Source organism: Streptomyces sp. TRM68416, assembly GCF_014596915.1.
Lineage (GTDB): Bacteria > Actinomycetota > Actinomycetes > Streptomycetales > Streptomycetaceae > Streptomyces.
This window is the reverse complement of the sequence record NZ_JACVWU010000041.1, coordinates 1-47378: the sequence shown is the minus strand read 5'-3', so window position 1 is coordinate 47378 and position 47378 is coordinate 1. Positions and strand designations below refer to the sequence as shown.

Genomic DNA, 47378 nt, shown 5'->3' with positions numbered 1-47378 from the left:
TAACGCTCGATGCGGCGGGAGCGCTACCGCGTACTGCTCTCGGCCGCGCGTGCCGCTGCCCGCTCGTGGGGCGGCACCGGCCGGGGCGAAACGCGTCGTCCGCGATCTCACCCCGCCCGCAGTGCTCCACCGGCCGCCGGTGAGATCCGTCCCAGGCGTCGACTACACACGGTCACCTTCAACGCGGCGAGCGGCCAGGTCTGCTGGGCAGACGGGCGCGCCTACGTGGACGGCTCGGGCGCCGCACGGTCGGATGTCTGCGCGCGGGGCGTGCTCTCGCGGACGTGCACGGTCGTGGGGATGCGTAGCAGGGGCGCTTCGTCGTCGGACGGCGCGAGCCCTACGGCCGCGGCCCCGGCCGCGCCGAGGGGTACCGCGACGGTGGTCAGCGCGGGCACGATGTCGATCGCCGGGCCGATGTCGTCGAAGCCGGCGACGGCGATGTCACGGCCCGGTTCCAGGCCCGCGTCGCGCAGTGCGGTCATCGCGCCGATCGCCATGGTGTCGTTGACCGCGAAGATCAGGTCAATGCCGTCCAGGCCCCGTTCGATGAGTTCGCGGGCCGCGTCGTAGCCTCCGCTGCGGGTGAACTGGGTGTGTACGACTACGTGGTCCTCCTTCTTGATGCCGGATGCGCGCAGGCCGACGGCGAACCCCTCGCGTCGGTCGAGAGAGGTCTTGATGCGGTCGGGGCCGCAGATGATCGCATACCGTCGGTAGCCGGCCCCGGCCATAGCGCGGGCCAGGGTCTCCGCTCCGTGTGCGTTGTCGACGGTGACGGTGGGGAAGGGCAGGCCCGGCTGGCTGATCAGGACCACACGGCCCCCGGTGGCCCGGTACTGCGTGAGTTCGTCGACCAGTTCCCGCTCGGTCTCGACGTCGTCGATCCGGCTCCCCGCGAGGACGATGATCTGCGGACGGTGGCCGCGCAGCCCCCTGACGAGTTCCAGTTCACGGCGGGGGGACCGGTCGGCGACGGCCATGGTGACGACGAGCCCGTTCGCGTCCGCCGCGTCTGTGATGCCGGCGGCGATGGCGGAGTAATAGGGGTCGGCCACGTCACTCACCACCAGTGCCACGGTCTGGGTCGATCCCTTGGCGGTGGCCTGCGCCGAGGCGTTGGGCACATAGCCGAGCCTGGCAGCGGCGGCGCGCACCCGCGCGAGGTTCTCCGACCGGACGCCGCGGCTGCCGCCGTTGAGGGCCCGGGAGGCGGTGGCGAGGGAAACCCGTGCTTCCGCGGCGACATCCTGCAGGGTGACGGATGAGGATTCCGGATCGATGGCCCGGTTGCGGAGGGGCGTCGCGTCGGATTCGAACCTGTTGTCCCGTACGGACATCGGGCGCTGTTCACCGCCAGTAACTGTAGAGGTCAGGGATGGCAATCGTTTTCCGCAGTGTGGCCGCAGGGTGTCGCCACGTCAAGGTTGTCACCTCCGGGTGCCCCTCGGCCTGGTGCTGTCACGGACGACCAGATGACCCTGGACGGTCAGGGTCGTCGGTTCGTGACGGTCGGCCAGTGCCATCCGGATGGCGGTCGTCCCCATGTCCGTCAGCGGCAGCGCGACCGTGGTCAACTGGGGGGTCACGTCGACCGCGAGCTGGATGTCGTCGATTCCCGTCACCGAGACGTCATGGGGCACGCCGACGCCGGCCGCGCGGAGTGCCGACATCGCGCCGATGGCGACCGCGTCGTTCACGGCGAGGACCGCGTCGATCGCCGCCATCCCCTGGCCGGCCAGTTCGCGGGCGGCTTCGAAGCCACCCCGGCGGTCGCCGGTACAGCTCACCGCGCGGATGGCCGCGGCCGGGACGCCCGTGTCGGTCAGCCCCTCGATGAAGCCGGCGGCGCGCGCCGAGAGGTTCGCCGTGCCCTGTTCGGACCCGAGGATCACCACCTCGCGATGACCGGACTGCCCGATGTAGTCGCCCACGCAGTACCCGGCACCGTGGTTGTCCAGGTCGATCGAGTCGAACTCCTCCACCGCGGTGCCGACGACGACGACCCGGCCGCCCTCGCGCTCGTAGGCCCGCAGTTCCCTCAGCAGCCGGTCTTCGAGCCGGTGGCCCTGCAGGCGGCCGGAGGTGAGAACCAGCGCCCTGGGCCGCAGGCCCCGTAGCAGCCGGACCGTCTGCAGTTGTCTGTCCGGGGTCGCGCGGGTCGAGGAGACGGTGACGAACGCGCCCGACTTCCGAGCCTGCCTCTCCATCGCCGAGACCACCATGCCCATGGAGGGGGTGGTCAGGTCGTCCGCGATCAGTGCGATCGCCTCACTGGTGCGACGCATGGCCCGTGCGGACGCGTTGAGCGTGTAGCGCAGGTCCGCGGCGGCCGTGCGCACGCGTTCGGCGGTCGCGGGCGACACCGAATGGGTGCTGCCTCCCAGGACGCGGGAGGCCGTGGTGATCGAGACGCCTGCTGCGGCAGCGACGTCACGCAACGTGACAGGAGATCTGGTTCCTTCGGGCATCGGGCTGTCTCCTCAGGTGTCGGACGACCGACCGCGCAACTGCGCGCAACGGGACGATACTTGATCGGGAACGCCGACGAGCGTCCTGCCGGCGATCCTGCCTCCCATGACGGGGAAGGCGCCAGTGATCGCGTTTGGCCAGTTCGCAGTCTGTCGAGCGGCACGGTGATCCGCTTCGGCGGCATCGTGCCCAGGCGCGGACGAACACGTTCCGATCTCATGACGAGACAGTGTCGACGCGTCCATTGACACACATTCGGGGTCGGCCCTACGGTCCGGAAAGCGATTTCCTTCGCCGCCGCCGGGCACTGGAGCCCGGTGATTGAGGAAGGCCTGTCCCATGAAGATCAGATCAGCCGTCCGTGTAGCCGGCCTCCTGGCCGCAGCCCTGGTCACCTCGGCCTGCGCGACGCCCGACACGCAGTCTCTGCCCGAAGCACCGGCTTCGGCCCCCGCGCTGCCCGACTCCCCGGTCAAGCTGAACATCCTGGACGTGTCGGGCGACCTGGCCCACATGCAGCCGGTGATCGAGAACTACAAGAAGGCGCACCCCGAGCTCGTCTCCGGCATCACCTACGAGACGGGCGCGCCCGCCGACGTGGCCGGCAAGCTCGCCGCCCAGCAGGCCGCCGGCCGCGTCTCGATCGACATCGTGCTGACTGGCATCGAAGGCCTGTCCAACATGCGCGCGCAGAAGACGCTGGTGCAGCTCACGCCGGCCTACGAGTCGGCCGTGCCCGCGCTGTCCTCGCAGCTCACCGAGGCGGGTTCGGTGATGCAGAAGGCGGGCGGCGGGTACGGCATCACCGACTCCGCCGACGCCAACGGCCCGCTGCTGACCTACTCCAAGTCCCGCGTCGGCACCCCGCCCGCCACGCCGGAGGAGTTGCTGGCCTGGGCCAAGAAGCACCCCGGCAAGTTCAGCTACGCCAACCCGACCGGCGGTTCCGGCCCGGCCAACCAGTTCATCGACGCGCTGCCGCACATGCTCGGCGACACCAACCCGGACGATCCCAAGACCTGGGACAAGACCTGGGCCTACCTGGCCGAGCTCAACAAGTACACCGGTACCTACTACGCGAAGACCTCCGAGTCCTTCGACGCGGTCACCAAGGGCGCCATCGACATGACGCTCACCTCGGGCGGCTGGGACCAGCAGCAGCACGCCAACGGCACCCTGGGCAAGGACATCGAGGTCGCCGCCTTCGACGATCCCAAGCTCGTCATCGAGGGCCGGTACGTCACGGTGCCGCGCGGCGTCGAGGCGGACAAGCTGGCCGTGGTCCTCGACCTGGCCAAGTGGATGCTCAAGCCGGACCAGCAGGCGCTCACCTACGCCCTGCACGGCAGCGGCTTCCCGGTCAAGGGCGTCACGCCCGACCTGGCGCCGGCGGACATCGCGGCGGTGTTCGAGAAGTACGGCAGGCCCGAGCTGGTCGAGAAGCTCCAGAAGGGGACGCCGATCGCCCCGATGGCGGGTACGAACGTGCAGGCCAAGTTCGCGGAGTGGAACGAGAAGATCGGATCGAAGAAGTGAGTCGCGTGGCAACCTTCGGAGAGCTGCGGATCGACGGGCTCGGCCGCCGCTTCCCCAACGGTTTCACCGCCCTGGACGGGCTCGACCTCACCGTGAAGGGGGGCGAGTTCATCGCCCTCCTCGGCCCGTCGGGCTGCGGCAAGTCCACCGCGCTGAACCTGCTGGCCGGGCTGCTGGAGCCGACCAGCGGGTCGATCTGGATCGACGAGCACCGGGTGGACACACTGCCGTCGGAGAAGCGCAACTTCGGCATGGTCTTCCAGAACTACGCGCTCTTCCCGCACCTGACGGTCGCCGAGAACGTCGGGTTCGGACTCCGGATGCGCAAGGTGGGCAAGGCCGAGCGCGCCGAGCGGGTCCGCAAGGCGCTCGACCTCGTGCAGTTGGTCGAGCAGGCGGACAAGCATCCCGGGCAGCTCTCCGGTGGGCAGCAACAGCGGGTTGCCATCGCCCGCGCGATCGTGGTCGAGCCCCGACTCGTGCTCATGGACGAGCCCTTGTCCAACCTGGACGCCAAGCTGCGGCTCGACATGCGCACCGAGATCCGGCTGCTGCACCAGGAACTCGGCCTCACCACCGTGTACGTCACCCACGACCAGGCCGAGGCGCTGTCCCTGGCCGACCGGCTGGTGGTCATGCGCAGCGGAGTGGTGCAGCAGATCGGCACCCCGTCGGAGGTGTACGAGAGCCCGGCCAACGCCTTCGTCGCCGCGTTCGTCGGCTACCGCAACGCGCTGCCGGCCCGGATGACCGGGGGATCCGCCGAGGTCGCCGGGCTCGGATGGGCGTTCCCCTGCGAGCGCGCGCAAGGGGCCGACGGCGACGCGGTCGCCATGATCCGCCCGGACGACCTGCTCATCGGCGGCCCGGAGACCAGCAGGCCGATCCCGCTCACCGTGCGGGTGTGCGAGTACCAGGGCCGGACGTTCACGGTCGAGGGCCGTACCGCCGACGGCACGGTGGTGCACGCGAACTCCCTGGAGCCCCTCGCGCCGGGCACGACCGTCGACGCCGGCGTACAACCGGAGCGGATCCAGGTCTTCCCGGCCGACGGTGCGGCCGGCGCGCAGGAACTGGCCCTGGTCGCGAGCGGGGAACAGTCGTGAGCGCCGCCGCCGCGACCCCGCAGGGCGTCCGAGGCCGGGAAGGCGCGCGGGCGTGGGCCCGTGCGCGGGGGATCACCCCGGTGCTGTGGCTGGTCGTCCCCGGCGTGCTGTTCATGCTGCTGTTCTTCGTCTACCCGCTGTTCTACGGGGTCGGCCTGTCGTTCCAGGGCAAGGACGGTCCCCTCTCCGCCTACCAGGCGTTCTTCGACAACCGGCTGCTCAACAACCAGGGCAGCCGCGAGTCGGTGGTCATCACGCTGCAGCTCGCGCTGCTGGCGTCACTGATCAACGTGGGGGCGGCGCTGCCCATCGCCTATCGGATGCGTGGTCCGGTGCGCGGCAAGCGGGTCATCACCGCCGTGGTGCTCATCCCGATGACCCTCGGGACGGTGTTCGTCGCCTCGGCGATGAACAACTTCCTCGGCCCCGCGGGCTGGTTCAACAAGGCGCTGGTGACCGTCGGGCTGGTCGACAAGCCGCTGGAGCTGACCGGCAACTTCCTCGGCGTGCTGCTGTCGCTGGTGATCAGCGGCTTCCCGTTCGCGTTCCTGCTGATGCTCGGCTACGCCTCGGGCATCGACCCGAGCCTGGAGAAGGCCGCCGCCGTGCTCGGCGCGGACGCCCGGGCCAGGTTCCGGCTGATCGCGCTGCCGCTCCTGCTGCCGGGACTGACCATCACGTTCTGCCTGTCGTTCGTGCTCGCGTTCGGCGTGTTCCCCTCGGCGACCCTGGTCGGCAACGACGCGGGACCCACCCGGGTGCTGTCCAAGATCGCCTACACCGAGTACACCAACGCGCAGTACGCCACCGCGTCGGCCACGGCGGTGATCATGGCGGTCATCCAACTGGCGGTGATCGGCCTGGTGTTCGGCCTGCGCAGCAGGCTCTACCGCGGCTCCACCGCAGGGGGTAAAGGATGAGCGCCGAGATCAGCGCCCGCCGTCGATTCACCGTCACCGGCGCGGTCACCTGGACGGGACTGTGGACGTTCATCGGCGGCCTGCTGGTCGCCGTGCTGGTGGTCGTCCTGGCGTCGTTCACCCAGCAGCTCAGCAGCGGATGGCTGCCGGGAGAACTCACCACCAGGTGGTACTCCGGCGCCTGGTCCTACTTCGACCTGCCGACTCTGCTGACCACGACACTGATCGTCGCGGTCACGGTGGTGGCGCTGTCGCTCCTGGTGGCGATCCCGACGGCCTTCGCCCTGTCCAGGCTGGACTTCCCCGGCAAGCGCCTGGTGCTGCTGCTGTTCCTGGTGCCGCAGGTCATCCCGACCATGAGCTACGCGGTGCCGCTGGCCACGCTGGTGTACCAGCTGCGGCTCAACGACACCATCGCCGGGCTCGTGCTGGTGAACCTGGTGCCCGCGCTGCCCTTCGCCGTCCTGGTCCTCATCCCGTTCGTGGACCAGATCGACCCCCGCGTCGAGGACGCCGCCCGCGTGTTCGGCGCGGGGATGCGGCAGGTGTTCCTGCGGGTGCTGGCCCCGCTGATGGTCCCCGGACTGCTGGCCGCGGGTGTGCTGGTCCTCGTCCGGGTGGTCGGCCAGTTCGAGCTGACGTTCCTGGTCGCGGGGCCCAACAGCCAGACCATCGTGGTCGCCCTGTTCGGGGCGTCCCTGCAAGCCGGTCAGCTGCCCTCGCAGCAGATCGACGCCATGGCCGTCGTCTACATGCTCACCACGCTCGTCCTGCTCATGATCGCCCTGCGGTTCGTCGACCCGACGTCCGTCGCCGCACGCAACCGCCGTTGAGGAAGTAGCTCCATGACGAACAAACCCGTACGGGTCGCCCTCGTGGGCGCCGGCAGCATAGCGGAGGGCGCGCACCTGCCCGCCCTGGCAGCCCAGGGCGACCGGGTGCAGATCGTCGCCGCCTGCGACGTGGATCCCGAGCGCGTCAAGTCGTTCTGCGACACCCATGGCATCCCCGGCGCGTACACCGATCTGGGGGAGATGCTCGAACAGGCCCGCCCGGACCTCGTGCACCTGTGCACGCCGCCGAGCCTGCACGCCGAACAGGCCCGGCAGTGCCTGCTGGCGGGCGCCTGGGTGTGGCTGGAGAAGCCGCCCTGTCTCTCCCTGGCCGAGTACGACGTGATCACCGAGGCCGAACAGGCCGGCGGCGCCTACGCGAGCGTGGTGTTCCAGCACCGCTTCGGCGCGGCCGGCCGGCACACGGCGGACCTGATCGCCTCCGGCGGGCTCGGCCGCCCCTTGGTCGCGCACTGCAGCACCACCTGGTACCGCCCGCACTCCTACTACGAGGTGCCGTGGCGCGGCACCTGGGACAGCGAGGGCGGCGGTCCCACCATGGGCCACGGCATCCACCAGATGGACCTGCTGCTGGCACTGCTCGGGGACTGGACCGAGGTGACCGCCGTGGTGGGCCGGCTGGACCGTGACGTGGAGACCGAGGACGTCTCCATGGCGATCGTGCGGTTCGACAGCGGCGCGATGGCGACCGTGGTCAACAGCGTGCTGTCCCCGCGCGAGGAGAGCTACATCCGCGTGGACCTCACCGACGCCACCGTCGAGGTCAAGCACCTGTACGGCTATGGCAACGACGACTGGACCTACACCCCGGCCCCGCACGTGGACGACCAGGAGCGCGTCGCCCGCTGGTCGGCCCCCGCGGGCGACGAACCCAGTTCCCACGCCGCCCAGCTGACCGCCCTGCTCGACGCCCACGACCGGGGCGAACGGCCCCCGGTGAGCGGCGCGGACGGACGGCGCACGCTGGAGCTGGTGACCGCCGTCTACCGGTCGGCGTTCACGCGCAGCACCGTCGCACGAGCCGACCTGACCCCGGCGGACCCCTTCTACCACCGGCTGCACGGCGACACCGACGGCTGGGCCCCCAGCTCGTCCCGCTCCTCCACCTCCACCGAAAGCGAATGATCTTGTGTCCCTCTTCGGACTCCTCGGACTCCTTGAAACTGAGCCGCGACGAGGCATCGTTCGGCCTGACCGCGCACGGGGTGGAACTGCTGCGCTACACCTTCCGCTCCGACACGGCCCCCTCCGAGTGCCCGGCACCGCACCTGCACCCGCTGCGCACCCTGGCCGGCCAGGTCGTCTCGGCGAACCGGCCGCACGACCACCGGTGGCACAAGGGTCTGACGATGACCCTGTCGCACGTCTCGGGACAGAACTTCTGGGGCGGCCCCACCTTCGACGCCACCGCCCCCGGCCACGGATACGTCCAGCTCGACAACGTCGGGTGCCTCAGGCACGAGGGCTTCGACGAACTCGAGTGCGACGGTCGGGAACTGCGGCTGACCGAACGGCTGACGTGGCTGACCGCGCGCGGCGAGGAGTGGTTCACCGAGGTGCGCACGCTGCGGGTCCACGACGTGGACGCGACCGCGGGGGCGTGGACGCTGCGCTTCGGCTCGGTGCTGACCAACGTGAGCGGCCGCGACCTGGAGATCGGCAGCCCCACCACGGCGGGCAGGCCCGCCGCCGGCTACACGGGCCTGTTCTGGCGCGGCCCGCGGGACATGACCCACGGCTCGGTGCTCGCCGACGGGGACCTGGAAGGCGGCGAGGTCATGGGCCGCACCGCGGCGTGGCTGGCGTACTCCTCCCCGCACGACGAGGTCGACGCGGCCTCCACCCTCGTCTTCGAGCAGGACCCCGACGAGGAGGGGACGACCCACTGGTTCGTGCGCAGCGAACCGTTCCCCGCGGTCGCCCCGTCACCGGCCTTCCACGAGGAACTCGTCCTGCCCGCCGGGGACGCCCTGCGCCGCCACTCCCGGATCGTCGTCGCCGACGGTCTGTGGGACCGCGCCGCCGTCACCGGATACCTCAAGGAGCACCCGTGGTGACCTTCCCCGGCGGCACCGGCGTCTCGGGGCTGGAGGTCTACCCCTGGGAGGCCGCCGACGGCTGCCACGGCGGGTCACCGCACCTGCACACCGTCTGCACCGAGGGCTACGTCGTCGTGGCGGGCAGCGGTGAGCTGCAGACCCTCACCCCCTCCGGGTACGCCTCCGTCCCCCTGCGGGCGGGCACCGTCGCCTGGTTCAGCCCGGGCACGGTGCACCGCGCGGTCAACCACGGCGGCCTGCGGGTGGTCGTGGTGATGCAGAACGCCGGCCTGCCCGAGGCGGGCGATGCCGTCCTCACCTTCCCACCCGACATGCTGGCCGACGCCGAGCGCTACCGCGCCGCCGTCACCCTGGACCCGGACGACCTCGAAGGCTCCGCCCGGCGTCGGCGTGATCTGGCCGTCGCCGGGTTCCAGACCCTGCGAGACCGCCTGGCGGACGGCGACCCCGAGCCGCTCCTCACCCTCTACCGCCAGGCCGCGGCGCTCGTACGGCCACGGGCTGCCGCATGGCGCGACATCGTCGCCGCCGGCCCCGCGGCGGCGGTCGCGGCCAGTTCCCGGCACATCGACGCACTGCTGGAATCAGACAGCTCCCACCTGCGGGACGCGCAGGTCACGTCAGCGGACGCCCCCGCTCCGGACGATCGCGCCTTCGGCATGTGCGGACGCCTGGACACCTACCGGACGACCTGACCGCCCCCTCCCCGCCCACCGTCATGGTGACGGAGGGCGGGCCAGCACACCCCCACGCACGACAAGCAAGGGAGATTTTCGACGATGAGAATCCTCAGAGGGCTCACCGTGGCCGCTGCCGCCACGGTCCTGAGCACCTTGGTCGGGGTGGTGCCCGCGCAAGCGGACACGATCACGGTCACGGTGGACTACGGTGCCGACGCCGGGCCGTCGAATCAGGTCGCCAGCGGCTATCTGCACGGGATCGACGCCGCCTCGCCCGCCCAGTACCTGATCGACGGTGTGAAGGTCCGGGCGATCCGCGGCGCGGACCACCACCCGAACCTGCCCAGCCTGTTCGACGGTCCCACCTACGACCGGGTCAAGGCCACCGGGGCACGCCTGCAGGTCGGCGTCTACTACTACGTCGCGGATCCCAACCACCCCGACCGCAACTACCGGCCCGGGGACGGCGGCGACCAGGACCGCTGGCGGAACATCGTCAACAGCGTCTACGACGAGGCGCAGACCGACAACTACGACGTCGACTCCTGGATCACCTGGAACGAACCGGACCTGCAGTGGAACACCACCGCGCGGCCCTTCACCAGCTACCTCGCCGCGCACAACGTCGCCTACGACACCCTGAAGGCGCGTGACTCCGCACTGAAGGTGCAGGCCCCGGAGCTGTCCGGCTACAGCTTCGCGCGGCTCACGCAGTTCCTGACCTACTGCAAGCAGAACGACTGCCTGCCGCAGGTGCTGTCCTGGCACGAGTTGACGGCGGGTGCTCCCGACATCCCGGGCCACACCGCGCAGATCAAGCAGTGGATGATCGACAACGGCATCACCCCGATGCCGATCGCGATCACCGAGTACCAGGGCACCGGGTACGGAAAGGCGGACGCGTGGGACGCGGGCGTCAACGTCCGCTACCTCGCCCAGTTCGAGCGCAGCGTGCCCAACGGCCTGACCGACGGGCTCTACTCCGCCTGGGAATGGGTCGGGGACAACCCGGCCTTCGTGGCGACCCTGGGCAACGCCGCGACCCCGAACGCGGCTCTGCCGAGGGGTGTGTGGTGGAACTACAACACGTACAAGGACATGACGGGGCGGCTCGTGGGCACCACGTCGTCGGCCGCGGGCACGGTGGACGCCTTCACCTCCGTCGACACCGCCCAGCGCCGTTCGACCGGTCTGGTGGGCAACCAGACGACAGCCGCGCACACGGTCACGCTGGATCTGCGCAACATTCCCGCCGCGCTGCAGCGTGATGGGAAGGTCCGGCTTCGGGCCACCCGCTTCGACGATGTCGCGGAGCTGACCAATCCGGTCAAGGTTCTGGAGGGCGACTACGCGGTCAGCGGGAACGCGGTGCAGGTGAGCCTGCCCGCGCTGCCTGCCAGTGCCTCGCTGCGTTTCGATGTCAGTCCGGTCGTCGCGGGCAGCCCCAAGACGGTGTACGAGGCCGAGTCGCTGCCCGTCACTTCCACTTCCGGGGTGGTGCGCCGCAACTTCACCGAGGACGGGGCCAGCGGTGGGCAGGCCAGCGCGCTGGAGTCGACCGCGGTCGGGCAGTCCGTGACCTACACGGTCAACGTGCCCGCCACGGGGCGTTATGAGCTCAGCGCCTATCTGAAGCGGCTGGCGAACCGGGGCTTCTTCCAGCTCTACGTCGACGGCAAGGCGTTCGGTCCGCCGCAGGACGAGTACGGAACGGCCGCGGAGTACTACCGGACCACCTTCGGTCATCTCCAGCTCTCCGCCGGTCAGCACACCCTGCAGTTCAAGGTCGTCGGGAAGAACGCCGCCTCCAGCAACCACTGGATGACGTTCGACCGCTTCGAACTGTTCCCCCTGACCTGACCCGGGACCATATTCCGGACGCACGGGGTGATCGGAGGCCAAGGCCGACCGGTCACCCCTGCTCCGGCCCCCCTTCCGACGGCGTGGACGTCACGCGGACTCCTGGGCATCCCACGACAGCCTGCCGGTCACCCCAGGCCGCGGGGCCCGCCACTGTTCGGATACCGGCGCCATCCCCAGTTCCGCCGTACGAACGCCCCCGCTTGCCCATCCCAAGGAGGACCTCCCCGTGCGGATTGCCATGAGCCTGCATGACAGGCTCACCAGACGCATCGCGACCCTGGCCGCCGTGCTTCTCGGCCTCGCCCTGCTCATCGGCCCAGTACCGTCCCCCGCCTACGCCGCTACCAGCACCGCGATCACCGTGGACGGCACCAGCGGTGGACGCACCTTCGACGGCATCGGTGCGATCAGCGGCGGCGGCGGCAACAGCCGTCTGCTGCTCGACTACCCGGCCACCCAGCGCAACCAGGTCCTGGACTACCTGTTCAAGCCCGGTTACGGCGCTTCCCTGCAGATCCTCAAGGTCGAGATAGGAGGTGACACCAACTCCACCGACGGCGCCGAGATCAGCCACCAGCACACCAGGGGCGACATCGACTGCGACGCCGGCTACGAGTGGTGGATGATGGAGCAGGCCAAGGCCCGCAACCCCGCCATCAAGCTCTCCGCCCTGGCCTGGGGCGCCCCCGGTTGGATCGGCAACGGCACGTTCTACTCCCAGGACGGCGTCGACTACCTGATCTCCTGGCTCGACTGTGCCAAGCAGCGTGGCCTGACCATCGACTACATCGGCGGCCGGAACGAGCAGCCCTACAGCGCCTCCTTCTACAAGGACCTCAAGGCGGCGCTGATCTCGAACGGCTACACCTCGACCAAGCTGGTCGGCGGCGACGAGAACAACTGGGACGTCGCCACCGGCATGAAGAACGACAGCGCCCTGAACAGCGCCGTGGACATCGTCGGCTCGCACTACCCGTGCGTGTACCAGTCGGCGATGACCACCTGCACCTCCACTGCCGACGCCAAGGCGCTCGGCAAGCAGCTGTGGGCCAGCGAGAACGGCTCGGAGAACGCCGAGACCGGCGCGGCACCGGTCGCCCGCGCCATCAACCGCGGTTATATCGACGCGAAGATGAGCGCGTACATCAACTGGCCGCTGCTCGCCTCCGACTACCAGAACCTCTTCTTCCACGACCAGGGTCTGATCACCGCGAACCAGCCGTGGTCCGGCCACTACAACGTGTCCCGCACCGTCTGGGCCATGGCGCAGACCACGCAGTTCACCTCGCCGGGCTGGAAGTACCTGGACAGCGCGACCGGCTACCTCGGCGGCGACCGCGCCAACGGCAGCTACGTCAGCTACGCGGCGCCCGACAAGAGGGCGTGGAGCACCGTCATCGAGACCCTGGACGCCACCGAGGCGCAGACGGTCACCCTGAACACCACGGGCGGTCTGCCCGGCGGCACCCTGCACGTGTGGTCCACTGACATGTCGGCGCCCGCCGGCAAGGCCACCCCGCGCATGGTGAAGAACGCCGACCTGACGGCAAGCAACGGGACCTACTCACTTACCCTGCAGCCCGGGCGCGTCTACACCGTGACCACCACCACCGGTCAGGGCGCGGGTACCGTCACCTCCCCGTCGCGCACCCGGCTCGCACTGCCGTACTCCGACTCCCTCGCCGGCTACAGCACCGGCAAGGAGGCGAAGTACCTCGCCACCATGAACGGCGCCTACCAGTCCGCGCCCTGCGCCGGCGGCCGCAGCGGCCAGTGCCTGCGCCAGACGGCGCCGACGCAGCCGATCACCTGGTGGTCCCCGACCATGGACAGCATCCAGCCGTACACCCTCATGGGCGACGTGGGCTGGAGCAACTACACGGTCAGTGCCGACGTACTGCTGGAGAAGAGCGGCAGCGGCGCCACGATCCTCGGCCGCGTCGGCACCCAGCCGAAGTTCAACGGCGGCCTGAACGCCTACCACCTGCGCCTGACCGACACCGGTTCCTGGACGGTGTACAAGACCAGCAGCGACAAGTGGGCATGGACCGCCCTCGCCAGGGGCACCGTCACCGCCCCGGGGACGAACACCTGGCACAAGCTGGCCCTGACCTTCCAGGGCAGCAGCATCACCGCCAAGATCGACGGCACCACCGTCGCCACGCTCACCGACACCAGCTACGGGGGCGGTCTGGTCGGCCTCGGTGCGGACAACTACAACGCGGTCCAGTACTCCAACCTGTCCATCACCCCCGAAACCGTGCCCGACCTCTCCGGCACCTACAAGATCGTCAGCGTCAAGAGCGGCAAGGCCCTCGACACGTCCGGAGGCGGCACCGCGAACGGCACGCCCGTCGTCCAGTGGACCTCCGGTTCGGGAACGAGCCAGCAGTGGAAGCTGGCCCTGAACAGCGCCGGCTACTACACGATCACCGGTGTCGGCAGCGGCAAGGCGCTGGACATCCCCAACGTCAGCACCTGGCCCGGGACCCAGCTGGCTCTGTGGGCCCCCAACTCCGGCACCAACCAGCAGTGGGTGGTCGCTCCGAGCGACAACGGTGCCTACACCATCGAGTCACGCTCGAACGGCTACAAGGCCGACGTCGCCGGAGGCTCCACCGCCGACGGCGCGGTTGTCGGCCAGTGGTTCACCACCGGCGGCAGCAACCAGCTGTGGAAGCTGGTGAAGGTCTCCTGACGGCGACCGGGTGAACTCGAGGGCGGTGCAGTCCCGGACCACCGGCCTGCACCGCCCTGTACGCACCAGCGCTGGGCCACGCGCCCAGGCGGTCGCACCGGGCCTGCGCGATCTTCAGAGCATCCCCAGTGGTGCCGTATCAGGAGACCGGGGCGGCTTCCAGGAACTGGTGGAGAGAGGCCGTCATGTCGGCGACGAAGGCGTCGCGCGTGGAGTCGTCGACGTGGTCCAGGGACAAGTAGGGGTTGAGGTCCTCCAGCTCGACCAGGAGGAGTTCGCCGTCCGGAGTACGGCAGGCGTCCACACGCTGGATGCCGTGTGCGAGGGTGTTCCAGTCGATGAAGCGCCGGGCGAACGCCAGGTCGCTTTCGGTGGGCCGGTATGAGGCCAGAGCCCAGCGACGGTCGGGGTCGGGGGCGTTGAGGGCGTACTGGAAGGAGTCGTCGACGTAGTAGAACGACACCTCGTAGCGGAAGTCGATGCGGGGCTGGACCAGGACGTCGCCGTAGGTGAGGTCGTGCAGCGCGTCCCGAGACACGAAGTCGAGGCCGATGGAGTCCGCTCCGGCCTTCGGCTTGACCGCGTACTGGTCGCTCTCCGGGAGCAGTCCGAGGTCCTCGGGCCGTTCGACGGTGGGGATGACGGGGTATCCGGCCGCGGTCAGATCCAGCAGGTACTGCTTGCCAGCCATGTCGGCCCGGCCGGTGAGCGGGTTGTAGATCCGCGTCCCGCGCGCTGCCGCCCGGTCCCGGAAGGCGTCGTACTCCTTCTGGTAGTGCAGTACGGGGCCGCTGTTACGGACCACCACCGCGTCGAAGTCGTCCATCATGGCGGCGGCGTCGAGCGGATGGCACAGGGCTAGGTCGAAGTCGTTCCGCAACCGGGACGACAACAAGATGTCCTCGTCGCAGTAGCGCCGCCCGCGAGCCTGATACGCGAGATCGGTGACGTAGAGGATGCGGGAACGGACGGGCATGGGGCGTTCTCCTGGGGTGTTGTACGAGTTCACTCATCTTCCCACTCGGTGTCGGGCCACGGTCGCTTCCCACGGTTGCCCGTGGCACGGGGGCGTCCGCGCGTCGCTCAGGCCCAGATGTCCCCGACGGTGAAGCCGTCGACGAACGGGTCGTCCGGGTCGAGTACATGGGTGCTGTAACCGGAGATCCAGGCCTGGCCGCCGATGGTGGGGACAACTCCGGTGTAGGGCCCGACCTGTACCTCCCGGATGAGTTCGCCGGTGTAGACGGTGCCGAGGACACCCTCGTGGCGAAAGGGTTCGTTGAGCTTGAGGGCGCCCTTGGCGTACAGGGTGGCCATCCGCGCGCACGTGCCGGTGCCGCACGGGCAGCGGTCGACCGAGCCAGTCCACGTCGCGGGGTCGGAGAAGTCCACGGGGCCGCTCGCCACCGTCACCGCGTTCTTCATGTCGGCGGCCGGATTGTCGGTGGGGCCGGACAGCTGGGAGATCGTGATCCCGATGCCCGGGTAGTCGGGGTGCTCGACGGGCAGCTGGTCCTGGGCGGCCCGGAGGATCAGGGAGGAGACACGGGTGATCTCCCGCCCGTGGGACGGCACCAGCTCCAGCCCCGCGAACTGCCGCACGTCCGCGATGACGTAGAACATGCCGCCCCAGCCGACGTCGACGGTCACCGGGCCGAGTCCGGGGACGTCGATCACGGCGTCGAGGTGCGCGGCGAAGGCGGGCACGTTCTCGAAGGTGACCTGCTTCACCTTGCCGTCGCGGCACTCGGCCCGGATGCCGATGAGCCCTGCCGGGGCTTCGAGCGTGAACTCGGTGACGGGCTCCCGCATGGGGATCATGCCGGTTTCGAGCAGGACGGTCGCGACGGCGATGGTGTTGCCGCCGCTCATGACGGGGTACTCGACCTGCTCCATGATGATGTAGCCGGCCGCGGCGTCCGGGTGCTTGGGCGGGACGATCAGGTTGCAGCACAGGGGCGGATAGCCACGGGGCTCGCGCAGCATGAGCGACCGGAGCTGGTCGTCGTTCCGTTCGAGCCACTTCATCTGCTCGTAGACGGACTCGCCGGGGATGTGCGGGACACCCCCGGTGATGACGCGCATCGGCTCGCCCGAGTGGGTCTCCACCGCGTGGATCATTCGCTTGAAAGACATTGTGACCGACTTCCTTCGCCGTCTCTCAGATCGCTCGGCACAGGCGGGCCGCGTCCAGCATCGCGGCGTGGACGTTCCTGCTGGCCACCGCGTCCCCGATACGGAACAGCCGGAACGAACCGTCCTCGTTGCGGACCACCGACTGGGGCCCCAGAGCCAGCAGTTCCGTCAGGTCGACGGCGCCCAGGTTGGTCGAGGAGTCCAGCAGCTCGTCGTAGAGCTCCCGGACCGGATCGGTGCCCATCTCGGCCACGACGGCGTCGAAGGTGCGCTGCTCACGGAAGGCGAAACCGTCCACCCCCAGTTCCACCGTCACACCGTCCGCGGTCTTGGTGACCCCGCGCAGCCGCCGGAGGACGGTGACCGCGACGCCGTTCTCCGCCAGCGTGTTGAAGTAGGAGGACGCCGTGAGCGAACCTACGTCGGGGGAGAGGGTGCGCTCGGGCGTGACGATCTCGACGGTGGCGCCGCCCTGGACCAGGGCCTCCACCGCGTCGAGTGCCTGGTTGCCGCCGTGGTCGTCGTAGACCATCACACGCCCCCGCAGTCGCTTGGCCCCCGAGAGCACGTCCCAGGTGTCGTGGACCAGCCGGGCCCCCGGGACGCGGGGGGCGGCCGGAGCGCCGCCGGTCGCGACGATCACGACGTCCCAGGACTGCTCAAGAAGCGTCGGGCCGTCGACGTAGGTGTTCAGCGAGACCGGAACGCCCAGGCGGGCGAGTTCCTCGGTGCGCCAGTCGATGATTCCGCGCAGGTCGCGGCGACGCTGGGACTTCGATGCCAGCAGGAGCTGTCCGCCCACCCTGTCGGCGGCCTCGAAGAGGTGTACGTCGTGACCGCGCTCGGCGAGGACCCGGGCCGCTTCCAGGCCGGCGGGCCCGGCTCCGACCACCGCCACGCGCTTCGGTGTGCTCGCACGGTCGATGCGCTGGGGTACGTCGAGTTCGCGGCCGGTGGACGGGTTGTGCATGCAGTACGCCGCACCGGAGGCGTAGATGCCGTCGATGCACATGTTGGCGCCGACGCACGGACGGATGCGGTCCGTGTGGCCGTCGCGGACCTTGTTGGGCAGTTCGGGGTCGGCCATCAGGGCCCGGGTCATGCCGACCATGTCGAGCAGTCCCTCGGCGACGGCGTACCGCGCGGTGGCGACGTCGCTGATGCGGGCGGCGTGCATGACCGGGACGGAGAGCTTCTGCTTGATGCGTCCGGCGAACTCCAGGTGGGGAGAGGCCGGCGTGGACATCGGCGGAATGGTGCGGGCCAGGTCGGCGTCGGTGCCGATCGAGCCCTTGATGAGGCTGATGAAGTCGATCCCGGCCTCGGTGATGTCCTCGGCGATGCGCAGCGCCTCGGGCGTCTCCAGGCCGCCCTCACGCTCCTCGTCGAAGGTCATGCGCGCGCCGATGACGAAGTCGGGGCCGACGGCTTCTCGTACCGCGCGGATGACCTGGAGCGGGTAGCGCATCCGGTTCTCGTAGGAGCCGCCGTACTCGTCGTCCCGGTGGTTCCAGTACGGCGTCCAGAACGAGTCCAGGAAATGGCCCCAGGTCATGAGTTCGACCCCGTCGAGGCCGGCCGACCGGCAGCGCTGCGCGGCGGCGACGAAGTCCTTGAGCACCCGGTCGAGGTCCCACTGCTCGGCCGCCTTGGTGAACGCGCGGTGCGCGGGTTCGCGGACGTTGCTCGCCGAGATCGCCGGGAGCCAGGTGTCGGTGTAGTTGCTGGTGCGGTGGCCGAGGTGGGTGAGCTGGGTCATCACGGCGGCGCCCTGCTCGTGGACCTCGTCGGCGAGCCGGCGCAGCCAGGGCTCCGACTCGTCCTTCCAGAGCTGCAGGTTTCCGAAGGCGGGGGCGCTGTCCCGGCTGACCAGCGCGCTGCCCCCGATCATGGTCAACGCGACGCCACCACGGGCCTTCTCGACGTGGTAGGCGCGGTAGCGGTCCTTGGGCAGACCGTCCTCGCTGTAGGCCGGCTCATGGGACGTGCTGACGATGCGGTTGCGCAACGTCAGGTTCTTCAGGACGAACGGGCTCATCAGGGGGTCGGTGACAGCCACCTCACACCTCCGCGGATTGTCCGGACGGGCGGGTCAGCGCCCGTGGTTGTGCATGACGTGCTTGGTGCGCGAGTAGTCGTCCAGGGCGTAGATCGACAGGTCCCGTCCGTAGCCGGAGCCCTTGAAGCCGCCCCAGGGGACTTCTCCGGCCAGGACCAGGTGGGAGTTGACCCAGACGGTTCCGAAGTCGAGACGGGCCGCGATGTCGTGGCTGCGACGGGCGTTCTCGGTCCACACGGATGCCGACAGGCCGAGCGGTACGTCGTTGGCCCGTCGTACCGCCTCCTCCTCGTCGGCGAAGGTCTCGACGGTGACGACGGGGCCGAAGATCTCCTCGCGGGCGACCTCGGCGCCTTCGGGGACGTCGACCAGCACGGTCGGCGCCACGAAGTAGCCGGGTCCGTCGAGGGCTCCGCCGCCGGTCGCCACCCGGACGCCTTCGGCCTTGGCACGCTCCAGATAGCCCGTGACCCGCTCGAAGTGCGCCTTCGAGACCATGGGGCCGACCTCCACGTCCTCGCCGGAGGTCGGCTCACCGACGACCAGGGACCGGACCTCGCCGACGAGCTGCTCGACGAACCGCTCGGCGACCGACTCGTGGACGAGGACGCGACAGGCGGCCCCGCACTCCTGGCCCGAGTTCCAGAAACTGCCGGTGCGCAGTGACGACGCGGTGGCCGCCAGGTCGGCGTCCTCGAAGACCACGACCGGTGCCTTGCCGCCCAGTTCGAGGTGCACTCGCTTGAGGGTGTCGGCGGCGGCCCGGGCGACGGCACGACCGCTGTTGACCGAACCGGTCAGGGCGATCATGTCAACGTCCGGGTGCTCGGCGAGGCGGGCCCCGGCGACCGCGCCGTAGCCGTTGACGACGTTCACCACGCCGGGCGGCAGGAGATCGGCGACGAGTTCGGCGAACTTCAGGGTCGTCAGCGGGGTCTGCTCGGACGGCTTGATGACCAGGGTGTTGCCGGCGGCGAGAATCGGCGCGATCTTCCAGGCCGCCATGAGCAGGGGGTAGTTCCACGGGGTGATCACGCCGACCACGCCGAGCGGTTCGCGCAGGATGACCGAGAGATGGTCCTCGGCGTAGTCACCAGCGGCCAGGGAGGTGGTCGCGCGCACCGCGCCCGCCATGAAGCGGAAGGTGTCGATCGTCATGGCCACGTCGTCCCGGGACACCGCGAGCGGCTTTCCGGTGTTCGCCGACTCCAGCCGGACGAGGAGGTCGGTGTGCTCCGCCAGCCGGTCGGCGACGGCGTGCAGCACCTCCGAGCGGTCCTTGGGGACCCGAAGCGCCCACTGCTCCTTGGCCGAGACCGCGGCGGCGACGGCGCTGTCGATGTCCTCGACGGTTGCCTCGGGAATGCGCGCGATGACGTTCTCCGTGCTCGGGTCGACCACGTCGATCGCCTGCTGCGTCGATCCGTCGACGAACTTCCCGTCGATGAAGTGGCGGGCTGGGGGCAGGTCGGCTTCGGTGATCAGGGGCGGCGCGTCCGTGGCGCGTCGAACCGCGGCGGTGGGGCCGGTAGTGGTGGTCATGGTCGGTGACTCCTTGAGTGTGGTCGAGTGGGGGTGGGCCGACGCCGGGTGGTGCGGGGGCCGGTCAGCCGACGCTCCGGCCGACGCCGTGCAGTTCGGCCTGCTGGTAGACGCTCCAGGCCGCTGCCGCGTCCTGCACGCCGAGGCCGGCGCTGAGATACGTCACGATGTCGCCGTCGTCGCTGCGGCCGGCCACGGCACCGGTCAGGACATGGCCGAGTTCGAGGACCTCCAGCTCCGCCGAGGCGCTCTGCGCCCGGTCGGCGACGAGCGGACCGCAGTTCTGGCGCGCCGTCGGTGCGTGATCGACGACGACGTGGCGGCCGGCGCGCAGGACGTCGGGGCCGATCTCGCAACGGTGCCGGTCGAAGGATCCGACCGCGACGACCGTGGTACCGGGTCGGAGCTGACGCGCGGTGAACAGTGGCTCGGTGGCCAGCGTGGCGCAGACGACGACGTCCGCCTCGGAGATCGCGTCGCTCAGGGACCGCACCGGTTCGACGTCGAACCCCTGCTCGCGCAGGCGTCCGACGGCGGCGTCGAGCGGGGACCCGGGCGGTGACCACATTCCGGTCCAGGCATAGCCCTTGTCGCGCTGCAGAGCGGCGACGTGCGCCTGCCCCTGTACCCCGGACCCCAGTACGAGGAGGCGGGCCGCGTCCTTCCTGGCCAGTGCCTCGACCGCGACCGCGCTCGCGGCGGAGGTGCGCAGTGTGGTGATCGCCGTACCGTCCATGAAGGCCAGCGGGACGCCGGTGCGGGGGTCGAGCACGGCGACCACCGCATGGATGGTGGGCAGGCCGCTTCCCGCGTTCCCGGGGTTGATGCTCCCGAACTTGCAGACCGGGCCGCTCGCCGGGTCGAGGCGGGAGGCGTAGCAGAAGACACTGTCGGGGTCGTCGGCGTAACCGCCCAGGATCTTCTCCGGCTGCCATGCCTCTCCCCGCGCGAGAGCGACGAACGCCGCCCGCTGCGAGGCGATCGCGGTGTCGATGTCGAAGACGGAACGGACGTCGTGCTCGTCGAGGAATCTCATGACTGCGGCCCTTCCTCAGCGTGCCGTCGAGAGCTGCGGCATCGTCTCGATCAGGGAGGAGATCCTGGCGGCGGTGGCGTCGTCGAGGCCGAGCAGCGGCTCACGGGGCGCGCCGACGGGCAGGCCGACCGCGTTCAGGGCGGCCTTGACCGCCGGGATGAACGGGGCGGACATGATCGCGTCCATCAGCGGGTAGATCCGCGCCCATTCGGCCTGCGCGCGGGCGAGGTCGCCGTCGCGCAGCGCCCGGTGGATCGAGACGAGTTCGACCGGCATCACGTTCGCGGTCCCGGCCATGACACCGGCGGCGCCCTCGGAGATCGCCTGCAGCAGGAGGCTGTCCCAGCCGATGAAGGTGGAGATGACGTCGCCGTAGCGGTGGATCAGCTGCCCGGCCTGGGCCATGTCGGCGCTGGTGTCCTTGATGTACTGGATGTTCTCGACCTCGCGGGCGAGCTGTCCGACGGTCTCCGGCGAAAGGTTGACCCCGGTGGCGCCGGGCAGGTTGTAGAGCATGATCGGAATGTTCACGGCGTCGGCGACGGTGCGCAGGTAACGCAGCGTCTCGTCGAGCGTGAGCGGCTCGTAGTAGGGGGCGACCACCATCAGGATCGAGGCTCCGGCGGCCTCGGCATGGCGGGAGAGCTCGATCGCCTCCCTGGTGCTCACCGCACCGGTCTGGGCGATGACCGGCACACGTCCGGCGACCTGGTCGACGACGGTCTCGACCACCTGGCGCCGTTCCGCGGCGCTCATCGCCGCGAACTCACCCGTGGATCCGCAGGCGACGACACCGTCGACCCCGCCGTCGATGCTGCGGTCGACCAGGCGGCGCAGTGTCTTCTCGTCGAGTTCTCCGTCCGAGGCGAACGGTGAGGCGAGTGCGGTGAGGACACCGCTCAGCTGTGTCGACATTGTCGAGTCTCCTGAGATGAAGGCTGTGGGCGGGCGAGCGCCGGGGCGTGGATACCGGGCAGCGGACGGGAGGCCGGAGCCGTCGGGCTCCGGACGGAACGGTCGGCTCAGGGAGTGGCGCCCGCCGGCGCCAGGCCGTGCGGGGCGGTCTGCCGGTCGGTGGCCAGCAGGCTCTGGGCCTCCTGGGCCGCGGAGAGTCCGGACGAGATCGCGGTCTCGGTGTAGAGGGTGCCGAGGTAGTCACCGGCCAGGAGGACGCGTCCGGTGCGGCGGGTGAGCGTCTGCTGGAGCTTTCCGCGGCCCGGGAAGCAGTACGGCGCACCCGTGGGCCAGCGCTGAACCTCGGCCTCGACGACCTTGTCGGCGAAGCCGGGCAGGACCTGGTCGAGGTCGTCGAGGTAGATCCGGCGGATCTTGTCGTCGTCGTGCTCCAGCAGCTCGCGGGCCAGACTGCCCGGCGAGAAGGTCATGATGCTGCTGCCGGGCCGGCGTTCCGACTCGTAGCCGTGCACGACGTTGGACATGTTCAGCGCGACATTGAAGGATCGTTTCGGTGTGGCGATGCCGTAGGCGTCGTCCCAGACCTGGCGCCCCGTCTCGTTGCTGAGGAACGCGGCACTCACGTAGGGGCCGTAGACGATCTTCGACAGGGCCTCGCGGATGTAGGGGTCGAGATCGACGGCGATCCGGTGGCTGACGGTCGCGGGCGTGGCCAGGACCACGCAGCGGGCCTCGACCTCCTTCTCCACGCCGCCCTCCCGGTAGCGGATCACGACGGAGCCGTTCTTCTGGATCACCTCGTCGACGGTCGCGTTCAGCCGCACCCGGTCGCCCAGGGTCGCGGCGATGGACTCGGTGAGGGTGGACGGGCCGCCGATGATGCTCTGCGAGAGGCCCGCGCCGATGTTCCACACCAGGCTGAAGTAGCCGACGCCCGCGCCCGCGGAGAGCTGGTCGATGTCGGCGGCGGAGCGGGTGACCGTGGGCTTGAACAGGGCCTCGGCGTCCTCGGGGAGGTCGCCGATGAAGTCCTTGAAGGAACGGTCGTTCATGAAGTCGTAGATACGCTGCTGGCGTTGGGCCTCGGTCTCGCCCTTGCGCCGCTGCACGATCCGGGCGTAGCGGGCCACGTGCAGGGCGACCTTCGCGCCTGCCCTGACCATGCCGACCCGCGCCGACATCGGCATCGGAATGCGGAACGGGTAGCTCTCCACGCGGCCTCTGAGCAGCAGCTTGCCGTTCATCGACAGTCCGGCCAGCGAGCCGGGCACCGCCACCGAGTCCACGCCGGTGCTGTTCAGCAGCCATGACGTGGCCGAGTCGCCGCCGGCGTAGACGTGACCACCCCAGTTGAGCCAGTACGGTCCGCGGCGCTCCGAGCGGATGCGTCCGCCGACCCGGCCCTCGGATTCGAGCAGGAGTGTGTCCCAGTGCCGCAGACGCCAGCCGGCGGCGAGACCGGCGATGCCGCCTCCCACGATCACTACGTCTTTCATCGACCCTCCTGCGCAGTTGCGGGTGAATATTTCGGCCGCTCGAAGAGCCTTGCCGTGCCATGTCCCGTTGTGCCGAGCGATACGGCCACCAGGGTGTTCGGGGGATCCGTCCGGGCCTCCGCCGAACGGTGGGTTCGGACCGGTTGGTCAGACGTTCGCGGGGCGGCCGACGGGTTTGCCGCTTTGCGGCGTCAGTGCCGCGGCCTCGTGCAAGGCCATGCCGCGGGTCTCGGGCGCCCAGAAGACGGAGACGACGGCGCCGACTAGGCTGATGGCGGCGGCCGCCAGCATGGTGCCGCCGACACCCCAGCCGGTCAGGGCCATGGGGACGAGATAGGTGCCGACGGCGGCGCCGATCCGGCTGGCCGAGGAGGCCAGGCCCACGGCGGAGCCGCGCATCTCGGTCGGGAATAGTTCGTTGGGGTAGATCCACTGCAGGATCTGGGTGCCGCCGATGATGACCGCGTACAGGGCGAACAGGGTCATGATCACGCCCGAGGGGGCGTCGGGGAAGATGCCGAGCAGCAGCAGGGCGAGGCCCGACCAGAGGAAGCTGTGGATGACCAGCGGACACCGGCCCATCTTGTTCACGCCGAGCAGGGCGACCACACAGCCGATCAGGAACATCACGGTGATCATGGCCTCGCCGATGTTGGCCAGGCCGCCCTCCAGCTTCAGCGCGTCCAGGATCTTCGGGCCGAAGGCGTAGATGGCGAAGAGCGGGACGATGGAACAGGTCCAGAAGACGGTGATGTAGAGCATCCGTCCGCCGTAGCCGGAGCGCAGGATCGCCTTGATGTCGACGTTCTCGCGTTCCTCGGCCTCGTCCGGCATGTCGGCGACCGTCACGTCAGGGCCGTAGACCTGCTGCAGGACGGCGTTGGCTTCGTCCACGCGCCCCTTGTTGGCCAGCCAGCGCGGGGACTCCGGTGTGCCGTGGCGCAGCAGCACGATGACCGTGGCGGGCAGGGTGGCGCTGGCGAGCATCCACCGCCAGGCGTCGTTGCCCATGGTCGACAGCATGATCTCGCCGACGATGTAGGCCGCGGCGGCGCCCACGAACCACATGACGACCAGGCCGCCGAGCAGCGGGCCCCGGTAGCGGCGGGGCGTGAACTCGGCCAGCAGCGAGGTGGCGATGGGGTAGTCCGCGCCGACCGCGGCGCCGATCAGCAGCCGCAGGATGAAGAGCCACACCGGGTCGGTGGCCCAGAACTGGGCGACCGAGCAGACGATGATGGCGATCAGGTCGATGGTGTAGAGGAGCTGTCGGCCGAACCTGTCGGTCAGCCAGCCGCCCACGAACGCGCCGAGGAAGATGCCGATGAGCGCGGACGCGCCGATCAGGCCCTCGGCGGAGTCGGACAGGTTCAGCTGCGGCGAGATCTGCACCATCGCGACGCCGATGATGCTCAGGACGTACCCGTCGAGGAACGGACCCCCGGAGGAGTACAACGCGAGCTTCTTGTGGAACCGGGACAGTGGTGCGTCATCCAGCCTGTTTCCGGCGTTCACGGTCATCACGGCCTCCTGGAGCGATTCCCGGGCTCACTCGTCGAGGGGGGTTCCGGGGCAGGCGGGGGTTGATGTCTTGTCGTAGGTGTCGGACGTCCGGTCCCGACACGTCCCATGCGCTGATGTCTGGGGGCAGGGGCTTCGTCACGCGATGCCCGGGGGGGAGCTCCGGTCCCACCGCGGTTGCCCGCCACCATAGGATGTGATCACAGATCACACAATGGGTTGGAGTGGGGTTCAGGTGGAGTTTTCGAAGGAGGTTCCCGCTGGGGCGGCGCGGCCCGGAGACGGGACGGACGCGAGCGTTCGTCGAACTCCTGCCACCGACCAGGCCCTTTATGATTCAGTCGTGCGTATGTCCAAACGTGTCGAGCCGTCGCCCTCTCTGACCGACCAGGTGTACGCGGTACTGCACGAGGCGATCACGAGTGGCGAGTATCCAGCCGGCTACCGCTTGCGGATCCGTGATCTCGCCGCCGAGGTCGGGACCAGCGTGATGCCGGTGCGCGAAGCCATCCGGCGCCTGGAGGAGGCCGGCTTTGCCGAGCGCGTCCCGCACAAGGGCTCGGTGGTGAAGGGCCAGCACCTCGCCGAGCTGCTCCACATCTACGACACGCGGCAGGTCCTGGAGGTCGAGGCCGCGCGCCGCGGCGCCACGCGGATCGACGAGGCGGACGCCGCCCGCATGCGTGAGGAGTTCGAGCTGATGCGGCGCGCGATAGCCGACGGTGCCGTCGCTCCGTACCTCGACCACGACGAGGCCCTCCTCGCGATTCTCTACGAGGCGGCCGGCAACCCCGTGCTGGTGAACACCATCCGTACCCTGTGGCAGCACTGCCGCGCCTACAAGGTCGTCGGCGCCCGGGCGGCCCTCGACGCACCCGGCGACGACACGCTGTGGCGCTATCAGGAGCAGTTGCTCAAGGCTGCCCATGCGCGCGACGGCGCGGCAGCGGCCGCGATCACCAACGAGTCGCTGGCCAACGCCACCGACCGGATCAAGGAACAGCTGGTCTCGCGTTAGGCGGCGCGGCGGCCGAGTATCGGCCCCGGTCACCGAGCCGCGCTCGGCCGGGACTGCGCTTCGGTGGATCCGCTGCCGTTCCTTCCTTCTACCGACGCGTGACTGACCATATTCCGCCCCATCGGTTACCAATGGATTACCGATTTACTACGAATCGCACTGATTGGTGCGTGCTGGGCGGGGGATTGCGGCCGAGGCAGGTTGCCATCCCCTCACTCGCCCGGTTCGCCGTCGTGTCAGGGGGGCATGATCGCCTTCGCGCTCGCTCGTCAAAATTCCTGACGGGCGCTTTTCCCAGGTCAGAGCAAGGGGTGTGGGTATCGAGACAAAAAAGATCTGTGATCACATCTTGTCAGACCTCGATGAAGGTGCGAAGTTACCTGCCATCACGCGGTCCCGAGACATCCGAAACAGGGACTATTTCGGGATTAATCCGCTCAGGCATTTCAGCCACAGGCAGGGAGAGTCATGAAGCGTCTTCGCGGTTCACGTCTGGTTCGCTTCGGGGCGATCGTCGGATCCGTAGCACTGATCGGGTCGACGGCCGCGTGCGGGTCGTCCACCACCGGTTCCTCCACCGCCGCGGCGGACGGCGGGTCGCAGAAGGTCGACTCGATCGCCGCCATGGTTCCCAAGTCGATAGCAGAGAAAGGCACCTTGACGATCGCCGCCGCCACGTACCCGCCCGCGGTGATCGAGCCGGCCAACGGCGGGACCCCCACCGGCTGGGACATCGAGAACGTGCGGCAGATCGCCGCGGTCCTGGGCCTGAAGGTCCAGATCAAGATCGCCCCGTTCGACGGCATCATCGCCGGCCTGCAGGCCGGCCGGTACGACGCCGCGACCGGGGAGATCTACGCGACGGACGAGCGTACGGCGACCGTCACGTTCGTGACCAACCACTCGTCGAGCGACGCCCTCATGGTGCCGACCGGCAGCAAGATCACCAGTGCCGCCGGCGAAACAGACCTCTGCGGTCACACCCTGGCCGCCTCGCTCGGTTCCGCCGAGGCCGCGCTGGCCACGGAGCTCGCGGGCAAGTGCAAGACCGCGGGCAAGAGCGCGATCACGGTCAAGACCTTCAAGTCGCAGGCCGAGGTCAACCTCGCCCTGAGCGGCGGCCGGGTCGACGCGGCGGTGAGCAGCGCGAGCCAGGTCGCCTATGTGATGAGCCAGACCAAGAACCAGTTCAAGCTGGTCGAGCTGCCCTGGGCCCCCCAGTACAAGACCGGCATGGTGCTGGGCCGAAACAGCGACACCGAGAAGTTCGCCAAGGCGGTTCAGGCGGCCACCGACCACCTGATCGAGAACGGTGAACTGCAGAAGATCCTCGACGAGTTCAACGCCGGCCAGGGGCTGATCGACAAGGCCGAGATCCTTCCGTCCACGGGGAGCAACTGATGAAGGCGGCCACTGCCACGGACTCCACACGGGTGGCCCCGTCAGCCACCCCGCCCTCGGAACTCGTTCCGATGCGGTATCTCGGCCGGCGCCTCGCCGCGCTGCTCGTTCTCCTCGCCGCGGCAAGTCTGGGCTACTCCGTGATGACCAACGCCAACTTCGAGTGGCCGGTCGTCTGGGAGTACCTGTTCAACCCCGAGATCATGGCGGGCCTGCGCACCACACTGGTCCTCACTGGGGTGTCCATGACCCTGGGCATCATCCTCGGCATCGTTCTGGCCGCCTGCCGGATGTCGGCGAACCGGGTGCTGTCCACACTGTCGGGCGCCTATCTGTGGTTCTTCCGAGGCACGCCGCTCCTCGTCCAGCTGATCTTCTGGTTCAATCTCTCGGCCCTCTATCCCCGGTTGTCGCTCAGCGTGCCGTTCGGGGGGCCTGAGATCGCCGGCGCGGCGACCAACGGCGTGCTGAACCTGTGGGCGGTCGCCATCATCGGCCTGACCCTGAACGAGTCGGCCTACATGGCGGAGATCGTGCGTGGTGGCCTGCTCTCGGTGCCCAAGCACCAGGGCGAGGCGGCCATCGCGCTCGGGATGAACCGCTGGCTGACCTTCCGCAGAGTGATCCTGCCGCAGGCCCTGCGAGTGATCGTCCCGCCGACCGGCAACCAGGTCATCGGCATGCTGAAGCACTCCTCGCTGGTGAGCATCATCGCGCTCGCCGACCTGCTGTACTCGGCGCAACTGATCTACTCGCAGAACTTCCGCACGATCCCGCTGCTCGTCGTCATCTCGCTCTGGTACCTGGTGTGTACCACGGTCCTGTCCTACGCCCAGAGCCACATCGAGCGTCATTACGGACGCGGTGTCCACGTCGGCACGCAACGGCCGGGCGGACTCGCGAAGCTCCGCTCGCTCCGGTCCAGGCTCTGGCAGCGATCCCAGTCGAACGACACCCCGACTCCGGCGTGACCGGCACAACGAAAAGGACCGGTGAAGATCCGATGAGCGCAACGACATCCACGCCCGACGGCACCGACACCCCGACGGCCGATCCCATCGTCCGGATCATCGACCTGCACAAGAGCTTCGGACCCGTCGAGGTTCTCAAGGGAGTCGACCTGGAGGTGCACCGGGGCCAGGTCGTCGTCATCCTCGGGCGCTCCGGCTCGGGCAAGAGCACCATGCTGCGCTGCGTCAACCACCTCGAACGCCCGTCCCGCGGCACCGTCATCGTGGACGGCGAGGTGATCGGTTACCGCATCAAGGGCGACAAGCTGCACGAACTGCCGCCCTCGGCCATCGCGAAGCAGCGCACCAAGACCGGCATGGTCTTCCAGGCCTACAACCTCTTTCCGCACATGACGGTGCTGGAGAACCTCATCGAGGCGCCGCGCCGGGTCAAGGGCGTGGACAAGGCCCAGGCGGTGGCGGACGCGATGCAGGCGCTGGAGGAGGTGGGGATGGCCCACAAGTCCGATGTCTACCCCAGCACCTTGTCCGGCGGTCAGCAGCAGCGCGTGGCGATCGCGAGGGCCCTGGTCATGAAGCCCAGCGTCATGCTCTTCGACGAGCCGACCTCGGCTCTGGACCCCGAACTCGTCGGTGAGGTGCTGGGCGTCATGAAGCGGCTGGCGACCAGCGGTATGACCATGATGGTGGTGACCCACGAGATCGGCTTCGCCCGCGGCGTCGCCGACGAAGTGGTCTTCATGTCCGAGGGCCGACTCGTCGAGAAGGGCCCGCCGTCCCAGGTGATCGACGCACCCGTCCACGAGTCGACGCGGACCTTCATCGACAGCATCCTGTGACAGCGGCGCCAAAGCTGGACGATCAGTTCTCCGAGGCTGGCATCGCTCCGCACATGTGGACGGTTCCATCTCCAACCAGCATGTTCTGAAAGCGAGTTGTCGGCCCCGCAGGCTCACCGTGCCGGGTCAGACGGCGTCGCGGATGGCCCGTTCGAAGCCCATGACGTGGCTGCGCGCGAGCCCTGCCGCGGTGTCGGCGTCCCCGGCGACGATCGCCTCGATCAGCGGGCCGTGCTCCCCGACGTGACCGGACATGTCGGACAGCCGGTCGATGAACAGGCACCAGATGCGGGTCGCCAGGTTGTCGTGGCGGACGAGGGTGTCCTCCAGGTACGGGTTGTGCGTGGCGGCGTAGATGGCGCGGTGGACCTTGAGGTCCAGGTGCATGAGTGCGGTGGCGTCGTCGCGGCGTGGGTCCACGCTCCGCAGTGCCTGTCGCAGAGCCGTCAGCGTCGCGCGGTCCGTCGTCGTGGCCCGGCGTGCAGCCTGGGCGGCGGCGAGGGGTTCCAGTTCCTGGCGCACCTCGGAGATGTGGGCCAGGTCGGTGATGTTGACGTCGGCGGCGAAGGTGCCGCGCCGCGGGTAGGTCGTGATGAGCCGCTCGTACTGGAGCCGCTTGAGCGCCTCGCGTACCGGCGTCCTTCCGACCCCGAGGGACTGCCCGAGCTGCTCCTCGTTGATCGGCGCACCCGGACGGATCTCCAGCATGACCAGCCGGTCGCGGATGGCACGGTAGGCGCGTTCGGCGAGGGACAGTTCCTCGCCCTCGGCCGCCGTTTGCTGCATGGGCGCCCCCTTGACCTGTTCCGTGAGCTCACATACCTTACCGCACAAGCTGATATATCAATTGACCATTAGTTGGCTCTCAGGATGGTGCTCGATGGCAACGACCCCGCTGCTCGCCCAGGCCACCTCGCCGCTCTCCCTCCCGCTCGGAGCACTCGACCCGGAGGTCGCCGCCGCGGTGGCGGCCGAACTCCACCGCCAGCAGTCCACCCTGGAGATGATCGCCTCCGAGAACTTCGCCCCGGCCGCGGTGATGGAGGCGCAGGGCTCGGTCCTGACCAACAAGTACGCCGAGGGCTACCCGGGTCGGCGCTACTACGGCGGCTGTGAACACGTCGACGTCGTCGAGCAGTTGGCCATCGACCGGGTGAAGGAACTGTTCGGTGCGGAGGCCGCGAACGTCCAGCCGCACTCGGGTGCCCAGGCCAACGCGGCCGCGATGTTCGCGCTGCTGAAGCCCGGCGACACGATCCTCGGCCTGGACCTGGCCCACGGCGGGCACCTGACCCACGGCATGCGCATCAACTTCTCCGGCAAGCTCTACAACGTCGTGCCGTACCACGTGCGCGAGTCCGATCTGCGGGTCGACATGGACGAGGTCGAGCAGCTCGCGCTCACGCACCGGCCCAAGCTGATCGTCGCCGGCTGGTCGGCCTACCCCCGGCAGCTGGACTTCGCCGAGTTCCGGCGGATCGCGGATGCGGTGGGCGCGTATCTGATGGTGGACATGGCGCACTTCGCCGGGCTGGTGGCGGCGGGCCTGCACCCGAGCCCGGTGCCGTACGCCGACGTCGTGACGACCACGACACACAAGACCCTCGGCGGCCCGCGCGGCGGGGTGATCCTCAGCCGCGCCGACCTGGCCAAGAAGATCAACTCCGCGGTCTTCCCGGGCCAGCAGGGCGGCCCGCTGGAGCATGTCGTCGCGGCGAAGGCGGTGGCCTTCAAGATGGCCGCCGGCGAGGAGTTCCGCGAGCGCCAGCAGCGCACCCTCAAGGGCGCGAAGATCCTCGCCGGACGGCTGCTGTCCGACGATGTCGCCGAGGCCGGGATCACGGTGCTGACCGGCGGCACCGAGGTGCACCTGGTCCTGGTCGACCTGCGCAACTCCACCCTCGACGGACAGCAGGCCGAGGACCGGCTGCACCGCGTCGGGATCACCGTCAACCGCAACGCGGTGCCGTTCGACCCGCGCCCGCCGATGGTCTCGTCCGGGCTGCGGATCGGGACCCCGGCCCTGGCCACGCGAGGCTTCGGCGAGGTCGAGTTCCGCGAGGTCGCCGACATCATCGCCGAGGCGCTGAAGGGCGAACGGCCCGAGGACGAACTGCGCGCCCGGGTCGAGAAGCTCGCCGCCGCCTTCCCCCTCTACCCTCACTTGCCCTCTGCGAACGGAGCCGCGGCATGACCGCCGAACCGCTGCCGGAGCACCCGGACTTCCTCTGGCGCAACCCCGAGCCGCGCTCCTCCTACGACGTGATCATCGTCGGCGGCGGAGGCCACGGCCTGGCCACCGCCTACTACCTCGCCAAGAACCACGGCATCACGAATGTCGCCGTCCTGGAGAAGGGCTGGCTGGCCGGCGGCAACATGGCCCGCAACACCACGATCATCCGCTCGAACTACCTCTGGGACGAGAGCGCGGCGATCTACGAGCACGCCCTCAAGCTGTGGGAGCGGCTCCCGGAGGAGCTGGACTACGACTTCCTGTTCAGCCAGCGCGGAGTCCTCAACCTCGCGCACACCCTCCAGGACGTCCGCGAGGGCGTGCGCCGCGTCAACGCCAACCGGCTCAACGGCGTCGACGCCGAGTGGCTGGAGCCGGACGAGGTCGCCAAGGTCTGCCCCATCCTCAACGTCTCCTCCCGCACCCGGTACCCGGTCCTCGGCGGCACCTTCCAGCCGCGGGCCGGCATCGCCAAGCACGACCACGTGGCCTGGGCGCTGGCCCGCCGTGCCGACGAACTGGGCGTGGATCTGATCCAGGACTGCGAGGTCACAGGCTTCCTCAAAGAGGGCGACCGGATCGTGGGCGTCGACACCAACCGGGGCCGCATCCACGCCGGCCGGGTCGGCCTCGCGGCGGCCGGGCACAGCAGCGTGCTGGCCGCGCGGGCGGGCGTACGGCTGCCGGTGCAGTCGCATCCGTTGCAGGCGCTGGTCTCCGAACTGCACGAGCCGGTGCACCCCACCGTCGTCATGTCCAACCACGTGCACGTCTACGTCTCCCAGGCCCACAAGGGCGAGTTGGTCATGGGCGCGGGCGTCGATTCGTACAACGGCTACGGACAGCGCGGCTCCTTCCATGTGATCGAGCAGCAGATGGCCGCCGCCGTCGAACTGTTCCCGGTCTTCGCCCGCGCGCATGTGCTGCGCACCTGGGGCGGCATCGTCGACGTCACCCCGGACGCCTCTCCCGTCATCGGCACCACGCCCGTCGAGAACCTCTACGTCAACTGCGGCTGGGGCACCGGCGGTTTCAAGGCCACCCCGGCCGCCGGCTGGACCTTCGCGCACACCCTCGCCACCGGCGAGCCGCATCCGCTCAATGCCCCCTTCGCCCTCGACCGTTTCCGGACGGGCGCGCTGATCGACGAACACGGCGCCGCGGCCGTGGCCCACTGAGGAGGACGCCATGCTGCTGATCGACTGCCCGTGGTGCGGCCCGAGGGACGAGACCGAGTACCACTACGGGGGACAGGCCCATGTCCCCTACCCAGAGACGCCCGCCGAGCTCACCGACGAACAGTGGGCCGAGTACGTCTTCTACCGCGACAACCCCAAGGGCCCCTTCGCCGAGCGGTGGATGCACAGCGTCGGCTGCCGCCGCTGGTTCAACGTCCTGCGCGACACCGTGAACTACGAGGTGCTCGCCGTGTACCGGCTCGACGAGCCCCGCCCCGCACTGCCCCAGGCCGGAGGGAACCGATGACCGACCAGCACTTCCGGCTGCCGCGAGGGGGCCGCGTCGACCGCGGCACCGTGCTGCGATTCACCGTCGACGGGCGGGAGCTGACCGGGCACCCCGGAGACACGGTCGCCTCGGCGATGCTGGCGGGCGGCCTCGTCGAAGTCGCCCCGTCGCTCTACCGCGGCCGCCCGCGCGGCATCGTCGCCGCGGGTGTGGAGGAGCCCAACGCCCTGGTGCAGATCGATGGTCCGCACTCGGAGGGCATGCTCCCGGCCACGACCGTGGAGCTGTACGACGGCCTGTCCGCGACCACGCTGTCCGGGATGGGCCGGCTGGACCCGACCCCCGACCCCGCCGTCTACGACAAGAAGTACGTGCACACCGACGTCCTGGTCGTCGGTGCCGGACCGGCCGGGCTCGCGGCAGCCGCCGCTGCCGCCGGCTCCGGCGCCCGGGTGCTCCTCGTCGACGACCAGCCCGAGCCCGGCGGTTCGCTGCTGTCCGGGCACAGCGAGCGGGCCGGCGACCGGAGCGTCCTGGAGTGGACCGCGGAGGTCCGCGCGGCGCTCGACGCCGCCCCCGAGGTGGTCGTCCTGCAGCGTACGACGGCCTTCGGGTCGTACGACGACAACTACGTGCTGGCCCTCCAGCGGCGCACCGACCATCTCGGAGCCGCCGCCCCCAAGGGCGTCTCGCGTCAGCGGCTGTGGCACATCCGGGCACGTCAGGTGGTCCTGGCGACCGGGGCGCACGAGCGTCCGCTGGTCTTCGCCGGGAACGACCGGCCCGGAGTGATGCTCGCCGGGGCCGTGCGCACCTACCTCAACCGGTACGCCGTGGCGCCGGGTTCGCGGGCCGTGGTCGGCACGACCAACGACAGCGCCTACGACACCGTCGCCGACCTCCATGCCGCCGGCATCGACATCGCCGCCGTCGTGGACGCACGCCCCGAGCCGTCCCACCGCGCCGCAGAGGTCACCGCGGCGACCGGGGTGCGGCTGCTGACGGGTAGCGCGGTGGTCGACACGGCGGGCGACGGCCGGCTCACCGGCGTCACCGTGCAGGCGCTCGACGAGGAGGGACGACTCACCGGCCCACCCGAGTCGTTCGACTGCGACCTGCTCGCCGTCTCGGGCGGTTGGAGCCCGGTGGTGCACCTGCACAGCCAGCGTCAGGGCAGACTGCGCTGGGACGCGGACCTGGTCGCCTTCGTCCCCGACGGAACGGTCCGGGACCAGCAGGTCGTGGGCGCGGCGCAGGGGACGTACGACCTCGACGGCTGCCTGTCCGAGGGGGCGCGGGCCGGTGCGCTGGCCGCGACGAAGACCGGACACCCTGTCGCCGTACCTCCTGATGCCGTACGGACCGCAGTCGGCCCGACGCGTGCCCTGTGGTCGGTGCCGAGCCGTGACGGCGGTGAGGACACCCACTTCGTCGACCTCCAGCGCGATGTCACCGTCGCCGACGTGCGGCGCTCCACGGGCGCCGGCATGCGGGGCGTCGAACACGTCAAGCGCTACACCTCTCTCGGCACGGCGAACGACCAGGGCAGGACGTCCGGCGTCACCTCGATCGGTGTGATCGCCGAGATGCTCGGCGGTTCCCTGGGAGAGATCGGCACCACGGCCTACCGGGCGCCGTACACGCCCGTCGCCTTCGCCGCCCTGGCCGGACGTGAGCGCGGCGAGCTGTTCGACCCCGAGCGCACCACGTCCATCCACAGCTGGCATGTGGCCCAGGGCGCGGCGTTCGAGGACGTCGGGCAGTGGAAGCGCCCCCGGTACTACCCCCGGCCCGGCGAGGACATGGACGCCGCCGTGGCCCGTGAGTGCCGCGCGGCCCGCGAGAGTGTGGCGTTCATGGACGCCTCCACCCTCGGCAAGATCGAGATCCGGGGCGCGGACGCGGGCGAGTTCCTCAATCGCGTCTACACCAACGCCTTCAAGAAGCTGAAGCCCGGCATGGCCCGCTACGGCGTGATGTGCAAGCCCGACGGCATGATCTTCGACGACGGCGTGACCCTGCGCCTGGACGAGAACCGCTACTTCATGACCACCACGACCGGCGGCGCCGCGGGTGTCCTGGACTGGCTGGAGGAGTGGCTCCAGACCGAATGGCCCGAACTCGACGTTCACTGCACCTCGGTGACCGAGCAGTGGGCGACGATCGCCGTCGTCGGCCCCAAGTCGCGCGAGGTCGTCGCCCATCTGGCACCCGATGTCGACCTGTCGGCCGAGTCCTTCCCGTTCATGGCCTTCCGCGAGACGACCCTGGCCTCGGGCATCCCTGCCCGCATCTGCCGGATCTCCTTCTCCGGCGAACTCGCCTACGAGATCAACGTCTCCTCCTGGTACGGCCTGGAGGTCTGGGAGGAGGTGGACGCGATCGGTCGGCCGTACGACATCACCCCGTACGGCACCGAGACCATGCACGTCCTGCGGGCCGAGAAGGGATACATCATCGTCGGGCAGGACACCGACGGCACCGTCACCCCGCAGGACGCGGGCATGGAATGGGTGGTCTCCAAGCAGAAGGACTTCATCGGGAAGCGCTCCTACTCCCGTCCCGACACCTCCCGCACCGACCGCAAGCAACTCGTCGGCCTGCTGCCGGCCGACCGCACGACCCGGCTGCCCGAGGGTACCCAACTCCTCGCACCCGAGGCCGACTTGGCGTCGGAGACGGTACCCGTCCCGATGCTCGGCCATGTCACCTCCAGCTACCACAGTCCGGCCCTCGGCCGCCCCTTCGCCCTCGCCCTCGTCGCGAACGGGCGGGCTCGGATCGGCGACACCCTCCTTGCCCCCGTGGGCGAGGAGCTGGTGCCCGTCGAGGTGACCGACTTCGTCCTGTACGACCCGGAAGGGACCAAGCGCGATGGCTGAGCCGACGACCGACGTACGAGTGAGCCCGCTGGCACACCTGGAGGAGCGGATGCGGGCGGCCGCGGTCACCGGTGACCGGGGTGCCGCGCTCACCGAGCGGCCGTTCCTGACGATGGTGAACCTGCGGGTCGACTCCGCGTCCGAAGCGGCCGACCGGATCGGGAAGACCCTGGGAGCACCGCTCCCGAACCGGTGCGGCGAAACCACAGGTTCCGGCCCGCACACGGTCTTCTGGCTCGGCCCGGACGAGTGGCTGGTGCTGTCGCGGGCCGAACCGTCCGCGGTGACGGCCGAGTTGAGCGAGGCGCTCGGTGCTGCTCCCGGCTCGGTCGTGGACGTCTCGGCGAACCGCACCACACTGGAGCTGAGCGGCCCGGCCGCCCGGCAGGTACTGGAGAAGGGCTGCCCGATGGATCTCCATCCCCGGGCCTTCGCCCCCGGCCGGGCGGTGTCCACCACGGTCGGCCCCGTTGCCGTACTGCTCTGGCAGGTCGACGACACACCGACGTACCGGCTGTTCCCGCGTTCCTCGTTCGCCGACTACCTGGCCCGCTGGCTCATCGACGCGATGAGCGAGTACCACGGCCCGGAGGTCCCCTGACGACGCTGAGCGCGTTCGGCCTGTCCCCGGTCGGCCATCGGCCCCTCCTGCCACATGGTGGGGCCGATGCGAGCGCGGCCGGTGACGGCGGTTCGTGTCAGACCTGGGGAGCGACCACGAGGAACGAACGGCTGGCTCGGTACGCGGCGGTGTTCTCGGACGTGTCCAGCCAGAGCTGGAGGTCGTCCCGGTGGCGGAGGTAGCGGCCGGGATAGTTGTACGACTCCAGCGAGAGCGATCCGGAGCCGGCGCCGGGACGGGGGCAGAAGGTGGCGTCCTTCTGGAAGAGGGCGGATCCGTCGTCGGTGTCCAGCCGGACGCGGAAGGCGTAGTGCCGCAGGTACCGGCCGGCGGCGTCCTTGAGCGAGTAGCAGTCGGAGTCGGCGAGACCGGGGACGAAGGTGAAGGTGGTGGTCTGCCGGGTGGCCGCGGAGCCGGAGGCGCCGACCGGCGCCAGGACGCCGAAATCGTCGGACTGGCGCACATAGTGGCTGGGGGCGTCGAAGGATCGCAGGGCGTGGGGTCCGGAGAGCCGCGCGGCGGTCTTCGGGGTCGGCGAGGCGGACGCCGTCGGTGACGCCGGCTGTGACGCCGCCACCGACTCGCTCGGGGTCGGCGATGCCGACGGGGCGGCAGAGGACAGCGGCACCGAGGCGGAGGGCCGAGGAGCCGCTTCGGGCGTGGGCGAGGGCGTGACGGCGTACCAGGCCACCCCCGCGGTCGTGAGCGCCACCGCACCCGTGGTCACCGCCGCCACCGGCTTGGCAGCCAGCCTGCCGACGACGCGTGTCACCCGCCCCGTACCGCCGGCCGCGTGTGCGCCCGCGCCGGCCGCCGTCCCGGTCGAGCCGTGCTCCAGGGCCGTGTGCGGCACCAGCCCGGCCAGGCCGATCGGCACGGGCACCAGCGCGAGGCCGCCCAGCAGCCCCTCCGCCGGTATCAGGTCGGAGCCGCTGAGCAGGCACCGGGGGCAGTCGCGGACGTGGCGGGCCAGCCGTGTGCGCCACAGTGCGGACGGCCGTCCGTCCCACGAGGTGAGCGTGGCGGTGAGCTCCGGGCAGCGTGGCGAGGCGGCCACGGCCCGTATCACGGTGCGGGCGGCCTCCAGCCGTTCCTTGACCCGCTGGACGCGGACCGCGGCATGCTGGGACGTGAGCCGCAGGCCGCCGCCAGCTCGCTGCGGGTCAGTTCACCGGCGGCCTCCATCCACCACAGCGCGAGCACCTCGCGTTCCTCGTCCTCCAGCCAGCGCGTCGCCTCCACCGCTTCGCGACGCTGGCCCGACAGCGCGAGTCGCAGAATCGTCAGATCGGCGAAGTCGGCCTGCGGATCCGGGTCCTGTCCGGTCTCCTCCAGCGGCGCCGCGATGGGCCGGGTCCGCCCGCTGCGCCACCGGTCGCGGACCTGCCGCACGGCGATGGCGACCAGCCAGGGGCGGAACCGGTCCGGCCGCTCAAGGCCGGGCAAGCCGTCCAGGACGCGCAGCATCGTCTCCTGGACCACGTCGTCGACGTCGCTGTGCCCGTCCAGCGCGCACCCGACGATGTTGTTAGACCAGCGGCAGCCAGTCCCGTACCAGCTGTTCCGACGCCTTCGGGTCCCCGGCCCGCGCCGCGTCGACGACCGCGACGTCCAGTTGTTCCTGCACGTCCTGCGAGCGCACTCACCCCACCTGCCCTGTCGACGCGTCCATGGATCAAGAGGCAACAGTGTGCCAGCAGCGAGGTCGGGGGCATTCCCTGGGGTGTACGGGCGGTGAGCACGGCCCGCACATGCTCAAGCCGGCCTGGCAACGGTTGAGATCGGCTGGGTGAACCGCCGGATGCGAGACCCGCGTGTCCGGTGGTGGGGTGGGAGGGCCGGGCGACCCGGCCCTCCCACCCGGTGCTACGGGGTCACGGTCAGCGCGGGCGCCATTTCGGCGGTCGCCCTGGTGAGCTTCCCGGAGCCGGTGGCGCCTTCGGAGCTGACGAAGCGCAGCTCGTGGTTGGTGCCCCCCGCGTTGCCGACGGCGAGCAGGAGCGTGGACTGATTTGCCGCGTAGGCGTTCTGGACGAAGGAGGTGATGTCGACGGTGATGTCGCGGCCGTCGATGGCGTTGCCCTGGTGGGTCCCGCCGCCCTCGGGGACGATGGTCGAACCGAGGGCGAAGGTGGCCGACTTCGCGACGGAGGAGGTCGTGGCGGTGAAGCTCGGCCGGTTCTGCCAAGTCATCGTGTTGATCGGGCAGGACGTGCCGCCGCCGGTGCACGTGGTGTCGCTGACGGGTTGCACGAGGAGCTGGTCGGTGTCAGTCGACGGCACCGAGGCATAGCGGTGTCCGACGTAGGTGAGATGGAGTGTGGCCCGGCTCGGTGCCCTGGTGAGGCTGCTGAGGGGGATCTGGAGGTAGGAGAGCTTTCCGTCGCCGGATCCCGTGGTGTACTGCTCGCCCATCAGGCCGACCCCGGTGTTGCGGGTGATGAGGGTCAGGTCCGAGGAGCTGTTCCTGGTCTGGTCGCCCGACCACGCCCCCACCCAGGTGTCGCCGTCGGCGGGGGCGCCGGCCTGGACGTTCCGGGTCTGGCCGTTCGCGTCCGTGTAGGTGGTGGTCAGCGTGCCGATCCCGCTCGTCGTCAGCGGGAACTGGCCGGTGCATCTGACGAGCCGGCCTGCGACGTGGAGGTCGTTCAGTGTCGCGTTCGTGACGCCGCTCAACGGGCTGCTGTTCGTCCTCTGCTGCGAGAACCACACGTTGTCGAGCTTGAAGGTGCCGATCGGGGCCCTGGTGTACGTGTATGTGGTGCCCGACCCGTCGGGGTTGGGGGCGTATCCGTAGATCGCCTGCTGCTCGGCGGTGATGGTCTTGGTGGCGCTGCCGTTGGAGACCCCGACCGGTCCCTTGGTGAACCGGGAGTTGTCGATCGAGCTGTTCTTCACCACGACGCTCATGTCCGGGTACGGGTTGGGGCCGCCGCCGCCAATGGCGATGCCACCGGCCCACGGCGACACGGAGTTGAAGTTGTCGAACATGTAGTTGTGGAGCCGGTATCCGTACGGGGCCCATCCGATCCGGATCGCGTTGCCGGCACCGACGGACCAGTTCAGCGTGTCGCTGACCGAGATGTTCTTCGAGTCCTGGGTGTCCCAGTGATAGGAGTCGAACCCGAGCTCGTCGGCGACGCTGTCGTGGGCGCCCACCGCGTTGACGTAGCCCTGGACGTCGGGGGTGGAGGTGCCGAGCTGGAAGTTGCTCCACACGCCGGGGGCCAGCGGGGTGAACCCGTCGCTGGGGTTGTAGTGGCCGGAGGCGAACGCGTCGTCGTTGCCCAGGGTGAAGACGCCGTTGGCGGTGATGTCCTGGCCGCTCGCGAAGTTCGTCCCGTCGATCCACGGCTGGCGGTACGGGGTGAGGGCCTTGATGTTGTTGAACGTCACCCTCTTCGCGGTGTGGGTCTCGTAGTTCCACTGCTTCGCGTTGCGCACGTAGGTGTCGTCGAACGTGATGTCCGACGAGTGCATGACCATGACGCCGCCCTGGTGCTGGCTGCGGTAGGCGTCGTGCAGGTCACCGGTGGTGCGGGCGTTGTAGTTCGCCACGCCGTTGCCGTCGAAGACGCCGCGGCCGTCGATGTCGATGTCGCTCGAGTTGATGATCCCGACCGCCGGCTCGAACGCCTCCATGTACGCCTGGACGCGGTTCTTCAGAAGGGCCCCTTCGTCGGTGTAGATCTTCAGCTTGCCGCCCTTGAGCTTGCTGCCGTCCACACCGTTCACCAGGAGACCGGACCACACGTACGTGCCGTTCGGGAAGTAGAGCGTGTTGAGCGCCGTGGGGTTGGCCTTGATCGTGTCGATGGCGGCCCGCAGGGCGTACGTGACGTCGTCGGCGGCCATCTTCCGCACGTTCGGGTACCGCACGTTGACGCTGCTCGCGCTCACCAGCGTCCCGGCCGAGGTCTGCTGACCGGCGGGGACGGCGGTGCCGTTGACCGTCTTGCCGGCCATGGAGCTCGTCGTCGCGGCGGGAGCCTTCTGAGCGGCGCTGTTCGGGTGCGCCGCGAGGTACTTCGCGGCGAACTGCTGGAAGTTGAGGACACCGGTCTGCAGGTTGACACCGGAACCGTCCGGTGCGCTCGTGGTGTCCGGGCGCTGCGCCGGGTCTTCCAGAGGGTCGTTGATGACTGCCAGGTAGGGCTGTCCTGTGGCGTTGGTGGAGTCACCGTTGACCATCACGATCGCCTGGTTCAACCCGGCGTCGGCTGACATCTGGAACGTCAGGGTGTGCTTGTCCGCGCTCACCGAGACGCTACCGGCCGGGTAGTAGCGCGCCGGGTAGATGTTCACCCTGTCGATCGTGGTGCCGGGCAGCGTGACCGTGATCGTCGGTGTCCGGGAGTCCGACGCGAAGCGCGCGATGTCGAAGTTGTGGCCGTTCTGGGTGTATCGGACGGCCTGGACGGACGTGCCGGCGACTTGCACCTGGTACTTGGTGGACGCCACGTCCGGGGACGTCGTCGTACCGCCTCCCACTCCCGTCGGCGCGTACGTGTGGACGGTGGTGGCGGCGTGTGCGGGGACGGTGCCGGTGAGTATGAGGCCCGCCACCGCGATGGTGGCGCCGGCAACGGCCGCGACGAAGCGCTTCACGCGCGAGCCGCGTCGCGCCGGGGCGGGGTTCGGGTCAGCGTCGTCGCCGGGCGGTCTGATCATGCCTGTCTCTCCTCAGGACGAGACCCTTCCGGGTCTGTTCAGGCGCTCGCCGTCTGCTGGAGACGGCGTGGAGCATTCGGGAGGGCCGCGGCCGGACCGAGGCCGAACACGGCCGTCGGGACCGTCGCGGTCGCCAGGGTGACGCCACTGCATTGACCGATCCACGGGATCAGACGTGGCGGGGAGGTTACTGCCGTATTTCTGGAACCGTCAATGCTCCGCGCGCTCTCAAGTCGCGGAAGGAGCCGTGACCTGCCCGCTACGCCCTCATCGTGCTCCGTAACGGCTGAATCACGGCGGCCGTGCGAAACCTTGCCTTGCTGCGACACTCACCCTACGCTGGCGCCGCTTTCGTGGATCGATAAACGTCTCAGGGGGCGCACGTGGTGACAATGGCGGAGGTGGCGGCTCGGGCGGGGGTCACCAAGCAGACCGTCTCCAACGTGGTGTCCGGCAAGAAGGTGCGGCCGGAGACTCTGGCGAAGGTGAACAAGGCCATCGCCGAACTCGGCTACAAGCCGAACCTGGTGGCGCGTTCGCTGCGTACCGGCAGCACGTCGACGGTGGGGCTGTTCGTGCCGTCGGTGGCCAACCCGTTCTACTCGGAGATGGTCGAGGAGGTGGAGAATCTCCTGGTCGGCCACGGATACAACCTGCTGCTCGCCACGACGCGCGACGATCCCGACTACACCCGGGCCCACCTGGAGAACCTCGCCGCGCGCTCGGTGGACGCACTGCTGGCCGCCGGGGACAAGGGCGTCGATCAGCAGCTGCCGATGCTCGCCGCCGCCGGCTTCCCGGTCGCGCTGTTCGCCTGGGAGGGGGACCCGCCGACCACGCTCCCGGTGGTGTCCATCGATTACCAGCACGCCGGGTTCCTGGCCGGGTGTCACCTGCGGGATCTCGGCCACCGGAACATCGCGGTGGTCGCCGACCTCCCCGCGCACGAGCCGCGCGTCGTGGGGTTGCGCCGCGCGTTCGCCGCCGACGGGCTGGACGACCGCAAGGTGTTCGCCTGCACCAGCGACGACGCCGCCGGCGGGTTCGCCGCGGCCTGTGCGGCGCTGGACGCGGATCCGGAGCTGACGGCGATCTTCGCCACCCACGACATCTTGGCCGTCGGTGCCGTCGAGGCGGTGGTCCGGACCGGGCGGCGGGTCCCCGACGACGTCAGCGTGGTCGGCTTCGACGACATCGCCCAGGTCGGGCGGATCCGACCCGCGCTGACCACGGTCACCTTCCCCAAGCGCGAGATGGCCCAGCAGGCCGTGGAACTACTGCTACGAGCCGTCGACTCCGGCCGGCCGCCGACCAACGTCGTAACGCTGCTGCGCCCGACCCTGACGGTGAGGGACAGCAGCGGCCCAGCCCGCGGCGACCGCTTGGCGCCTGGCACCGCTTGACCCACCACGGCACACCCCAGCGCACCACGGCCTCGGCATCGGACGTCCTTGCCGCGGTCCCGACGGTGTTCGGCGTGAGGTTCAGCACCGGTCGGCAGGCGGGCATCGGCAGCCCGCTCACCGACAGTCCGGTAAGTCAGTCCCCCGTCACGAAGGGTTTCGCTCTCATGGACAGCACCACCCCAAGCACCCGCAGACTCCTGGCGCTCGCCACCGCGGCGGTCGTCGCATTCGGCGGCGGCGCGTGCAGCAGCGACGAGAACACCTCCGCCGCGGAATCGGGCCAGAGCGGGCCGGTGAACATGGAGTTCTGGGGGTGGGCCTCCTACGAGAAGATCGTCGACCAGTGGAACGCCGCCCACCCGGACAGCAAGGTCACCTTCAAGAAGATCCCGTCGGGGGGCAAGGGCGGCTACACCCAGATCACCAACGCGATCACCGCCGGCGAGGGCCCGTGCCTGGCCCAGATCGAGTACCAGACCATCCCGTCGATGCTCGTGAAGAACACGGTCATGGACATCACGGAGTACGCGAGCGCCGACATGGCCAAGTACGCCCCGTCGGCCGTCTCCGCCTCCAGCATCGACGGCAAGATCTACGGCGTCCCGGTGGACGTCGGCCCGATGGTCCTCTTCTACCGCAAGGATCTGTTCGCCAAGTACGGCATCACCGAGCCGCCGGCCACCTGGGCCGAGTACAAGGCTGACGCCGAGAAGGTCGCCGCCGCCGATCCGAGCGTGAAGTTCGGCACCGCGCCCGCCGAGGGCAACGATCTGGCGGCCTTCAGCCTGCAGACCGGCCAGTCCTGGTACTCGACCCAGGGAGACAGCTGGACCGTCAGCATCGACAACGCCGGCACCCGGAAGGTCGCCTCCTTCTGGCAGGACCTGAAGGACAGGGGTCTGGTGGCGACGACCGGCAACGCCTGGGACCCGCAGTTCAACAAGGCCGCCACGGCCGGCAAGGTGCTGTCGTTCGTCAACGCGTCCTGGGCCGCCGGCGGCCTGAAGTCGGACCTGAAGGACCAGTCCGGCAAGTGGGCGGTCGCCGCGATGCCGACCTGGGAGGCCGGCGACGGCAAGAGCTCCAGCAACGGCGGCTCGGCCACCTCGGTGATGACCGGGTGCGAGACGCCCCGCGAAGCCGCGCAGTTCGCCACGTTCCTGTCCAGCGACCCGCAGGCGGTGAAAGAGGGCATCGCCGGCGGGCTGTACCCCGCGTCGAAGGCCGGACAGGACGACTCCTCGCTCACGGCGGGTGACCCGTACTTCGGCGGCCAGAAGGTCGGTGACCTGTACAAGGCCTCCGCGGAGCAGGTCCCCACCACCTGGACCAACGGCCCGACCTATCAGCAGGTCGAGACGGACTTCACCGAGGCCATCGGCCAGGGCACCCTGCCGGACGCGGTCACCAAGGTGCAGGCCTCGACGGTCGCCGCGATCAAGAAGCTCGGACTGTCGGTGACCGACGGCTGAGGTGGCGGGACTCCAGCCGCCCCGAAGGGTTCCCCGCGGCCGCCCGTACCGGGCGCCGCCGGGAACCTGCTCCCCGACGACGAACCGCCCAGCGAGGTTTCCATGAGCAGTCCCAGCAGCGCCCGGACCGCGCCGCCGCCGCGCCCGGCGCCCGCGGTCACCCCCCGCGTCCCACCCGCCGGCCGGCCTCGGCGCACCGGCCGTCGTGCCGCGTTGACCGCGTCGGGTTTCCTGGCGCCGTTCGCGGTGCTCTTCCTGACCATGATGGTCGCGCCGATCTGCTACGCGATCTACCAGAGCTTCTTCACCGTCCAGCGCGCCGGGCTGTTCGGCGGTGCGCGGTCCACGGAGTTCGCGGGACTGTCCAACTACGCCGCCGCCTTCGGCGACGACGACTTCACCGCGTCGATCATCCGGGTCGTGCTGCTGGGCTGCGTCCAGGTCCCGGTCATGCTCGGCCTGGCCCTCCTGCTCGCGCTCCTGCTGGACTCCCGCTCGGCCCGGCTGCGCAAGACCTTCCGGCTCACGTTCTTCCTGCCCTACGCGCTGCCCGGTGCGATCGCCGCCGTGATGTGGTCCTTCCTGCTGGTGAAGGACCTCTCGCCATTCACCGGACCGCTGTCCCAGATCGGGATCGACGTGAACTTCCTGTCACCGTCGTGGGTTCCGTTCTCGATCGGGAACATGATCACGTGGGGCTGGACCGGCTACAACATGCTGATCATCTACTCCGCGCTGCAGACGATCCCCGCCGAGGTGATGGAGGCCGCCGTGCTCGACGGCTGCACCGGATGGCGTCTGGCGTGGGCGGTCAAGGTCCCGCTGGTGCGTCCCGCGCTGGTGCTGACCACGGTCTTCTCCATCATCGGGACGGCGCAGCTGTACACCGAGCCGGCGGTGCTGGTCGGCGCGCGCATCCAGGGCGTCTCCCCGAAGTTCTCCCCGATCATGAACACGACCCTGGCCATGGACGTGGGCGACCAGAACCTGGCCGCCGCCCAGTCCGTCGTGCTCGCGCTGATCACCCTCGTGCTCTCGTTCGGATTCCTCAAGTACACCCAGCGCAAGGGAGCGACGGCATGAGCGTGATCCGGGCCGACCGGCCGACCCGACCGGACCGCCGCGGCACAGAGATCGCGAGCAGGGTCGCCGTCAACGGGGTGCTGGGCCTGATGGCCCTGTACACGCTGATCCCGCTGTGGTGGCTGTTCGTCTCCGCGACCAAGGGCTCGGGCTACTTCTACACCGGTACGCCGCTGTGGTTCTCCCACTTCGACCTGGTCGCCAACGTCAGGAACGTGTTCAGCTTCGAGGGCGGTGTCTTCTCCACCTGGCTCGCCAACAGCGCGCTGTACAGCCTCGTCGGCGCCACCGTCAGCACCCTGCTGTCCGCGATGGCCGGCTACGCGCTGTCCAAGTTCAGCTTCCGCGGCCGGGAAAGCGTGTTCAACGTCATCCTCGCCTCGGTCCTCATCCCGATGCCGATGTTCGCCCTGCCGTTGTTCCTCCTCATGGCCAAGCTCGACATCACCAACTCCTACTGGTCGGTGCTGCTGCCCAGCTGCGTCAGCCCGTTCGGCGTCTACCTGTGCCGGATCTTCGCCACGGCGTCCGTCCCGGACGAACTCCTTGAGGCCGCACGGCTCGACGGAGCGGGCGAGCAGCGCACCTTCTTCCGGATCGCCCTGCCTCTGATGGCCCCGGCACTGGTGACCGTCTTCCTGTTCCAGTTCGTCGGCATCTGGAACAACTACCTGCTGCCCTCGCTCATGCTCAACACCCCCTCCCTGCAGCCCGTCACGGTGGGCCTGGTGCAGTGGCGCTCGGAGTTCGCCAACGGAGTGCCGCCACTGCTGCCGATCACCGGTGCCTTCCTGTCGCTGATCCCCCTGCTCGTCGCCTTCGTCAGCCTCCAGCGGTTCTGGCGCAAGGGCCTGACCGCAGGCGCCGTCAAGTAGCCCGTTCGCTGCCCCACCCCCATTCCCACCTGAGCTGCAAAGGACCACTGAATTGCCCCGCGCCCACATCAGTCTCGACAAGCAGGCCGTCATCGCTCCGGTCCGCCGCCGCACCTTCGGCTCGTTCGTCGAACACCTCGGCCGCTGCGTGTACACCGGGCTCTACGAGCCGGAACACCCGAGCGCGAACGACGACGGGTTCCGTATGGACGTCGTCGAACTGGTCAGGGAGCTCGGCACCAGGACCGTCCGTTACCCGGGCGGCAACTTCGTCTCCGGCTTCCGCTGGGAGGACTCGATAGGCCCCCGCGACAAGCGCCCGGTGCGCCGCGACCTCGCCTGGCACTCCCTGGAGTCGAACCAGGTCGGCCTGGACGAGTTCGCCCGCTGGCTCAAGCTCACCGACTCCGAGCTGATGCTCGCGGTGAACCTCGGTACGCGGGGCATCCAGCCCGCCCTGGACCTGCTCGAGTACGCCAACCACCCGTCCGGTACGGCGCTGTCGGACCTGCGTGTCGCCAACGGCACGCCGGACCCGCACGACGTACGGATGTGGGGAACGAGATGGACGGCCCCTGGCAGACCGGCTTCCTTACGGCCGACGACTACGGCAAGCTCGCCGCCCGTACCGCCGCCGCGATGAAGATGGCCGACAAGGACCTCGAACTCGTCGTCTGTGGCTCCTCCGGGTCCGCCATGCCGACCTTCGGCGACTGGGAACGCACGGTTCTGGAGCACACCTACGACTACGTCGACTACGTTTCCTGCCACGCCTCCTACCAGGAGCGCGACGGCGACCTCGGCTCCTTCCTCGCCTCGGCGACCGACATGGACTACTTCATCGACACCGTCGTCGCGACCCCCGGCAGCTGGAGGACGTCTACTCCGTGGCGGACGCCGTCGTCATCGGCAACCTGCTGATGACGCTGCTCAAGCACAGCGACCGCGTCACCTCGGCCTCGCTCGCGCAACTGGTCAACGTGATCGCGCCGATCATGACCGAGCCCGGTGGTCCCGCCTGGCGGCAGACGACCTTCTACCCGTTCTCGATCACCAGCCGGCTTGCCGCCGGTGAGGTGATCCGGTCCGTGATCGAGACGCTGACGTACACGACCGCAAGCCATGGCGAGGCGCCCGTCGACGCCGTCGCGACCGTCGACGAGGACCGGGCCGCCGTCTTCCTCGTCAACCGCGGGCTTTCGCAGGCCACTCAGGTCACGGTCGATGTGAGCGGCCTCGGCTCTTCGCGCATACTGGAGGCGGTCACGCTCGCCGACTCGGACCCGTACGCGAAGAACACGCTTGCCGAGCAGAACCGCGTGACCTCGCATGCGAACCGGAGCGCGATCCTGTCCGACGGCCTGCTGAGCATCGAGCTGCCGCCGGTGTCGTGGACCGCGATCGCGCTGGGCTGAGTACCGCGATCACATGACGGCGGGGCGTGGCCGGTCCACCAGCCGGCCAGGGACCGGTTCGACCGGCTCCCAGGGGGGTGCTTCTATCTGTTCGGTCAAGGTCTGTGGGTTTGGTCAGGCTGTTTGTTG

36 protein-coding genes and 1 pseudogene are annotated in these 47378 nt (G+C 69.5%); 23 read left to right on the top strand and 14 right to left on the bottom strand.

Features of this window, described 5'->3' with window-relative positions; translation table 11 throughout:
* Nucleotides 1-221: 221 nt before the first annotated feature.
* Both ICC28_RS39105 and ICC28_RS39100 read right to left on the bottom strand, forming a co-directional pair.
* Nucleotides 222-1340, bottom strand: coding sequence for a LacI family DNA-binding transcriptional regulator (locus ICC28_RS39105; protein ID WP_188293630.1), 1119 nt, complete (start codon nucleotides 1338-1340; stop codon nucleotides 222-224).
* A gap of 90 nt (nucleotides 1341-1430) precedes the next feature.
* Nucleotides 1431-2441, bottom strand: a complete 1011-nt coding sequence (locus ICC28_RS39100; RefSeq protein WP_188293629.1) for a LacI family DNA-binding transcriptional regulator — start codon at nucleotides 2439-2441, stop codon at nucleotides 1431-1433.
* Nucleotides 2442-2811: 370 nt separating this feature from the next.
* Between ICC28_RS39100 and ICC28_RS39095 the strand changes: the two genes are divergently transcribed.
* The 9 genes from ICC28_RS39095 to ICC28_RS39055 all read left to right on the top strand — a co-directional run bounded on the left by ICC28_RS39095 (nucleotide 2812) and on the right by ICC28_RS39055 (nucleotide 14189).
* Complete coding sequence (locus ICC28_RS39095) at nucleotides 2812-4008, top strand: extracellular solute-binding protein (protein WP_188293628.1); 1197 nt, start codon at nucleotides 2812-2814, stop codon at nucleotides 4006-4008.
* Nucleotides 4009-4013: 5 nt separating this feature from the next.
* Nucleotides 4014-5114, top strand: a complete 1101-nt coding sequence (locus tag ICC28_RS39090; protein ID WP_188293627.1) for an ABC transporter ATP-binding protein — start codon at nucleotides 4014-4016, stop codon at nucleotides 5112-5114.
* Nucleotides 5111-6034: a sugar ABC transporter permease gene (locus ICC28_RS39085; RefSeq protein ID WP_317454179.1), complete on the top strand. Its 924-nt coding sequence runs from the start codon at nucleotides 5111-5113 to the stop codon at nucleotides 6032-6034. Before ICC28_RS39090 ends, ICC28_RS39085 begins: the two co-directional genes overlap by 4 nt.
* Nucleotides 6031-6867, top strand: coding sequence for an ABC transporter permease (locus ICC28_RS39080; protein ID WP_188293626.1), 837 nt, complete (start codon nucleotides 6031-6033; stop codon nucleotides 6865-6867). Before ICC28_RS39085 ends, ICC28_RS39080 begins: the two co-directional genes overlap by 4 nt.
* A 12-nt stretch (nucleotides 6868-6879) precedes the next feature.
* The gene (locus ICC28_RS39075) at nucleotides 6880-8013 is read left to right on the top strand and encodes a Gfo/Idh/MocA family protein (protein ID WP_188293625.1); all 1134 of its coding nucleotides are present in this window, start codon (nucleotides 6880-6882) and stop codon (nucleotides 8011-8013) included.
* 32 nt (nucleotides 8014-8045) lie between these two features.
* Complete coding sequence (locus tag ICC28_RS39070) at nucleotides 8046-8945, top strand: PmoA family protein (protein ID WP_223190715.1); 900 nt, start codon at nucleotides 8046-8048, stop codon at nucleotides 8943-8945.
* The gene (locus ICC28_RS39065; protein ID WP_188293623.1) at nucleotides 8939-9643 is read left to right on the top strand and encodes a cupin domain-containing protein; all 705 of its coding nucleotides are present in this window, start codon (nucleotides 8939-8941) and stop codon (nucleotides 9641-9643) included. Before ICC28_RS39070 ends, ICC28_RS39065 begins: the two co-directional genes overlap by 7 nt.
* Before the next feature lie 84 nt (nucleotides 9644-9727).
* On the top strand, nucleotides 9728-11488 hold the full coding sequence (locus ICC28_RS39060; protein ID WP_188293622.1) for a hypothetical protein: 1761 nt from the start codon (nucleotides 9728-9730) through the stop codon (nucleotides 11486-11488).
* A 241-nt stretch (nucleotides 11489-11729) separates the two neighbouring features.
* Nucleotides 11730-14189, top strand: a complete 2460-nt coding sequence (locus ICC28_RS39055; RefSeq protein WP_188293621.1) for an RICIN domain-containing protein — start codon at nucleotides 11730-11732, stop codon at nucleotides 14187-14189.
* Between the two features lie 139 nt (nucleotides 14190-14328).
* On the opposite strand, the gene ICC28_RS39050 is transcribed toward ICC28_RS39055, so the two are convergent.
* The 8 genes from ICC28_RS39050 to ICC28_RS39015 form a co-directional block, all read right to left on the bottom strand.
* Nucleotides 14329-15165, bottom strand: coding sequence for a hypothetical protein (locus ICC28_RS39050; RefSeq protein WP_188293620.1), 837 nt, complete (start codon nucleotides 15163-15165; stop codon nucleotides 14329-14331).
* Between the two features lie 107 nt (nucleotides 15166-15272).
* Nucleotides 15273-16325 (bottom strand): proline racemase family protein, encoded by a 1053-nt coding sequence (locus ICC28_RS39045; RefSeq protein WP_188293619.1) that lies wholly within the window; start codon nucleotides 16323-16325, stop codon nucleotides 15273-15275.
* A gap of 25 nt (nucleotides 16326-16350) precedes the next feature.
* Nucleotides 16351-18384, bottom strand: a complete 2034-nt coding sequence (locus ICC28_RS39040; RefSeq protein WP_317454178.1) for an FAD-dependent oxidoreductase — start codon at nucleotides 18382-18384, stop codon at nucleotides 16351-16353.
* 33 nt (nucleotides 18385-18417) lie between these two features.
* Entirely contained in the window at nucleotides 18418-19926 is a 1509-nt protein-coding gene (locus tag ICC28_RS39035; RefSeq protein ID WP_188293618.1) for an aminobutyraldehyde dehydrogenase, read from the bottom strand.
* Between the two features lie 64 nt (nucleotides 19927-19990).
* Nucleotides 19991-20962: an ornithine cyclodeaminase family protein gene (locus ICC28_RS39030; RefSeq protein WP_188293617.1), complete on the bottom strand. Its 972-nt coding sequence runs from the start codon at nucleotides 20960-20962 to the stop codon at nucleotides 19991-19993.
* A gap of 15 nt (nucleotides 20963-20977) precedes the next feature.
* Nucleotides 20978-21877 (bottom strand): 4-hydroxy-tetrahydrodipicolinate synthase, encoded by a 900-nt coding sequence (gene dapA / locus ICC28_RS39025; protein ID WP_188293616.1) that lies wholly within the window; start codon nucleotides 21875-21877, stop codon nucleotides 20978-20980.
* 107 nt (nucleotides 21878-21984) lie between these two features.
* Entirely contained in the window at nucleotides 21985-23373 is a 1389-nt protein-coding gene (locus ICC28_RS39020; RefSeq protein WP_188293615.1) for an NAD(P)/FAD-dependent oxidoreductase, read from the bottom strand.
* Between the two features lie 147 nt (nucleotides 23374-23520).
* Entirely contained in the window at nucleotides 23521-24894 is a 1374-nt protein-coding gene (locus ICC28_RS39015; protein WP_188293614.1) for an MFS transporter, read from the bottom strand.
* A 349-nt stretch (nucleotides 24895-25243) separates the two neighbouring features.
* Here ICC28_RS39015 and ICC28_RS39010 point away from each other — a divergent pair, with 349 nt between their 5' ends.
* The 4 genes from ICC28_RS39010 to ICC28_RS38995 all read left to right on the top strand — a co-directional run bounded on the left by ICC28_RS39010 (nucleotide 25244) and on the right by ICC28_RS38995 (nucleotide 29123).
* Nucleotides 25244-25912, top strand: a complete 669-nt coding sequence (locus ICC28_RS39010; RefSeq protein WP_188293613.1) for a GntR family transcriptional regulator — start codon at nucleotides 25244-25246, stop codon at nucleotides 25910-25912.
* A 468-nt stretch (nucleotides 25913-26380) separates the two neighbouring features.
* Entirely contained in the window at nucleotides 26381-27313 is a 933-nt protein-coding gene (locus ICC28_RS39005) for a transporter substrate-binding domain-containing protein (RefSeq protein WP_188293612.1), read from the top strand.
* The gene (locus tag ICC28_RS39000) at nucleotides 27313-28284 is read left to right on the top strand and encodes an amino acid ABC transporter permease (RefSeq protein ID WP_188293611.1); all 972 of its coding nucleotides are present in this window, start codon (nucleotides 27313-27315) and stop codon (nucleotides 28282-28284) included. The genes ICC28_RS39005 and ICC28_RS39000 overlap by 1 nt, the downstream gene beginning before the upstream one ends.
* Before the next feature lie 32 nt (nucleotides 28285-28316).
* Complete coding sequence (locus tag ICC28_RS38995; RefSeq protein WP_223190713.1) at nucleotides 28317-29123, top strand: amino acid ABC transporter ATP-binding protein; 807 nt, start codon at nucleotides 28317-28319, stop codon at nucleotides 29121-29123.
* A 126-nt stretch (nucleotides 29124-29249) separates the two neighbouring features.
* Here the strand turns inward: ICC28_RS38995 and ICC28_RS38990 are convergent, their stop codons facing one another.
* Entirely contained in the window at nucleotides 29250-29909 is a 660-nt protein-coding gene (locus ICC28_RS38990) for a GntR family transcriptional regulator (protein ID WP_188293610.1), read from the bottom strand.
* Between the two features lie 94 nt (nucleotides 29910-30003).
* On the opposite strand from ICC28_RS38990, the gene glyA reads away from it, so the two are divergent.
* The 5 genes from glyA to ICC28_RS38965 are packed head-to-tail and all read left to right on the top strand — an operon-like array spanning nucleotide 30004 to nucleotide 36306.
* Nucleotides 30004-31317 (top strand): serine hydroxymethyltransferase, encoded by a 1314-nt coding sequence (glyA, locus tag ICC28_RS38985; RefSeq protein ID WP_188293609.1) that lies wholly within the window; start codon nucleotides 30004-30006, stop codon nucleotides 31315-31317.
* Complete coding sequence (locus ICC28_RS38980) at nucleotides 31314-32534, top strand: sarcosine oxidase subunit beta family protein (protein WP_188293608.1); 1221 nt, start codon at nucleotides 31314-31316, stop codon at nucleotides 32532-32534. Before glyA ends, ICC28_RS38980 begins: the two co-directional genes overlap by 4 nt.
* A 10-nt stretch (nucleotides 32535-32544) precedes the next feature.
* Nucleotides 32545-32841 carry a sarcosine oxidase subunit delta gene (locus tag ICC28_RS38975; RefSeq protein WP_188293607.1) on the top strand — a complete coding sequence of 99 codons (297 nt, stop codon included), beginning with the start codon at nucleotides 32545-32547 and terminating at the stop codon, nucleotides 32839-32841.
* Nucleotides 32838-35705 (top strand): sarcosine oxidase subunit alpha family protein, encoded by a 2868-nt coding sequence (locus ICC28_RS38970; protein ID WP_188293606.1) that lies wholly within the window; start codon nucleotides 32838-32840, stop codon nucleotides 35703-35705. The genes ICC28_RS38975 and ICC28_RS38970 overlap by 4 nt, the downstream gene beginning before the upstream one ends.
* Nucleotides 35698-36306 (top strand): sarcosine oxidase subunit gamma, encoded by a 609-nt coding sequence (locus ICC28_RS38965; protein ID WP_188293605.1) that lies wholly within the window; start codon nucleotides 35698-35700, stop codon nucleotides 36304-36306. Before ICC28_RS38970 ends, ICC28_RS38965 begins: the two co-directional genes overlap by 8 nt.
* A 97-nt stretch (nucleotides 36307-36403) precedes the next feature.
* Here the strand turns inward: ICC28_RS38965 and ICC28_RS41415 are convergent, their stop codons facing one another.
* From ICC28_RS41415 to ICC28_RS38955, 3 genes are all read right to left on the bottom strand, one after another.
* Nucleotides 36404-37384 (bottom strand): AbfB domain-containing protein, encoded by a 981-nt coding sequence (locus tag ICC28_RS41415; protein WP_317454177.1) that lies wholly within the window; start codon nucleotides 37382-37384, stop codon nucleotides 36404-36406.
* A gap of 8 nt (nucleotides 37385-37392) precedes the next feature.
* Nucleotides 37393-37809: a sigma-70 family RNA polymerase sigma factor gene (locus ICC28_RS41200; protein ID WP_317454176.1), complete on the bottom strand. Its 417-nt coding sequence runs from the start codon at nucleotides 37807-37809 to the stop codon at nucleotides 37393-37395.
* A gap of 384 nt (nucleotides 37810-38193) precedes the next feature.
* On the bottom strand, nucleotides 38194-40998 hold the full coding sequence (locus ICC28_RS38955) for a DNRLRE domain-containing protein (RefSeq protein WP_188293604.1): 2805 nt from the start codon (nucleotides 40996-40998) through the stop codon (nucleotides 38194-38196).
* A gap of 392 nt (nucleotides 40999-41390) precedes the next feature.
* On the opposite strand from ICC28_RS38955, the gene ICC28_RS38950 reads away from it, so the two are divergent.
* From ICC28_RS38950 to ICC28_RS38930, 5 genes and pseudogenes are all read left to right on the top strand, one after another.
* The gene (locus ICC28_RS38950; RefSeq protein WP_223190719.1) at nucleotides 41391-42401 is read left to right on the top strand and encodes a LacI family DNA-binding transcriptional regulator; all 1011 of its coding nucleotides are present in this window, start codon (nucleotides 41391-41393) and stop codon (nucleotides 42399-42401) included.
* Nucleotides 42402-42568: 167 nt separating this feature from the next.
* Nucleotides 42569-43876: an ABC transporter substrate-binding protein gene (locus tag ICC28_RS38945; protein ID WP_188293602.1), complete on the top strand. Its 1308-nt coding sequence runs from the start codon at nucleotides 42569-42571 to the stop codon at nucleotides 43874-43876.
* A 102-nt stretch (nucleotides 43877-43978) separates the two neighbouring features.
* Complete coding sequence (locus ICC28_RS38940; protein WP_188293601.1) at nucleotides 43979-44959, top strand: carbohydrate ABC transporter permease; 981 nt, start codon at nucleotides 43979-43981, stop codon at nucleotides 44957-44959.
* Nucleotides 44956-45834 (top strand): carbohydrate ABC transporter permease, encoded by an 879-nt coding sequence (locus ICC28_RS38935; RefSeq protein WP_188293600.1) that lies wholly within the window; start codon nucleotides 44956-44958, stop codon nucleotides 45832-45834. The genes ICC28_RS38940 and ICC28_RS38935 overlap by 4 nt, the downstream gene beginning before the upstream one ends.
* A gap of 52 nt (nucleotides 45835-45886) precedes the next feature.
* Nucleotides 45887-47249 (top strand): annotated as a pseudogene (locus tag ICC28_RS38930) (alpha-N-arabinofuranosidase).
* The last annotated feature ends 129 nt before the right edge of the window (nucleotides 47250-47378 follow it).

Bases quoted from the DNA above. Each gene is read 5' to 3' on its own strand.
- glyA (WP_188293609.1), top strand. From the start codon at position 30,004: ATGGCAACGACCCCGCTGCTCGCCCAGGCCACCTCGCCGCTCTCCCTC.
- ICC28_RS39030 (WP_188293617.1), bottom strand. From the start codon at position 20,962: ATGAGATTCCTCGACGAGCACGACGTCCGTTCCGTCTTCGACATCGAC.
- ICC28_RS38955 (WP_188293604.1), bottom strand. From the start codon at position 40,998: ATGATCAGACCGCCCGGCGACGACGCTGACCCGAACCCCGCCCCGGCG.
- ICC28_RS39060 (WP_188293622.1), top strand. From the start codon at position 9,728: ATGAGAATCCTCAGAGGGCTCACCGTGGCCGCTGCCGCCACGGTCCTG.
- ICC28_RS38935 (WP_188293600.1), top strand. From the start codon at position 44,956: ATGAGCGTGATCCGGGCCGACCGGCCGACCCGACCGGACCGCCGCGGC.
- ICC28_RS39095 (WP_188293628.1), top strand. From the start codon at position 2,812: ATGAAGATCAGATCAGCCGTCCGTGTAGCCGGCCTCCTGGCCGCAGCC.
- ICC28_RS38975 (WP_188293607.1), top strand. From the start codon at position 32,545: ATGCTGCTGATCGACTGCCCGTGGTGCGGCCCGAGGGACGAGACCGAG.
- ICC28_RS39015 (WP_188293614.1), bottom strand. From the start codon at position 24,894: ATGACCGTGAACGCCGGAAACAGGCTGGATGACGCACCACTGTCCCGG.
- ICC28_RS38950 (WP_223190719.1), top strand. From the start codon at position 41,391: ATGGCGGAGGTGGCGGCTCGGGCGGGGGTCACCAAGCAGACCGTCTCC.
- ICC28_RS39020 (WP_188293615.1), bottom strand. From the start codon at position 23,373: ATGAAAGACGTAGTGATCGTGGGAGGCGGCATCGCCGGTCTCGCCGCC.
- ICC28_RS39000 (WP_188293611.1), top strand. From the start codon at position 27,313: ATGAAGGCGGCCACTGCCACGGACTCCACACGGGTGGCCCCGTCAGCC.
- ICC28_RS38970 (WP_188293606.1), top strand. From the start codon at position 32,838: ATGACCGACCAGCACTTCCGGCTGCCGCGAGGGGGCCGCGTCGACCGC.
- ICC28_RS39075 (WP_188293625.1), top strand. From the start codon at position 6,880: ATGACGAACAAACCCGTACGGGTCGCCCTCGTGGGCGCCGGCAGCATA.
- ICC28_RS38990 (WP_188293610.1), bottom strand. From the start codon at position 29,909: ATGCAGCAAACGGCGGCCGAGGGCGAGGAACTGTCCCTCGCCGAACGC.
- ICC28_RS39105 (WP_188293630.1), bottom strand. From the start codon at position 1,340: ATGTCCGTACGGGACAACAGGTTCGAATCCGACGCGACGCCCCTCCGC.
- ICC28_RS39050 (WP_188293620.1), bottom strand. From the start codon at position 15,165: ATGCCCGTCCGTTCCCGCATCCTCTACGTCACCGATCTCGCGTATCAG.
- ICC28_RS39010 (WP_188293613.1), top strand. From the start codon at position 25,244: ATGTCCAAACGTGTCGAGCCGTCGCCCTCTCTGACCGACCAGGTGTAC.
- ICC28_RS39080 (WP_188293626.1), top strand. From the start codon at position 6,031: ATGAGCGCCGAGATCAGCGCCCGCCGTCGATTCACCGTCACCGGCGCG.
- ICC28_RS38995 (WP_223190713.1), top strand. From the start codon at position 28,317: ATGAGCGCAACGACATCCACGCCCGACGGCACCGACACCCCGACGGCC.
- ICC28_RS39035 (WP_188293618.1), bottom strand. From the start codon at position 19,926: ATGACCACCACTACCGGCCCCACCGCCGCGGTTCGACGCGCCACGGAC.
- ICC28_RS39045 (WP_188293619.1), bottom strand. From the start codon at position 16,325: ATGTCTTTCAAGCGAATGATCCACGCGGTGGAGACCCACTCGGGCGAG.
- ICC28_RS38940 (WP_188293601.1), top strand. From the start codon at position 43,979: ATGAGCAGTCCCAGCAGCGCCCGGACCGCGCCGCCGCCGCGCCCGGCG.
- ICC28_RS38965 (WP_188293605.1), top strand. From the start codon at position 35,698: ATGGCTGAGCCGACGACCGACGTACGAGTGAGCCCGCTGGCACACCTG.
- ICC28_RS38945 (WP_188293602.1), top strand. From the start codon at position 42,569: ATGGACAGCACCACCCCAAGCACCCGCAGACTCCTGGCGCTCGCCACC.
- ICC28_RS38980 (WP_188293608.1), top strand. From the start codon at position 31,314: ATGACCGCCGAACCGCTGCCGGAGCACCCGGACTTCCTCTGGCGCAAC.
- ICC28_RS39005 (WP_188293612.1), top strand. From the start codon at position 26,381: ATGAAGCGTCTTCGCGGTTCACGTCTGGTTCGCTTCGGGGCGATCGTC.
- ICC28_RS39055 (WP_188293621.1), top strand. From the start codon at position 11,730: ATGAGCCTGCATGACAGGCTCACCAGACGCATCGCGACCCTGGCCGCC.
- dapA (WP_188293616.1), bottom strand. From the start codon at position 21,877: ATGTCGACACAGCTGAGCGGTGTCCTCACCGCACTCGCCTCACCGTTC.